The sequence below is a fragment of the Shewanella algidipiscicola genome, from assembly GCF_003605125.1.
Classification (GTDB): domain Bacteria; phylum Pseudomonadota; class Gammaproteobacteria; order Enterobacterales; family Shewanellaceae; genus Shewanella; species Shewanella algidipiscicola.
Genome location: NZ_QPQT01000013.1, coordinates 57,672 through 115,342 on the forward strand (window position 1 = coordinate 57,672; position 57,671 = coordinate 115,342).

Annotated in this window: 45 protein-coding genes, 2 tRNA genes and 1 other annotated feature (1 of these 48 only partly in view); of the genes, 29 read left to right on the forward strand and 18 right to left on the reverse strand. The window is 44.4% G+C overall.

What is annotated here, in order from left to right:
- The first annotated feature begins 22 nt into the window (after positions 1-22).
- Positions 23-358 (forward strand): hypothetical protein, encoded by a 336-nt coding sequence (locus DVO77_RS14445; RefSeq protein ID WP_110456576.1) that lies wholly within the window; start codon positions 23-25, stop codon positions 356-358.
- A 111-nt stretch (positions 359-469) separates the two neighbouring features.
- Here the strand turns inward: DVO77_RS14445 and pheA are convergent, their stop codons facing one another.
- Positions 470-2,476 carry a prephenate dehydratase gene (pheA, locus tag DVO77_RS14450; protein WP_119978826.1) on the reverse strand — a complete coding sequence of 669 codons (2,007 nt, stop codon included), beginning with the start codon at positions 2,474-2,476 and terminating at the stop codon, positions 470-472.
- Positions 2,477-2,517: 41 nt separating this feature from the next.
- Positions 2,518-2,636: a sequence feature (Phe leader region), on the reverse strand.
- Between the two features lie 837 nt (positions 2,637-3,473).
- A complete protein-coding gene (hpf, locus tag DVO77_RS14455) occupies positions 3,474-3,848 on the reverse strand; it encodes a ribosome hibernation-promoting factor, HPF/YfiA family (protein ID WP_119978827.1) in 375 nt (124 codons plus the stop codon).
- Between the two features lie 271 nt (positions 3,849-4,119).
- On the opposite strand from hpf, the gene DVO77_RS14460 reads away from it, so the two are divergent.
- The gene (locus tag DVO77_RS14460; RefSeq protein WP_119978828.1) at positions 4,120-4,803 is read left to right on the forward strand and encodes a cytochrome b/b6 domain-containing protein; all 684 of its coding nucleotides are present in this window, start codon (positions 4,120-4,122) and stop codon (positions 4,801-4,803) included.
- Positions 4,804-4,957: 154 nt separating this feature from the next.
- On the opposite strand, the gene DVO77_RS14465 is transcribed toward DVO77_RS14460, so the two are convergent.
- Positions 4,958-5,407, reverse strand: a complete 450-nt coding sequence (locus tag DVO77_RS14465) for a c-type cytochrome (RefSeq protein ID WP_373317382.1) — start codon at positions 5,405-5,407, stop codon at positions 4,958-4,960.
- 253 nt (positions 5,408-5,660) lie between these two features.
- Between DVO77_RS14465 and trpR the strand changes: the two genes are divergently transcribed.
- Positions 5,661-5,936 (forward strand): trp operon repressor, encoded by a 276-nt coding sequence (gene trpR, locus DVO77_RS14470; RefSeq protein WP_119978829.1) that lies wholly within the window; start codon positions 5,661-5,663, stop codon positions 5,934-5,936.
- Between the two features lie 792 nt (positions 5,937-6,728).
- Here trpR and slyD read toward each other — a convergent pair.
- Complete coding sequence (gene slyD, locus DVO77_RS14475) at positions 6,729-7,337, reverse strand: peptidylprolyl isomerase (RefSeq protein ID WP_119978830.1); 609 nt, start codon at positions 7,335-7,337, stop codon at positions 6,729-6,731.
- 723 nt (positions 7,338-8,060) lie between these two features.
- Here slyD and thrA point away from each other — a divergent pair.
- Genes thrA through thrC form a run of 3 tightly spaced genes read left to right on the forward strand, consistent with a single transcriptional unit; the run spans position 8,061 to position 12,778 of the window.
- On the forward strand, positions 8,061-10,529 hold the full coding sequence (thrA, locus tag DVO77_RS14485) for a bifunctional aspartate kinase/homoserine dehydrogenase I (protein WP_119978831.1): 2,469 nt from the start codon (positions 8,061-8,063) through the stop codon (positions 10,527-10,529).
- Positions 10,526-11,461: a homoserine kinase gene (thrB, locus tag DVO77_RS14490; RefSeq protein ID WP_119978832.1), complete on the forward strand. Its 936-nt coding sequence runs from the start codon at positions 10,526-10,528 to the stop codon at positions 11,459-11,461. Before thrA ends, thrB begins: the two co-directional genes overlap by 4 nt.
- A gap of 30 nt (positions 11,462-11,491) precedes the next feature.
- Positions 11,492-12,778 carry a threonine synthase gene (thrC, locus tag DVO77_RS14495; protein WP_110456567.1) on the forward strand — a complete coding sequence of 429 codons (1,287 nt, stop codon included), beginning with the start codon at positions 11,492-11,494 and terminating at the stop codon, positions 12,776-12,778.
- Between the two features lie 142 nt (positions 12,779-12,920).
- On the opposite strand, the gene nfo is transcribed toward thrC, so the two are convergent.
- A complete protein-coding gene (gene nfo / locus DVO77_RS14500; RefSeq protein WP_119978833.1) occupies positions 12,921-13,781 on the reverse strand; it encodes a deoxyribonuclease IV in 861 nt (286 codons plus the stop codon).
- 430 nt (positions 13,782-14,211) lie between these two features.
- Between nfo and DVO77_RS14505 the strand changes: the two genes are divergently transcribed.
- Positions 14,212-14,754, forward strand: a complete 543-nt coding sequence (locus tag DVO77_RS14505; RefSeq protein ID WP_110456565.1) for a hemerythrin domain-containing protein — start codon at positions 14,212-14,214, stop codon at positions 14,752-14,754.
- Positions 14,755-14,820: 66 nt separating this feature from the next.
- Here DVO77_RS14505 and DVO77_RS14510 read toward each other — a convergent pair whose 3' ends face one another.
- The 5 genes from DVO77_RS14510 to DVO77_RS14530 form a co-directional block, all read right to left on the reverse strand.
- A complete protein-coding gene (locus tag DVO77_RS14510; protein WP_110456564.1) occupies positions 14,821-15,012 on the reverse strand; it encodes a DUF3545 family protein in 192 nt (63 codons plus the stop codon).
- Between the two features lie 245 nt (positions 15,013-15,257).
- Entirely contained in the window at positions 15,258-16,892 is a 1,635-nt protein-coding gene (gene pgi / locus DVO77_RS14515; RefSeq protein ID WP_110456563.1) for a glucose-6-phosphate isomerase, read from the reverse strand.
- Positions 16,893-16,908: 16 nt separating this feature from the next.
- Positions 16,909-17,865, reverse strand: a complete 957-nt coding sequence (gene tal / locus DVO77_RS14520) for a transaldolase (RefSeq protein WP_110456562.1) — start codon at positions 17,863-17,865, stop codon at positions 16,909-16,911.
- Between the two features lie 281 nt (positions 17,866-18,146).
- A complete protein-coding gene (locus DVO77_RS14525; RefSeq protein WP_110456561.1) occupies positions 18,147-19,247 on the reverse strand; it encodes an OmpA family protein in 1,101 nt (366 codons plus the stop codon).
- A gap of 238 nt (positions 19,248-19,485) precedes the next feature.
- Positions 19,486-21,861, reverse strand: a complete 2,376-nt coding sequence (locus DVO77_RS14530; protein ID WP_110456560.1) for a phosphoketolase family protein — start codon at positions 21,859-21,861, stop codon at positions 19,486-19,488.
- Between the two features lie 419 nt (positions 21,862-22,280).
- Between DVO77_RS14530 and DVO77_RS14535 the strand changes: the two genes are divergently transcribed.
- Together DVO77_RS14535 and yaaA are read left to right on the forward strand one after the other, a co-directional pair.
- A complete protein-coding gene (locus tag DVO77_RS14535) occupies positions 22,281-23,759 on the forward strand; it encodes an alanine/glycine:cation symporter family protein (protein WP_110456559.1) in 1,479 nt (492 codons plus the stop codon).
- A 132-nt stretch (positions 23,760-23,891) separates the two neighbouring features.
- On the forward strand, positions 23,892-24,665 hold the full coding sequence (gene yaaA / locus DVO77_RS14540) for a peroxide stress protein YaaA (protein ID WP_110456558.1): 774 nt from the start codon (positions 23,892-23,894) through the stop codon (positions 24,663-24,665).
- Between the two features lie 139 nt (positions 24,666-24,804).
- Here yaaA and DVO77_RS14545 read toward each other — a convergent pair whose 3' ends face one another.
- Complete coding sequence (locus DVO77_RS14545; RefSeq protein ID WP_119978834.1) at positions 24,805-26,208, reverse strand: M20/M25/M40 family metallo-hydrolase; 1,404 nt, start codon at positions 26,206-26,208, stop codon at positions 24,805-24,807.
- A 135-nt stretch (positions 26,209-26,343) separates the two neighbouring features.
- On the opposite strand from DVO77_RS14545, the gene DVO77_RS14550 reads away from it, so the two are divergent.
- A complete protein-coding gene (locus tag DVO77_RS14550; RefSeq protein WP_110456556.1) occupies positions 26,344-26,640 on the forward strand; it encodes an ArsR/SmtB family transcription factor in 297 nt (98 codons plus the stop codon).
- Positions 26,641-26,792: 152 nt separating this feature from the next.
- Here DVO77_RS14550 and rpsT read toward each other — a convergent pair whose 3' ends face one another.
- A complete protein-coding gene (rpsT, locus tag DVO77_RS14555; protein WP_110456555.1) occupies positions 26,793-27,059 on the reverse strand; it encodes a 30S ribosomal protein S20 in 267 nt (88 codons plus the stop codon).
- 247 nt (positions 27,060-27,306) lie between these two features.
- Between rpsT and murJ the strand changes: the two genes are divergently transcribed.
- The 12 genes from murJ to DVO77_RS14615 all read left to right on the forward strand — a co-directional run bounded on the left by murJ (position 27,307) and on the right by DVO77_RS14615 (position 41,127).
- Positions 27,307-28,866 carry a murein biosynthesis integral membrane protein MurJ gene (gene murJ, locus DVO77_RS14560; protein WP_119978835.1) on the forward strand — a complete coding sequence of 520 codons (1,560 nt, stop codon included), beginning with the start codon at positions 27,307-27,309 and terminating at the stop codon, positions 28,864-28,866.
- Positions 28,867-28,931: 65 nt separating this feature from the next.
- Positions 28,932-29,867 carry a bifunctional riboflavin kinase/FAD synthetase gene (ribF, locus tag DVO77_RS14565; protein ID WP_110456553.1) on the forward strand — a complete coding sequence of 312 codons (936 nt, stop codon included), beginning with the start codon at positions 28,932-28,934 and terminating at the stop codon, positions 29,865-29,867.
- A gap of 33 nt (positions 29,868-29,900) precedes the next feature.
- Positions 29,901-32,723: an isoleucine--tRNA ligase gene (gene ileS, locus DVO77_RS14570; protein WP_119978836.1), complete on the forward strand. Its 2,823-nt coding sequence runs from the start codon at positions 29,901-29,903 to the stop codon at positions 32,721-32,723.
- Between the two features lie 10 nt (positions 32,724-32,733).
- Positions 32,734-33,246, forward strand: coding sequence for a signal peptidase II (lspA, locus tag DVO77_RS14575; RefSeq protein ID WP_110456551.1), 513 nt, complete (start codon positions 32,734-32,736; stop codon positions 33,244-33,246).
- Between the two features lie 4 nt (positions 33,247-33,250).
- Positions 33,251-33,673, forward strand: coding sequence for an FKBP-type peptidyl-prolyl cis-trans isomerase (gene fkpB, locus DVO77_RS14580; protein ID WP_110456550.1), 423 nt, complete (start codon positions 33,251-33,253; stop codon positions 33,671-33,673).
- Positions 33,674-33,702: 29 nt separating this feature from the next.
- The gene (gene ispH / locus DVO77_RS14585; protein WP_204165105.1) at positions 33,703-34,632 is read left to right on the forward strand and encodes a 4-hydroxy-3-methylbut-2-enyl diphosphate reductase; all 930 of its coding nucleotides are present in this window, start codon (positions 33,703-33,705) and stop codon (positions 34,630-34,632) included.
- A gap of 230 nt (positions 34,633-34,862) precedes the next feature.
- Complete coding sequence (gene pilV / locus DVO77_RS14590) at positions 34,863-35,402, forward strand: type IV pilus modification protein PilV (protein ID WP_119978837.1); 540 nt, start codon at positions 34,863-34,865, stop codon at positions 35,400-35,402.
- Complete coding sequence (locus tag DVO77_RS14595) at positions 35,403-36,383, forward strand: PilW family protein (protein ID WP_119978838.1); 981 nt, start codon at positions 35,403-35,405, stop codon at positions 36,381-36,383.
- 13 nt (positions 36,384-36,396) lie between these two features.
- Positions 36,397-36,867 carry a pilus assembly PilX family protein gene (locus DVO77_RS14600; RefSeq protein ID WP_110456801.1) on the forward strand — a complete coding sequence of 157 codons (471 nt, stop codon included), beginning with the start codon at positions 36,397-36,399 and terminating at the stop codon, positions 36,865-36,867.
- Positions 36,864-40,442: a pilus assembly protein gene (locus tag DVO77_RS14605; protein WP_119978839.1), complete on the forward strand. Its 3,579-nt coding sequence runs from the start codon at positions 36,864-36,866 to the stop codon at positions 40,440-40,442. The genes DVO77_RS14600 and DVO77_RS14605 overlap by 4 nt, the downstream gene beginning before the upstream one ends.
- A 2-nt stretch (positions 40,443-40,444) precedes the next feature.
- Entirely contained in the window at positions 40,445-40,834 is a 390-nt protein-coding gene (locus DVO77_RS14610; protein ID WP_119978840.1) for a type IV pilin protein, read from the forward strand.
- Positions 40,831-41,127 (forward strand): TapY2 family type IVa secretion system protein, encoded by a 297-nt coding sequence (locus DVO77_RS14615; RefSeq protein ID WP_119978841.1) that lies wholly within the window; start codon positions 40,831-40,833, stop codon positions 41,125-41,127. The genes DVO77_RS14610 and DVO77_RS14615 overlap by 4 nt, the downstream gene beginning before the upstream one ends.
- 84 nt (positions 41,128-41,211) lie before the next feature.
- Here DVO77_RS14615 and DVO77_RS14620 read toward each other — a convergent pair whose 3' ends face one another.
- Entirely contained in the window at positions 41,212-41,703 is a 492-nt protein-coding gene (locus DVO77_RS14620) for a GspH/FimT family pseudopilin (protein WP_119978842.1), read from the reverse strand.
- A 139-nt stretch (positions 41,704-41,842) separates the two neighbouring features.
- Positions 41,843-42,355, reverse strand: a complete 513-nt coding sequence (locus tag DVO77_RS14625) for a GspH/FimT family pseudopilin (protein ID WP_110456542.1) — start codon at positions 42,353-42,355, stop codon at positions 41,843-41,845.
- A gap of 288 nt (positions 42,356-42,643) precedes the next feature.
- Between DVO77_RS14625 and DVO77_RS14630 the strand changes: the two genes are divergently transcribed.
- Positions 42,644-42,982: a P-II family nitrogen regulator gene (locus tag DVO77_RS14630; RefSeq protein WP_110456541.1), complete on the forward strand. Its 339-nt coding sequence runs from the start codon at positions 42,644-42,646 to the stop codon at positions 42,980-42,982.
- 145 nt (positions 42,983-43,127) lie between these two features.
- Here DVO77_RS14630 and DVO77_RS14635 read toward each other — a convergent pair whose 3' ends face one another.
- Positions 43,128-44,150 carry a LacI family DNA-binding transcriptional regulator gene (locus tag DVO77_RS14635; RefSeq protein ID WP_119978843.1) on the reverse strand — a complete coding sequence of 341 codons (1,023 nt, stop codon included), beginning with the start codon at positions 44,148-44,150 and terminating at the stop codon, positions 43,128-43,130.
- 422 nt (positions 44,151-44,572) lie between these two features.
- Here DVO77_RS14635 and DVO77_RS14640 point away from each other — a divergent pair, with 422 nt between their 5' ends.
- Positions 44,573-47,194, forward strand: coding sequence for a TonB-dependent receptor (locus DVO77_RS14640; RefSeq protein ID WP_119978844.1), 2,622 nt, complete (start codon positions 44,573-44,575; stop codon positions 47,192-47,194).
- 484 nt (positions 47,195-47,678) lie between these two features.
- Here the strand turns inward: DVO77_RS14640 and DVO77_RS14645 are convergent, their stop codons facing one another.
- Positions 47,679-48,398, reverse strand: coding sequence for a SapC family protein (locus DVO77_RS14645; protein WP_119978845.1), 720 nt, complete (start codon positions 48,396-48,398; stop codon positions 47,679-47,681).
- 955 nt (positions 48,399-49,353) lie between these two features.
- Between DVO77_RS14645 and DVO77_RS14650 the strand changes: the two genes are divergently transcribed.
- The 5 genes from DVO77_RS14650 to nagP all read left to right on the forward strand — a co-directional run bounded on the left by DVO77_RS14650 (position 49,354) and on the right by nagP (position 57,250).
- Positions 49,354-52,065 carry a family 20 glycosylhydrolase gene (locus tag DVO77_RS14650; protein WP_119978846.1) on the forward strand — a complete coding sequence of 904 codons (2,712 nt, stop codon included), beginning with the start codon at positions 49,354-49,356 and terminating at the stop codon, positions 52,063-52,065.
- A gap of 309 nt (positions 52,066-52,374) precedes the next feature.
- The gene (nagK, locus tag DVO77_RS14655; protein WP_119978847.1) at positions 52,375-53,283 is read left to right on the forward strand and encodes an N-acetylglucosamine kinase; all 909 of its coding nucleotides are present in this window, start codon (positions 52,375-52,377) and stop codon (positions 53,281-53,283) included.
- 44 nt (positions 53,284-53,327) lie between these two features.
- Positions 53,328-54,458, forward strand: a complete 1,131-nt coding sequence (nagA, locus tag DVO77_RS14660; protein WP_119978848.1) for an N-acetylglucosamine-6-phosphate deacetylase — start codon at positions 53,328-53,330, stop codon at positions 54,456-54,458.
- A gap of 107 nt (positions 54,459-54,565) precedes the next feature.
- Positions 54,566-55,702 carry a transmembrane glucosamine N-acetyltransferase NagX gene (gene nagX, locus DVO77_RS14665; protein ID WP_119978849.1) on the forward strand — a complete coding sequence of 379 codons (1,137 nt, stop codon included), beginning with the start codon at positions 54,566-54,568 and terminating at the stop codon, positions 55,700-55,702.
- Between the two features lie 243 nt (positions 55,703-55,945).
- Positions 55,946-57,250 carry an N-acetylglucosamine MFS transporter NagP gene (gene nagP, locus DVO77_RS14670; protein ID WP_373317393.1) on the forward strand — a complete coding sequence of 435 codons (1,305 nt, stop codon included), beginning with the start codon at positions 55,946-55,948 and terminating at the stop codon, positions 57,248-57,250.
- 298 nt (positions 57,251-57,548) lie between these two features.
- On the opposite strand, the gene DVO77_RS14675 is transcribed toward nagP, so the two are convergent.
- Together DVO77_RS14675 and DVO77_RS14680 are read right to left on the reverse strand one after the other, a co-directional pair.
- Positions 57,549-57,624: transfer RNA gene (locus tag DVO77_RS14675), tRNA-Thr, on the reverse strand.
- A 21-nt stretch (positions 57,625-57,645) separates the two neighbouring features.
- A tRNA-Phe gene (locus DVO77_RS14680) sits at positions 57,646-57,671 on the reverse strand (it continues 50 nt past the right edge of the window).

Here is a 57,671-nt window from a genome sequence, read left to right on the forward strand (position 1 = left end):
GCAGTTTTGGAGTGACCAGCTTATGATAACGACGCCACCTCAACACGCTGGTATTGATGATCATAGTCTTGGCCATCTTTTATATGGCTTAATGCTGGCGTTCCCATTATTTTTATTGCCACCACTACTAGGCTTAGCCATTAATTGTGCACAAAAAAGTAGCAAGATGAGCAAACTACTCTATTCGCATATACGTTGGCAACGCTGGTCGATGTTGACCCTATTATCTATGCTTATTTTAGCTTATATCGTGCCGCAAACTTGGTTAGCGGTCGTACTGAGTATGCTCTCATTATGCTGGTTTTGTCATCGCATTATAAAAGGCTGGATGGCGTTAGTAGATGGGCAGCCTGTTTAGGTTTATCGTTTTTTAATGTGTTGTTACTTATTATGCAAAGAGGACCAAAGGTCCTCTTTTTTTGTGCTGATGAATGATTTCTTTTTTGTCTGTGTCGATGAGGCTCATCAGCTAAACAAGTCGATGCTTATGGTATAGCTCACTTAAGCATTGACGGTGAAGGCTGATTTGCTCATCGACATTGCCCATCTCTGGCATGAACGGCAAGATTACTCCATCAGCTCGCAACTGTTTGGCTGCGATTACGATCCCAGTCTCGTTAAGCGGTTCATAGGCATAGCTGGTATTGATGATTATTGGCAGGTGACTCATGGCTTTTATTTGTACTAAGGCTGCTAAATCTAAAGCGGGTTTAACGGCGTCATTAAAGGTTCTGATACCTGATTCACACAAGATCACCTGCTGATTACCGCAGGATAAAATGGTTTCAGCACTAGCGAGAAACTCATCTACACTGGCCATGGTGTTGCGCTCTAAAATGACAGGTATATGCAGTGAGCCGATTTGTTGGAGTAGCGGTTTGTGGTGCATCTGTTTACCGCTGATCAGTAAGATATCGGCATGTCCAACAGCCTGTTTTAATTCTGTTTCATATTCTATTTCGAACACGCAGCTTAAATCGAATTGATGTAATGCACGTTTTACTTCATCTAATAGCGGACTGACATGTTGAACATGCTGTATTCCCGTGAGCAGCACCGCTTGAAAACCCGCTTCTTTTAGTTGTTTTGCTTGTTGAGCAATGTCTTGACTATCAGTGGTTAACTTAAGCTGTGCGATAGCACCAAATTGGCCATTTCCTATGGCCAGCTGCCCGTGAGTGATCTGGGTCAGTTGAGGTTTTTGAGTCAGGCTCCAGCGTCGATGAGACGTTTGTATGCTGCTATCATTATCATTGTTGCCATCGTTCAATTCAGCCGTTCTGCTGGTAGTGGGCTCTATCATAAGCTGGCTGTTACTCAACTGTGTTGGGTTAACGGTTTCACAGGGATAACAACCTAATACTTTGATAAAGCGAGTGATGCGTTCCAGTTCCTTTAGCGCTTTTTGCATTGATTCATTCGATAAGTTGGCATCAAGGTCTAAGTAAAACATCTCTTCCCACGGTGTTCCCGGGATTGGGCGAGACTCCAGTTTACTCATGTTGAGGTTGTGGGCTTTAAGTACCAATAAGGCTTCTACTAAGGCACCGGGTTTCTGTCCTGTAGCCATGATCAGGGTACATTTGGCCGGGAGTTGTTCTGGAACTGCAATCGCCTTACGCGCGACGACAATAAAACGACTTTGATTAATTTTTTGATTGGCGAGCTCTTTTTCTACGGCCTCTAACTGATAGAGTGCCCCCCCCTCGGCGCTGCCAATGGCGGCAACTGTCATCTCATTGCTTGCAAATACCTGCTCCATCGCTTCGGCGCTGCTAGAGCAATATTCCAATTTTAATTCAGGGTGATGGCTTAAAAAGCGACTACATTGGCTTATGGGTTGTGGGTGGGCATAGACAGTCTTAATTTGGCTGAGTCGCGCACCAGGATGAGCGAGTAAGCAATGGCCGACTTCGATGGTGGTTTCACCCACAATGGATAAACTCGTGTGTTGTAGCACGTCATAGACTTCATTTATCGATCCCGACGAGGTGTTCTCTATAGGCAGAAAGCCATAATCGGCATGACCAGATTCTACCGCTTGTACAATTTCATCAAAGCTTTTACAGCCTAAATCTTGCATAGTGACTTGGCGGCGCTCGCAATAGCGAGTGGCGGCTAAGTATGAATAGGAGCCGCGAGCCCCTAGATAAGCAATGGTATACTGCTGTTTTTGTAATGCAGGATTAGCGCGTCCCTGCAAGTAAGCTTGTTGATTGAGTACTGAGTCTTCAATAATGCTTTGATATAGCGACAGCACATAGTGGGCATCTAACCCTTGTTCGCGCCCCTGTTTAACCAATCGGGTTAGTAACTCCTTTTCTCTTTGCGTGTCGCGGATGGGGCGAATATCAACCTCTTTACTGCGGGCGACATCTAAACTTAAGTCGCGGCGCTTGGCGAGGAGTGCCAGCAGTTCATTGTCGAGTGCACTGATCTGTTCCCGAGTGTGATTTAAGGAATATTCTTTGGTCATGCTGTCCTCTGTATATGAACGAGTATCTGGTTAGGTTTTAAAACAAAAAAGCCTCCCTTAGGGGAGGCTTTGGAATTTTCACTTTCGTTTTTATACCGAAATCCCGCCTCCCTATAAGGATGGAATAAAAAAGAAAGTAAAAAAAGTGGTGTTATTCATTTTCATAGCCATCAAATTAGATCGCTATGTAGTGAGTGTCAATGAAAAGTTATGCAGTCTGTCCATTTATTATTTTAGTCAGAGTATGAAAAAGCGCACCATCAGGTGCGCTTAGTTGGAGCTTAGATTGCATTATCAAAATCGGTAGGCCCTCCTTTAATTTGCTAAGGATCCTTGGTTTACTCAAATTCAATTTGGTATTGAATTGATGTGGATCCTGCTGACAACCCGGCGACGATGCTATTACATTAGCGATGTTCCAAACGTTGATTAAATCAATGTTACGTGGCTTTATCTGTCGCCGTTAAAAAACGTATTTGCCTTTCACTCAAACTCTACTCTCTCCTTACGTTGTTAGTGCGCCATTTACATTCACTGTCGTTGTGAAACCGGCGGCCTTACCAAAGAGAGACGACCATTACTGTTTAGCTCGTTAGCTGACCCTTGTTGGCACATATAGTTACCATAAGGCTAGGATAGTCGTCGTTTTTGTATCGTGCTGCAAAATCGAATTCAAGTGTCGGCGTTCTCCTATGTGTATTTCAGATTTACCTGTATTGTCATTTTTCAATATCGCTCTACCTCCAAGTATAACAAGGGGTGACAACATCGCTAGTTTGTTAGCCAGGTTCCTCAAGTTAAGTTAATAACCTGTTGAGGCAGGTGTTGGTTGCCACAGCCCAATCGATATAGCACTAAAGGTAAGTTCACCTTAATCATTAAGCATCTATCGAAAATCGAATATAGCAACTGTAGACAATGTGGCTAGTTTGCTAGCTGTACTCCTCGATATTTATTGAGGCTAAAGTTATTGTCTACAGTCTAAAGAAAACTCTTTCTACGCGATATACTCCTTATCAAATGTTTCTTCGTGTTCATCTTCTAAGTCATCACCAACAACATCATTATTGATGACGGGTACTGCGCGACGCGCTCCTTCAGGTTTGTGGTTTAAACGGTTAAGTTGCTTTTCAAGCTTTTGTCCCATGGCATTGATTGCGGCATAAAGATCTTTGTCTGTTGCTTGGGCAAATAATTGATTACTGGGAATACCGACCGATGCTTCTATTTTAAATCCTTGTTTTTCTTGTTCTATGATGACATGTGGATTAATTAACTGAATATCGTGTCTACTGAGTTTCTCCAATCTGCTTTCAATACGTTCACGGATAGGTGCAGTTACGTCGAAATCTTTGCTAGTAATCTTTATCATATGTCCAACCTTATCTTTGTTTCCTTGAGTTCAGACTACCAATTTCGTCCATTAATAACGTGATCTAGATCATGTTTGGTGGCGGTGTTTTTATGTTTAGCGCTTTATTTGATGGCATCGACAAAATGGCTAAATAAACATTAGGAATAGCTTGTATTTCTAATGTTAAGGCGTCATATTTGACGGGATAACTTCCGGTATTCATTTATATTTGCCTCTGTGAGTCGCTTCAAATATCATCATCAGCATCTTCTGTTGTAAGGGAAATTAGATGTCTTCTAAACTTTCTAGTGTCGATAATAAAATCAAATTAAAGGTGTGGGATCTGCCCACCCGAATCTTTCATTGGGGCACGATAGGGCTACTCGGTGCACTGTGGTGGAGCGCCGATGTCGGAGAGATGCAATGGCATCAGATATTTGCTTACTCCTTAATGGTATTGATTATATTTCGCGTGTTATGGGGCTTTATAGGTAGCGATACCGCGCGCTTTAGCCATTTCGTTAAACCGCCTAAACAAGTTATAGGCTATTTAAAGCAACCGACTAAAGCCACACTTGGGCATAACCCATTGGGGGGCTATATGGTGGTGACCATGATGGTGATATTGTTGGTGCAATTAGGCAGTGGTTTGTTTGCTACCGATGAAGTGTTTACCGAAGGGCCTCTTTATCGTTATGTGAGTAGTGATCTTAGTAGCGCGTTAACTTGGTTACATAAGATGAACTTTAATGTGCTGTTAGCGCTGGCGGCTATGCATATTTTAGCGGTTATTGTACATGGTTTTAAAGGCGATAAATTGGTGGGGGCAATGATCACAGGTTATAAATACGTGACTAAAGATATGGTTGCTGAATTAAGGTTCCGCTCTAATTTTGTCGCATTGATCTTGGTCGGAATATTGATGGGGCTTGTGGTCAATTATTTGATTTTACCGTTAACAGTGATGTTGTAGCTATTAGATCGCCCAATAATGTAAAAGTTAGCGGCTGATACCGCTAACTTTTTATATGTTCTTTTATACAAGTATTATATTACTGGGTTAACTTATACTTGGAGTTTGATTGAGCCGCTTGCCTTTGTTGCTTGGCAAACTGAGTTGCTAACTCTTAATCTTTTTTGTATACGTCGTGGCAGCCTTTACAGCTCTTACCTGTAGCCATAAATGCCGCTTTTAACGCATTGTTATCATCGCTTTGTGCTGCAACGGCAAGCTTAGCAGCGTTATCTTGAAACTCACTCATTTTGCTATCAAAATCAGCTTTATCGCTCCAAATCTTAGCCAATGCTTCAGTATTACCTTTATCTGAACCGGCAACAAAACCTTCTGCTGGTAGTTGGCTTAGTGCTGCAACATTTTGCGCGCGCATCGCGAATACCTCTGCGTCAAATGGTTTTTCCCCCTTTAACATAGCGCCCATATCGCCAAAGTTGTGTGCGATCAAACCAAATGCCGATTGACGATATTCGATTGCATCATCAACTTCTTTAAAATTATTAGCGTGTGCAGCTGAGGCTAGCATTACGCCACCAGTTAGTGCGAGTAGGCCGAGCTTAATCTGTTTTTTCATAGGATGGTTCTCACGAATTATGATGTTTATGTGACTTGATGCGATTATTCTAAGCGCAATTAACTGTCAGATACCAATGATTTTTTATTAAAGTTACTTCAAAGTTTGTTGCCAAATGTGTTTCATGGATGAAAGCCTAAATATCACGGTGATTATCATGTTTTAGACTGACTTTTATAGCCTTTAGTACCGCTTTGTTGATACACTTTCGTAATGGTCAACGATTACAACAGAGGTTGCTGTGCGCGCCAATTGGGATCTAGTGTTAAATAAGGTGATGATTCATCAAGAGCAAGGTGCGTTAGACGCATTATTCGATTTATTGCTTACCGAAGAGGAACGAAGTGCCGTTGCGGGTCGTTTAAAAGTGTTTCAAGCATTGTTGCAGGGGGAAATGAGCCAGCGCCAGATGGCTGCTGAATTTGAGATAAGTATTGCGACCATTACACGCTGCTCTAACTACCTTAAACATATGACAGAGGCGGAACGAGAGAAGGTTAAAGCTTTAATCTTGTAGAAGTGCTTCTTTGAACAATCTGTTTTGTAACGGCTTGGTTAAATCATAACCTTCCCATCGCTTATAAATAGCTATTGTAGTCAACTAATTAGGGTCTCTACCTGCGAGACCCCAAATATAAGCTAATAACCAGACTTTTTATAAGGCATAAGGTGGTTATGTTAAAAGTGGGGGGCGTTTAAGATTGTGAGACTCGATGTTTTCGATAATTCGCTCGTTGAATTAAGATATAAGTTGCGTAACTGACAAGTGCAATGGCAATGATATTTATGGCTGATGACGGTGTAAAACGAAATAAATAGGTAGCGCTGAGTAATAAGATAAAAGGCATTAAGTTATATAGGGCAAAAGGCAATACACCGCGTTTTCGTTTGCGGCCGGATGATGACGGCGATTTTTAAACGCATGTTATAGAGCTTCGCCCCTAAGAAAAAGATCAACACGCCCAGCATTAGTGCCACTGTTTCGTAGCGCAGTAAGATAGTCGAACCGCCTAAGATGAGGTAGCTGGTGGGTAACTCTCAACTAATCAAGTTGATATGTCAGATCTAGTCGGGACTAATACAATTTATCATTCGATATCCTTTTCGTTTATCAGCATCTTACATCAGTAATAGTGAATGAACTATTACTGATGTTGGATGAGCAAATGTGCCATCACTGTTAATCCAGCCTAAAATAAAAAGCTGGCTAAGCCCTAAAAAAGGCTGCCAGCTTTTCATATTACAACTCGAGTTGTACGCGGTTAGGCAATGACAACTTGAGCATTAAACCTTCAATTACAATAAGTGATTAGTGGCGACAACCACATCCACCATTGCCATCACAGCCTTCTTTGGCTTCTTTTTCGCTGTCATCATTGCAGCATCCACCCTCATGGCTTTCACCACCGCAACAACCGCCTTCGTGGCTATGTTCATGACCACCACAACTGCCGCCAGCATGAATGTGGCCATGGGCAATCTCTTCTTCGGTCGCGTCGCGAACGGCAAGCACCTCAACGGTAAAGTTAAGTGATTGACCGGCTAATGGGTGGTTGCCATCAACAACAACAACATCATCTTTTACTTCTGTAACTTGTACTGGACGTTGACCCATTTCAGTTTCGGCAATGAAGCGCATACCCGGTACGATATCTTCAATGTCACCAAAGGCTGACAGTGGTACGTCTTGGCGCAGGCCATCATGATAAGGGCCGTAAGCTTGTTCAGCTTCAACGGTAACATCGAGCTTATCACCAACCGTTTTGCCTTCTAATGCCGCTTCTAAGCCGGGGATCATATTCTCGGCGCCATGAAGGTAAAGCATTGGTTCACCTTCAAATGAACTTTCAATTAACTCACCTTGTTGGTTTGTTAAGCGGTAATGGATGCTAACAGCTTTGTGTTGGGTGATTATCATATCGCCTCCAATTCAGAATGTGGCGGCATTTTAACTTGCTTTTTAATACTTGGCGATGATCTAGTACCGCTTCTTTAATGAAAAATTTATAAATTGTGAGTCGGGTTGTTAGCTCGGGTCGCTGCCCCCTTGGAAGTTGTGATGATGTGCTAGGTTCTTGTTGAATTTTTTCTCACTATTTCCAATAAATTATGCGCTCGCCTTGATTGCAGTAAATGAGGGGGGAATTATGATGTTATGTCGACTTTAGTCTTAAACGTCACACAAAGGTCTATTTTGTATTATTAACTTTATCTGGAATGCTTCCTTTTACTGTTATTACCTGTTAATAAAGGAATTAATCTAAGGTATCTGTTTGTACAGCTTAGATTTATATCGTCCTAAATGGCGAATGTTCGCAATTGTTGATGTTTGAATTGATCTGCTTTATATGTTCATAGTCAAAGTGATGTGAGTTCGCTATTTTTGAGAAAGTTGCCTGTAGGGGGTTGACAGCTGCATGCAAAAAAAGCAATTCTAGTTACCACTTAATACACAATGAATTGTGAACAGATAATTATAATGTTTAGCCTAAATTTCGTAGTAACCACCATTATTACAACCACCACGACAACCATCGTGGGGGCCGGCTGAACATACGTAAAATATAAGTATTGATAAAGCCCGCTCCCTCCAAGGAGCGGGCTTTTTTGTTTCAGGGGTAGCGTGGTACAAGGAGATGATATGAAAGTGATGAAATTTGGTGGTACCTCGCTGGCTAATTGGCAGCGTTTTAATGGCGTGGCAGACATTGTCGCTAGCAGTGCAGAGCAAGAAGGTATTGCCGTTGTGCTTTCAGCCCCAGCAACCGTGACCAATGGGCTGCTTGAAATGGTCGACTTGGCGGTTAGTGGTGGTGATTTTCTACTGGTACTGAATAAGGTTAAGTTGGTTTTTGATCTGCTATATCAGCAGGCGAGCCAAGAGAAACTGTCCTCACAGCAGTCTAGTGATCTTCAGCGAGTATTGGATAAGCAATTGTCGCTTTGGCATGACAAATTGCAAGGGATCATGCTACTTGGCGAATGCCCAGATTATGTTCGCGCTGAAATCGTCGTGGGTGGCGAAAAGTTATCTGCGGCCTTAATGGAACAGTTAATGTTGGCCCGAGAGATATCGGCTAGTCAACTTGTGCCACAACACTTATTTTTAGCGACAGGTGAAGTGCTTGAATCTTTAGTCGATATTAATGCCAGTAAACAACTATTTGCCGCGCTTTCGCTTGATGCTCATCGCGTGTGGGTCATGCCTGGCTTTACCGCTGGTGATAAGCATGGACGCATAGTTACCCTTGGGCGCAATGGTTCAGACTATTCGGCGGCGGTATTATCTGCCTGTATCGATGCTAGTTGCTGTGAAATATGGACCGACGTAGACGGGGTGTATAACACAGATCCTCGCGTGGTGGCCGACGCTAAACTATTAACTCAATTGAGCTATCAAGAAGCGATGGAGTTGTCTTACTTTGGTGCCAAAGTGCTACATCCTAAAACCATCTCTCCTATTGCCCAATATCATATCCCTTGTTATATCCGTAATAGCTTTAATCCAGATGCACCTGGGACATTGGTGTCTAACCAAGTCGATAAGACAGGCCTTAATGTTAAGGCTATCTCTAACCTCGATGAACAGACCATGTTTGACATCGCAGGCCCGGGCATGAAGGGCATGGTTGGCATGGCTAGTCGCACGTTAGGTGCTATCTCTCGTTCGGGCGTTTCGGTCTCATTGATCACCCAAAGCTCATCTGAATACAGTATTAGCTTCTGTGTCGCGACACAAGATGCGGACAAAGTGCGTATGGCGTTAGAGCAAGAATTTGAACTTGAACTGAAAAGTGACATTCTTGAAGAGATAGAGATGCGTCATCACTTGGCGATAGTGTCGTTAATTGGTGATGGTATGCGCACTCATAAGGGCGTTGCGGGTAAGTTTTTCCAAGCGTTAGCACAGGCGAACGTCAATATCGTTGCCATTGCTCAAGGTTCATCTGAGCGCTCTATTTCAGCGGTGATTGAGCTATGTAAGACTAAACATGCGATTGCCGCCTGTCATCAGCGCTTCTTTGATGTACAGCATTATCTGGATGTATTTTTAGTCGGTTGTGGCAATGTTGGGGCTGGGTTACTCGAGCAGATAAAACAACAATCAGAGATGCTTAAAGCGCAGCATATTACCGTCAGAGTTTGTGGTATTGCTAATTCTCGCCAGATGTTGCTCGATGCCCAAGGTGTTGAGCTTAATCATTGGCAAGGGCGCTTAAGTGACAGCCAGCAAGATTATGATTTAAATCAGATGCTAGCATGGGCGACTGAGCAGCAATTACTTAATCCCGTATTGGTTGATTGCACCTCTAGTGAGTTAGTAGCCGATCGTTACCTCGATGTCATGAATGCCGGCTTGCATGTGGTTACACCTAACAAGAAAGCCAACACACGAGACTTAGATTACTACCGCGCGTTAAGGCAAACTGCTTTAAAACAGCGTCGTCAATTTTTGTATGAAACGACGGTAGGTGCTGGCTTACCTGTGATTGATAACCTTAAAAAATTGTTATTTGCTGGCGATAAATTGCAAAAATTCAATGGCATATTATCTGGCTCGTTATCCTTTATATTTGGTATGCTTGATGAAGGCATGACGCTATCTGAGGCCACCAAAATTGCTCGTGACAAGTGCTTTACAGAGCCCGATCCGAGAGATGACTTGAGTGGCATGGACGTTGCTCGCAAGGTGTTGATTTTAGCTCGAGAAGTGGGAATGGAAATTGAGTTAAGTGATATTGTGGTTGAGTCAGTATTGCCAGCGCATTTTGATGCATCGGGCGATGTTTCGACCTTTATGCACAACTTGGGGTCTCTCGATAGTGAAATTGCCAAGCGAGTAGAAGAGGCTAAGGCGCAAGGTAAAGTCCTGCGCTATGTTGGGCAAATTGATGAGCAAGGTTGCCGAGTTAAGATAGCGGAAGTCGATGCAAACGATCCACTCTATAGTGTGAAAGGGGGCGAAAATGCGCTGGCCTTTTACAGCCGTTACTATCAGCCAATCCCGTTTGTGCTGCGCGGCTATGGTGCTGGCACCGATGTGACTGCTGCAGGGGCCTTTGCGGATCTTCTCAGAACCCTTAACTGGACACGGGAGATGGGCGCATGAGTTTAACGGTTTATGCACCCGCGTCGATGGGCAATGTGGGGGTGGGCTTTGATTTACTCGGTGCGGCGTTAGCGCCCATCGATGGCACATTGCTTGGCGATTGCGTCAGTATTGAACCAGCCTTAACGGGAATATCGCTATCGCTGGCGGGCCATTGGGCCGATAAATTGCCTGTCGATGCGGCTGACAATATTGTCTATCAATGCGCTGAGTTTTTTTTAGCGCAATTAGAGAGTCAGGCGGGCATTGCTATGACGCTGGAGAAGAATCTTCCCGTGGGCAGTGGCCTTGGCTCCAGTGCATCATCTGTGGTAGCAGCTCTTTATGCTTTAAATGAATATTTCGATCGCCCTTTTGATGAGCAAGCCTTGCTGCGTTTGATGGGGGAGTTTGAGGGCAAAATTAGCGGCTCGGTGCATTATGATAATGTTGCGCCATGTTACCTAGGTGGCATGCAATTGATGCTGGATGTGCCGCATTCGGTATGTGAAGGGTTACCCGTATTTAAACAGTGGTATTGGGTGGTGGCATACCCTGGGATCTCCTTATCGACCGCTAAAATGCGGGCGTTATTGCCAGAAGTGTATGACAAATCTGTGGCTATCGATTTTGGCCGTTATCTTAGTGCGTTTGTCCACGCCAGTTATAAGCAAGATGCAAGCCTTGCCATTGCGGTATTAAAAGATGTGTTAGCCGAGCCTTATCGTGCCAGCGAAATTCCAGGTTATGAACAAGCCCGAGCAGCACTTGCTGAGCTAGGCATGTTAACCACAGGCATCTCTGGCAGCGGTCCAACCCTATTTTCGGTTACTGACGACCTTGCTACCGCGCAGGCGGCGCAAGCATGGCTTGATAGCCACTATGTAAAACAAGGTGTGGGGTTTTCTCATATCTGTCAAATTGATACCCAAGGTACTCGTCGGGTCGATTGAATATTATTATCAGATTAAGGCGCACTACAGATGGAATTATATAACTTAAAACACCCGTCGCAGAAAGTGACTTTTACTCAGGCGGTTAAGCTGGGTCTCGGCCGTGATCGAGGGCTGTTCTTTCCGACATTAATCCCTGTCTTAGACAATATGGATGAGCTGTTAGCCATGCCGTTTGTCGAACGTTCTAAACAGATCTTAGGGGCTTGGCTAGCACAAGAACTCGGTCAGGAGATGGTCGATAAACTGGTCGACAATGCGTTTAATTTTGAGCTTCCTTTAGTGAAAGCCGATGACAATCGCTACTGTTTAGAGCTATTTCATGGTCCCACATTAGCCTTTAAAGACTTCGGTGCACGCTTTATGGCTCAATGCCTTAATAGCTTAGCCACCGAAGATAAAATCACCATATTAACGGCCACGTCCGGTGATACAGGCGCAGCCGTTGCTGATGCCTTTTACGGCTTGGATAACATTGAAGTGGTGGTGCTGTACCCCAAAGGTAAGATAAGTCTGCTGCAAGAGAAAATGTTTACCACCCTAGGGGATAACATTCACACCGTTGCAGTGGCGTCAGATTTTGATGCTTGTCAGGATTTAGTCAAAGCTGCATTTGAAGACAGTGATATTCGCGACGGATTACATCTTAATTCGGCCAACTCGATTAATATTAGCCGCTTACTGGCGCAAATTTGTTATTACTTCGAAGCCGTTGCCCAGTTTAAACGCGTTCATAACAGCGATCCAGTGATTGCCGTACCGAGTGGTAATTTTGGCAATCTTACCGCAGGGCTATTTGCCAAAGCGATGGGATTACCTGTGAAACGCTTTGTGGCCGCCACCAACAGCAATGATACCGTCCCGCGTTATTTGACCTTAGGAGATTGGGCGCCTCAGGCCACCGTCGCCACCATGTCTAATGCCATGGATGTATCTGAGCCAAGTAATTGGCCTAGGGTTGAGGCGATTGTTGAAGCCATGGGCTGGAGTTTAAGTGACATTAGCGGCGTGGCATTATCAGAGACGGATACTGAGGCGGCATTATCGCAATTGTATCAAGGTGGTTATCTTTCTGAGCCCCATGCCGCGATTGCGGCGCAGGCCCTATCGATGACCATGAAGCCTAGTGAGCAAGGGATTTTCCTTGGCACAGCGCATCCGGCTAAATTTAAAGAGGTGGTCGAGGCATGCTTGTCTATTGAGGTCGGTTTGCCGCCAGCATTAGAGACAGTAAAAGATAAGCCGATATTGTCGGTCAATCTGCCTGCGGATTTCACCGCCCTTAAAGCGCACCTTTTTGCAACGCTGTCACGTTGATCTCGCTGAGGCTTTAGCTCATTTGTTATGAGTTGTTGGGTAAATACGGGGGAAGCTTTACCCAATAAAAAAGGACGATTGCTACTGCATTCGTCCTTTTCGTTATTTTATGTTGGGTAAGCTATTAGCTTTACAGCTTAATTTAAACGGCAAGTTTGGCTTGACGGCGTAGCCAGTTAATCTCATCAGGCCAAATGGCAGGCTCTATGGTCTCTAAGATTAATGGAATACGCTTTGTGGCCGGCAGTTGCATAATGAAACTAAATGCCTCATGGCCTATGTGCCCAGCGCCAAGAGAATGATGGCGATCAACGCGGCTATTTAGAGGGGTCTTACTGTCATTAAGATGCATGGCCTTGAGGTATTGATAACCGACAATCTTATCGAACGCGTCGAAGCTTGTCTCGCAGGCTTCTCTGCTGCTCAAGTCGTATCCTGCGGCAAACATGTGGCAAGTGTCGATACAGATACCAACCCGCGATTTATCTTCTACTTTGTCAATGATTTGCGCTAATTGTTCGAAGCTGTGGCCTAAATTTGAGCCTTGGCCTGCAGTATTTTCTATGACAGCGGTGACACCTTGGGTGCAGTCTAAAGCTAAGTTGATCGACTCGCTAATGCGGCTGAGACATTGATCGATACTGATCTGTTTTAGATGACTACCGGGGTGAAAATTTAACAAGGTGAGTCCCATCTGCTGACAACGTTGTAATTCATCGACAAAGGCGTCGCGTGAACGCTCGAGTTGAGCCTGATCCGGATGACCGAGATTTATCAAGTAACTGTCGTGAGGTAAGATAGCATCGACATTGATTTGGGCATCGTAGCAGTGTTGTTTAAAGGCTATTATTTGCTTAGGGCATAAAGGTGCTGATTGCCAACGACGTTGGTTTTTAGTGAACAACGCAAATGCATTGGCGCCAATTTTCTTGGCATTGAGTGGCGCATTGGCGATGCCGCCCGCTGCACTCACATGGGCACCAACCCAATGTTCATTTTGCATTTATTTCCTACCATGTTAACCAGTTTGTCAATTAACCACGTTTGCCTAAAGGCCTTCCCGTAGCGCTGTGCCTAATGCCAATAATATGCGTGTGGATATCTTGCTTATGGAAGTGACTTACATAATGAGATCAAGGACTCTACCGTGTTTACCGGCCTCACTCAATCACTATTTATTGACTTGTTTTGACTCTTATTATGTCAAATGCAGATATAAAGTTGTTGAGTCCGTTACGCCTTCGCTGTACGAAAGTGGGTGTTTATCCAATGTCTTAGCAAAGTGTCTGTTAGTAGTTAATCGTAAGTGTTTATTTTAAATTGGCTTTAATTGATCTGAGTCACATTGTCGTGTTGAGTTACATATTAGTGTGAGTGAAAAGCAAACAATTTACTATAGTAACTAGAGGCGTTTAATTAGTATGGAGGTGACGATGTTAGCAAGGCTTCATAATGACCATAAGCATATTGCGATACTGTTAACATTATTGCAGAAAAAACAGCATAGGTTAGAAAATGCCGAGACGGTTAACTTTAATCTGATAAGAGATATCGTTGAATATATGCAAAGTTATACCGAGCATAGTCATCATCCTTTAGAGGATCTGATTGATGATTTTTATATCCAAAAATACCCTAGTGAATTAAATGAAAAGCGTCTAGCAGACGAGCATGAAAGATTGGTTGAGAGTTCATCGACATTGATGGCGACATTAAATCTAATTTTAAGCGATATTCCCGTTCAATTAGAGCAGATGAGTGAGGTGCTCAAGGAGTATATCGACCTGCAAACTAGGCATATGATTTATGAAGAGCAGCATTTATTTCCTAAATGGCAAGCTGGAATGACAGATGAAGACTGGTTGAGTGTGGGGGCTCAATGCCAAGAGCGGCTTATTTCTGATCCATTGTTTAATGATGACGATAATGTCTTGTTTGAAGATTTACGTGAATATCTCGCTAAGGTTGATGATTAAGATTTTAGTCTGTAAATAAAAAATAGCGCTTAAGGCGCTATTTTTTATTTACAGACTTTATCAGTTTTACATCAGAAGGTTATCAAAATCGTAGTCGAAACTACTGTCAATATCCTGGAGTTCTTTAAGCAAACGATGTTTCTCCTTGATAGCCTCAATTTCACGCCATTTTCGCTTCTTATTGGAGCTTCGCGAACGACTGTTAGGTCTTTCAATGACGGTATCATCTAGCGCACTACCATAATCCAAACGATTCATGGCAACCTCCTGTTGTTGTAGTTTTTCTCATCAATTTAATACCACATTTCCATTTTATGGTGCAAGCTAAATGTTTCACCTTTGTTAACGAAAGATGAATGTTTTATGATTTGGTGAGCAAGAAGCTAAGCGGTAGGAGAAGTTAGGGTGGATGATAAAGCTATAATGTAGTTGGTTTAACATAATAAAAAAGCCAGTTTAAACTGGCTTTTTTATCGCGGTATTAAGTCTTTATGCGCTGCTTATTAGTGTTTAGCGCGAAATAGATTTATTAGTGCGTTACTCGAGGCGTCTAGCTCTGTTGTATCATTTTCGGCCTGTAATCTGCTCAGAATGTCATTGCCGAGGGTTTTACCTAGTTCAACTCCCCATTGATCGAAGGAGTTGATGCCCCATACAGCCCCTTGGACGAAGGTTCTGTGTTCATAAAGGGCGATGAGAGCACCTAAAGTGGTCGGCGTGAGTTTATCCATTAAAATAGTGTTGCTGGGCTTATTACCTGGCATCACCTTATGCTTTGCAATTAATGATTTTTGCTGCTCACTTAACCCACTGTTGTTCAGCTCTGCTAAGGCTTCATCATAGGTTCGACCTTGCATCATGGCCTGAGTTTGACCGAAACAGTTTGATGCAAGCTGCACATGATGCTCACCCAGTGGATTATGACTTTGTAGCGGTAAAATAAAATCTGCCGGGATCAGGGGCGTCCCTTGGTGAATGAGTTGATGATATGCGTGCTGCCCATTTGTCCCTTCGCCGCCCCAAATGATAGGGCCTGTAGAGTAAGAAACCTCTGTACCCTCCAAGGTGACTGACTTACCGTTACTTTCCATATCTAACTGCTGGAAATAGGCTGGTAGACCACGTAAATAATGGTCATAGGTTAACACTACATGCGACTGGGCATTATGGAAGTTGTTATACAACAGCGACAACAGCCCCATGATAACCGGCATGTTTTGTTCTAATGGTGCGGTTAAGAAATGGTCATCCATCTCTTTAGCGCCCTCAAGTAACGCATAAAAGTTATCCATGCCAATCAGTAGCGCGATAGGCAGACCAATCGCTGACCATAAAGAATAACGTCCACCAACCCAATCCCACATTGGAAAGATATTATCAGCGTCCATGCCAAATTCTGTGGCTTTAGTTACGTTAGAGGTCACTGCTACAAAGTGTTTTGCTACATCGGCCTGAGTGGCGCCATAGTCGAGAAACCACTGTTTGGCGCTTAATGTATTAGTGAGCGTCTCTTGCGTGCCAAATGACTTAGATGACATGACAAATAGGGTGGTTTCAGGATTAACAAGGCGTAATTTTTCACACAAAGAGGTGGCATCTACGTTGGCGACAAAGTGGCAGTTAAGTGACTTATTCCAATAAGGACGAAGTGCTTGAGTCACTATTTTGGGGCCTAAAAATGAGCCACCAATGCCGATGGCCACGATATCGGTAATCGTTTTACCGGTATAACCGCGCCATTTCCCAGAGGTGACGGCATCGACAAATTGGGCCATTTTGGTCTGTGTTTGCTTTACCTCATCAATAATATTGTGGCCATCGACTAATACTTGTTGATCTGCATGGGCGCGCAGCGCTGTATGTAATACTGCACGCTGCTCGGTATTATTGATGATCTCACCGCTGAACATGGCTTTGATCTTCGCCGTTAAATTGATCTCATCGGCGAGAGAGAATAACAGTGAAAGCGTGTCCTCATTGGCTCTATTCTTTGAGTAATCAAGCAGTAAGCCACAGCAAGACAATGACATTTTATCAAATCGCAGAGGATCGGTATCAAACAGCGTACGCATATGAGGTAGCTGCGCCGTATGTGCAGCGATAGCAGACCAAGTTGCGCGTTGGGTTAACTCTGTCATGAGATGCACCGCCTTCTTATGCTCGTAGTTGTGTCTTCAACATCTGCTCAAGCTTGCCTTGATCAACGGCGAAGTTACGAATGCCTTCGGCCAGCTTTTCAACGGCCATTGGATCTTGGTTAAATTCCCAGCGAAATTCGGCTTCGGTCATTGGCTTGCCTGGTGCAATGATATCTGTTGTTGGCGTTAACTTTTGTAGCACAGGCGCATTACTATTGGCCATCTCTTCTAGTAGTGCTGGGCCAATGGTTAAGCGATCGCAGCCTGCTAACTCCATTATTTCACCAGTGTTACGGAAGCTGGCACCCATAACCACGGTTTTAAATCCATGTTGCTTATAGTAATTGTAGATCTTAGTGACAGATACAACCCCCGGGTCTTCGCTAGCAGCGTAGTCTTTGCCTGTGTCTTTTTTGTACCAATCGAGGATGCGGCCGACGAAAGGAGAGATAAGATAAACGCCTGCTTCGGCACAGGCTCGTGCTTGTGCAAAGCAAAACAGTAACGTGAGGTTACAGTTGATCCCCTGTTGTTCAAGCTCTTTTGCGGCACAAATGCCTTCCCAAGTTGAGGCTAGCTTTATTAAAATGCGTGATTTATCAATTCCTGCAGCTTCATAAAGCTTGATCAGCTTGTGTGCTTTATCGATCGAACCCGCTTTATCGAATGATAATCTAGCGTCAACTTCGGTTGAGATACGTCCTGGAACGATTTTAAGGATCTCAACACCAATATTGACGGCCAGTTTGTCGCTAGCGTCAGCAACTTGTTGTTCAAGATCATTACTCTGAGCCTTAGCCCAGCCAATCGCATCATCGATTAGGTGTTGATATTCGGGAATTTGTGCTGCTTTGAGAATTAGAGACGGGTTAGTCGTGGCATCTTGTGGTTGATAACGCTTGATCGCTTCGATATCGCCAGTATCGGCAACAATGGTAGTGAACGATTTGAATTGCTCTAGTGTATTAGCCATGAAAATTACATCCTTCTTAAGAAGCAGCTTAAGTTGTGTTGTTTACTAACCGCTATTAGACGCGATTTTGCCGATATTTCCAACCGTGAATGAAAAAAAATTACAGAAAAGTTGCTAAATATCAGTGCGAGCGACTCACTAGCTGCATTATTGTGTATCAATCAGTTTATCTTATTGCTAATCAGTATACGTTGTGAACTGTGGAAATAAATAAAATCGCTGCCGAAGCAGCGATTTTTATACTTAAATGGTGTGATGTGACTGGCACATCGATTCATTTTTTATCGCATTACAGGTTCGGTACGCACACCTGTCACATGCGCCTCGATACGGCGGTTTGCTTTGTTTGCTTCAGCAGAGCGACCAGGAATTACTGGCTGAGTGATACCGTAACCTTTTGAGGTTACGCGTGCACGACTAATACCATACTGATTGACCAAAATATCAGCCACGGCAGATGCACGACGTTCAGACAATGCCATGTTGTAATCCGGAGCGCCTACATCTGAGGCGTGCCCAGAGATCATAACAGTTGAACGTGAATGCTGATTTAGATAATCTGCGAGCTTTTGAATTTTTTCATAAGACTCCTTTTTGACTACTGAGGAGTTATTATCAAATAAGATCACGCCTAAATCATGCTGCTCAGTGACTTCCTTATAGATAGTACAACCACTAGCATCGACTTTATGGTTAGCCGCAGTATCTGGGCATTTATCCATATCATCGGTGACCCCATCGTTATCAGAATCAAGTAGCGGAGCAACTGCGGCAACTACTGGTGCAGGTACGCTATGGCCGAAACGATAACTTAGTTCAAGGCCCCAGTAGTTGCTCTCCATCTCTAGGGTGTTCCATTTATCTTCATCTAGGTTCTCATAACGACGATATTTAGCCTGAAGCTTGAAGTTTTCAGTGAAGTTATAACCAATACCCGCACCTACATATGGAGCGACACCGCTGTCGCTATAATACTCGCTGCCCCACTGCTTGTTGTTTGAGAGTACGTAGTTCATAGCACCAGCTTCAGCAGAAAGGCTCCAGCGATCGGCTAGTGGCCAGAATCCAACTAAACCTAAGGTCATGCCCGTTGCGCCGACATCATTAAGCTTATTTGCATAATCGACCCATTCTGCACGGCCTAAATCACGGTAACCTAGCTCAACACCGAAATAATCGTTGAATAGATAACCACCGAAAACGTCCCAAGCATAAGGGTCATCTTCGCCACAAGTTCTCATGGTTTTTTGATCGCAGTTAGGTTCGTAGTTATTTACGCCCAATCCACCACCGACATACCATGGACTGAGTTCTTGTGCTGCATTGGCTGCAAATGGAAGCATTGAGGTCAGCAGAATTGCTTTCAATGTATTGTTCATCATTTCAATATCCTTGGATTATTTATCTAGCCCCGAGAGTGTCTTTATTACATTAAAAACACGCTAGCACTTAATGAGGGGGATCCTTTGCTTTTATCGCTAGCCTTAATATTATCTGTCGTTAATGAAGATTTTGCTATTATTATGAGTAGGTTTTTGTGTTTTAGTTGGTTTTATGTAGCGAAAAGGCGCTCCAGATGGCGCGCCTTTGCTATGTTAACTTTAAGCTATAAAAAGTGGATTAACGGGTCCAAACCCAATTTTCAATGTTACTTGGGTCAACGCCATTAGCCTTGATGTAATTACGGTGGTCGACTAAACGTTGTAACATATCTGTTGTGATACCCACGTGCTGAGTTTCGTCGATAACGCCTTGTTGAAATAGCTTGTATGCCATGTCGATGACAAGGTGGTAGCGAGAAGTTCCGTTACGTACTCCCATATCGAATGGAGTGGTAGTCGAACCTTCCTCTTCGTAGCCCTTGATGCGGAATCTACGGCTGCCTTTGTAATCAAAAACCAATTTCTTAATCGTATTTGGATAGCCGTGATAGTTAAATACCACACCTTTATCGGCAGTGAATACTTCATCCATCAACCATGGCTTGCTTTGGAACTCTAGGCTACCTAGACCGCTACTAGTGAGCTCAGTTACACTGACAAAACGGATACGCACTTTTGGTAGGAGCTCCCTAATGAGCACTAGTGAAGCCATTGCTTCTTGAGTGACGTAGTCACCACAACCAACAAGGACAACATCAGGGTTTTCATCTGAGGCAAAGTCCCACACCATTACCCCATCTTTGGCTTGCTGACGAGCTTCAGCAAGCGTTAGCCATTGTGGTAACTCTTTCTTACCTGCCACTAAGATGTTGAGCTTGTCGCGATCTTGATATGCACGCTCGGTATAGACTAGTGTGCTGTTACCATCAGCAGGAAGATACGCTGAGATAATCTTAGGATGTTTCTCTAACATCGCTCCCAAGAATGAGGGGTTTTGGTGTGAGTAACCGTTATGGTCTTGACGTTCAAGCAGCGAAGACAATACCACGTTACATGCAGGCACAGGCTTACGGAAATGTACACCTTGGCTAGCGTATACGTATTTACAGTATTGGTCTGCCATAGACGATACCACTTGCGAGAATGCCTCATATGTGGGGAACATGGCGTGACGACCCGTTACAGTGTAGCCGTGAAGCATACCAAACAGGAGGTTTTCAGACAGTAGCTCAATGACGCGACCATCGCGAGACATATCTTGATCCCAGCTCTCAATCGGCCACTGCCAAGCACGATCGGTTTCTTCAAATACGGCCTGAAGTTGATTTGAATAAGTTTCGTCTGGGCAGAAAATACGTAAGTTACGTTGATCTCGGTTGAGTTTCATCGCATCACGCATCCATTCCCCCATTTTATACATGGATAGACCACGTTGACCACGAGGGGTTTCTGCGCCATAGGCGAGTTTTTCTAGATCAGGTTGGGCTAATGCGCGAACCACTTCACCACCATAACTTAACTTTTGACGTCCGCAAGTAAGCTCTTTTGGAGGAAGTAAAGATTGGATCTCTTCATCAAAAATTAGTTCACCCTTTTCATTGATGCTGTATAGCTCATCAAATTTATAGCTGGCTAACCAAGCTTCTAATGCATCAAGGTGACCTTTGTCTGTGGCGCACTTGTTAACGATAACTTGGTGTGACTCACAGTTACCTTCCAATTTCTTACCGCCAAATTCAGCAGTACCTGTCCAGCCTTTAGCTGTACGCATAAGGATAACTGGCCAGCGTGGCTTAACCACATCTTCGCCTGAGCGGGCACGGGTTTGAATATCGTTGATCATTGCATAAGACATATCCATTGCCGCAATCATTTGAGCGTATACATCTTCTTCAAGCTGATCATCAACGATAATGGGGTGGTAGCCTAACCCTCTAAATTCAAGATCTAGCTCTTCATGACTCATGCGGCCCATACGTGTAGGACCTGAGATTTTGTAGCCATTAATATGCACAATCGGTAAAACAGCGCCGTTATTTTTTGGTGAAACTAAGCGGTTGGCATACCAAGACGCAGCTAATGGACCCGTTTCAGACTCACCATCACCAATGAGGCACGCTGCAATGAGATCAGGATTATCAAGTACCGCGCCCCACGCAACAGAGAGTGAGTACCCAAGTTCACCGCCTTCTAGAATTTGTCCTGGCGCTTCTGGGTTAGCGTGTGATGGGTATCCATACGCTGCTGAAAATTTCTTACAGATATCTTCAATACCCGCTTCATTGTATGGAATGGTTTCTGGGTAGTAATGGCTTAGAGAGCCTTCCATGAAAAGGTTAGCTTGTACTGCCGGGAATCCATGACCTGGACCAACTAAATAGACGAAAGAGCGGTTATGCTTGGCAATGAGGCGGTTAACGTTAGCGTAAACGAAGTTAATACCAGGACATGTGCCCCAGTGCCCAAGCAGTCTAGGTTTAATATCGCTATGCTCCAAAGGACGCTTGTGAAGTACGTTTTGCTTTAAGTAAATTTGCGATGTGGCAAGAAAGTTGGTTGCTCTAACAAATTTCTTAAGTGCACTGATCTCTTGTTGTGACATAAGGAACCCCATTGATGGTAAGCATTAAAAGTTAATCAAATCTTATGTGGGTCACTATATTTGTAATTTTATTACAAAAACGTGTCCGATATCTTATTTTTAAAAAGTTATAATTTAGTGAGTATGTAAATTGTTTGGCTGTAGCTCTATTGTTGCCTAGGTTATCAGTGTGATTTATTTTTGTGATATTGCGTGATCAGCCTGTCGCATAGGTGGGTAATTGTGATCTGGATCACATGGTGATTTTTTGAGGTTATGCTATTTTGGCGCGTTGAATCCGGTAGGCATGATGTTTAGGCATCGTGAAAGGACAATTCGAAAAGAAAATCCTACTGAGATTGTTCGATCAAATTGGGAAGGAAATTAAATACACTGACGCTGAAAGCGAGCCTGCTGGCCGTTTGAATTCGTTCTGGGGATTATCAAGTACTATGTTTGAATCTTTATTAAATTTAGTTGAAACGACGATAAATGCGATAAACGGTGTGCTCTGGGGCAGTGTATTAATATACGTGCTGGTGGCTGCTGGGGTATTGTTTACTTTGCGTTTAGGTTTCATTCAATTTCGCATGTTTGGTCATGGCGCCAAACTGGTTATACAAGGTCGCGAGAAAATTAACGGCATCTCGTCATTTCAGGTGTTTTGCACCTCGATGGCGGCACGAGTCGGTACTGGTAATATGGCAGGCGTTGCCGTCGCCATTACGGTTGGCGGTGCGGGTGCCATTTTTTGGATGTGGCTTATTGCATTATTAGGGATGGCCACCGCCTTTATTGAATCTACTTTAGCGCAAGTTTACAAGGTCAAAGACTGTGATGGTCAATACCGTGGTGGGCCTGCTTATTATATGGAGCGAGGCTTAGGTAAGCGATGGATGGGGACTGTGTTCTCAGTGTTACTGATCATCGCCTTTGGCTTTGCATTTAATGCAGCGCAAGCCAATACAATGACTGATGCGTTAAACAATGCCTTTGGATATGACAAAACCCTTGTTGGTCTAATCATTGTGCTTGCCGCCGCCTACATCATTACGGGTGGGCTTAAGAAGGTTGCTAAAGCCTCTGAGCTTATTGTACCTGTGATGGCTGTGGCTTATTTAGCCATTGCATTAGTCGTATTGGTGATGAATATCGAGCAGGTACCAGCGGCACTAGAGTTCATTGTTAAAAGCGCTTTTGGATGGGAAGAAGCGGCTGGTGGTGCAATGGGCGCCATGATGGCGGGTATTGCTCGTGGGCTGTTCTCGAATGAAGCTGGTATGGGGAGTGCGGCTAATATTGCAGCCTCTGCAAGTCCTAATCCTAATCATCCAGCCTCCCAAGGTTTTGTTCAGATGATGGGGGTATTTGTCGATACCATCGTTATCTGTAGCGCCTCTGCAGCGATTATCTTGTTATCTGGTGTGCTAGATAATCCTGGCGATCAAAAAGGCATTGGCTTGTTACAGTTGGCGTTAACGAATGAAGTGGGCAATTGGGCGGCGTATTTTGTCGCGTTTGCCATCATCTTATTTTGTTTCTCATCGATTATTGCCAACTATAGTTACGCTGAAAGCAATGTGATGTTCTTAACCAAAAGTAAAAAAGTGCTTTATGTGTTTCGTGCTGTAGTACTTGCCATGGTGATGGCTGGCTCAGTGGCTTCATTACAGTTGGTGTGGAACTTTGCCGATCTTTCTATGGGAATGATGGCGTTAGTCAACATTGCGGCGATTGTAATGTTATCTAAGGTAGCATTTGCGGTGATCAAAGACTATGAGCGTCAAATTAAGGCTGGTGAAACGCCTACATTTCATGCCTCTGACTTTCCTGAAATCAATGGTTTAGACGACGGGATCTGGAAAGGTAAGCCGAGTGCCACAATACTCTGCAATGATGAAAAGAAATCGAGTGCAGTACCTGAAGTGTAATTGTATTCAGTGGGTTCAATTTAATAATTGAATCAGCACTATCTAAAAAACCACGCCGTTTAAGCGTGGTTTTTTTATGGTGGCATCAGTATCATAGGAGCTATTGAATCCTCACCTTTTATAGGACATCTAATGCTGATTTTAGTGTCGCCAGCCAAAACGTTAGATTATGACAATCCTGCTAAAACCCAGGAATATACCCTGCCAGTCTTGCTGCAACACAGTGAAATATTGATTGAGACTTGTCGACAATTAACGCCGGCAGATATAGCTTCCCTGATGAAGGTCAGCGATAAAATCGCGGGACTCAATGCGGCGCGCTTTGCTTCTTGGACTGCCGATTTCAATCTTGATAATGCCAAACAAGCGCTGTTCGCGTTTCGTGGTGATGTCTATACTGGCTTAGATGCCGATAGTTTATCGCAGACGAGTTTGCAGCGAGCTCAGGCACGTTTAAGAATATTATCTGGTTTGTATGGCTTGCTGCGTCCATTAGATTTAATGCAGCCTTATCGTCTCGAAATGGGCACCCGCTTAGCCAATTCTCGTGGCAGTAATTTGTATCAATTTTGGGGCGATATTATTACCGAGCAGGTCAATAAGGCGCTCGCAGAGCAGGGTGATGAACTGATTGTCAATTTAGCGTCTAATGAATATTTTAAATCGGTAAAACCTAAGCAATTACATGGGCAACTGATCACCCCTATTTTTAAAGATCATAAAAATGGTCAGTATAAAGTCATTAGTTTTTATGCCAAAAAAGCCCGCGGTATGATGGCGCGTTATCTATTAGATAATGATGTCAAAGATTATCAAGGGTTGATTAAATTCGATAGTGCAGGTTATTACTACTGCGAAGCCGAATCGACATTGCATGAGCCGACCTTTTTACGTGAAGCGCAGTAATGAAGTGCATAAAAGGCAGCCAACAGGCCAATGTTGAGCGGTTATAAAGTTAAGTGAGCGCTTAAGCCGCCTTTAACAGTAAAAAAAATCCAATATCAGCGATGATATTGGATTTTTTGTCTGTGGTGTTGCCCTTGACTTATTTTGACGTATCTACAGGTCTTAAGGGGATATCTGATTGCGCCATCAAATAGGCAAATTGAGCATAGGCTGCCACATTTTGCGCTAATGCCTTAGGATCGATTTTATCTAGGGTATCATTAGGCGTGTGGTGATAATCGAAATAGTCGCTGCCATCTTGGCGTAATGAAGCAACTGGGACGCCGTAGCCAGGTAGCATAGAAACATCTGGTCCCCCTGAGGCGTTATTATTGCCAGCAGCGACACCATTGGCTTGCATAGATTGGGTCAGGTGTTGTACAGAGTGAAACGCATCGGCGGCCACATTAAAATCAATTTGATAGATGCGTCCAGCACCAAAGTCTGATTCAGCAGCAATGTAGTGTTTAGCTAACTCTTGTTGATGTTCTCTTGCATAGGTTTTTCCGCCGATTAAGCCAATCTCTTCTGCTGCATACAGTACGACTCTAACCGTACGCGCTGGCTTGGTCGGTAGCTGTGAAATTAAGTGGCCGGCAGTGGCGACAATCGCTACGCCTGCACCATCATCGATAGCACCAGTCCCTTCATCCCATGAATCTAAATGGGCACCAATCAGTACAACCTCATCGCGCTTGCTGCTGCCAGTGACTTCAGCAATCACATTGTAGGAGGTGGCATAACCTAAATTTGTCGGTGACATGTGCAATTGCAGCACGACATGGGGATCGCGTTTTAGCATCAATCCTAATAAATCTGCATCTGGCGCCGACATGGCCGCCGCTGGGATTTTCGTTACCCCTTCTTGATAACGCATCATTCCAGTGTGCGCCATGCGGTCATGATCGGTGCCAATAGAGCGAATCACTATCGCTACAGCGCCTTTTTTGGCTGCAGCGACAGCGCCTTTAGAGCGGCCGCCAACGGTTTGACCGTAGCCTTTGCCGGTTTTAAAACGAGGAGTGCGATGATCGATAAAGACAATTTTGCCTTCGACTTGCTGCCTGTCGGCTTGTTCGAGTGCAGCAAGATCTGCAAATTGAACAATCGGAGCGCTTATCCCAGCCGCTGGAGTCGCTACACTGCCGCCAAGGGCGGTGATCACTATAGGTTGGGGATAGGGGGAGACCACGCGAGCGCGAGCTTCACCACGTTGCCATACGGGCACTTTTACCGGTTCTTTATAGACCTTATCAAATCCTAATGAGTTGAGTTTGTCTTCCGCCCATTTGACCGCCATTAAATCTTGTTTACTGCCGGGTAAGCGTGGGCCCACTTCAACGGTTAATGATTCGACAATATCAAAGGCCAATGTTGACTGTAATGCTTGTTGTTGCAGTTGTTGGCTCACCTCTTGATGAGCATCTTTTACGGGTGTTTGTTGGCAACCAATGAGTCCAGCAAAAAGGGCGCTGGAGAGGAGGGTAAGGGCAGAGCGTTTCATGAGTTTCCTTTGTTTTTATTACGTATGTCCCATTTTTCAAAACAATCTACCAAAAAGTGTGCTTTATGTCCCGACTATATCTTTAAGTCAACGCTATATTAGTGCCGGGGTTTGTTTTAGGAGAAATTGCTCGTAATGAATATAGAATTGATGCAACAACGAGCTGACAATGCTGTTGTTCTGCTCAAGGCGTTGGCCAATGAACGTAGGTTATTTATCTTATGTTATCTTCTGAGCGAAGGTGAAATGTGTGTAGGTGAGATGAATAAGAAGCTAGGCCTAAGTCAATCAGCGTTGTCACAACATTTAGCGTGGCTTCGTAAGGATAATTTAGTTGAAACGCGTAAAGAAGCTCAAACCGTATTCTACTCGCTAAAGAGTCAAGAAGTGTCTGAGATCATTAAGCTGCTCAATACTATCTACTGTCATTGATCTTAAACGGCTAGCACTGCAGGCAAAACTGGCATAGCGAAAGCATTGTCAGTTTTTTATGGTCTTTTGTTTATAAATAAAAACAGGGTCTTGATAAATTTAAGTTACAAAAAAACCGGCTAAAGCCGGTTTTTTTATGTCGCTAACAGAATTTAAGCAGCTAGTGCTTTGATTCTGGTGTTCAAGCGAGACTTTTGACGAGCAGCTTTATTCTTGTGAATAAGGCCTTTAGTCGCCATACGGTCAACGATTGGTTGTGCAACATTAAATGCTTCAGTCGCCGCTTTGTGATCGCCAGCGTTGATAGCAGCGATAACTTTCTTAACGTATGAACGTAACATTGAACGACGGCTAGCATTATGCTGACGACGTTTTTCAGATTGAAGCGCGCGCTTCTTTGCAGACTTGCTATTAGCCAAGGTGCAACTCCTAAAAGGGTTAGATATTTTTAAAGGTCGAGGAATATGCCTTTTTTTAGTCACTTTGTCAATGACCATGATCGGATCTTTATCTTAAAGATAAATTAATCAGAGCATACTTGGCGTTCTTCAACCTAACTCGTGTAATATGGTGCGCAATTCTAGCAGCAAAAGCTGCATTGGGACAGGGGCAAAATAGACTTTTCAGTTTATTTTGCTGTTGTCTGTGCTCTGGTCAGGGGGCGTTTTGAGCAAGAAACTATTTAAGTCTGGCATGATTGTCAGTGCCATGACATTGATTTCTCGTGTTTTAGGGCTTGTACGTGATGTGGTTATCGCCAATTTAATGGGAGCGGGTAGCAGTGCCGATGTGTTCTTTTTCGCCAATAAGATCCCTAATTTTTTAAGGCGTCTTTTTGCCGAGGGAGCTTTTGCACAAGCTTTCGTCCCCGTACTAACCGAATATCAAGAAAAACACAATGCTGAAGAGGTGCGTGAACTGCTGTCTAAGGTGGCGGGGACACTTGGTATTTTAGTGTCGGTAGTTACTCTTTTGGGAGTGATAGCTTCGCCAGTATTAACCGCATTGTTCGGCGGCGGCTGGTTTTTAGCTTGGCTAAATGACGAGCCTAATGGTGAAAAATTCGAGCTAGCTTCACTCATGCTAAAGATTACTTTTCCCTATTTATGGTTTATTACGTTTACGGCGTTGGCAGGCTCCATTCTTAATACGAGAGGTCGCTTTGCGGTATCGGCTTTTACTCCCGTCTTTTTAAATGTCGCCATAATTGCGGCTGCCATCTATCTCGCGCCGACACTGGAAAAACCTGAAATCGGCCTCGCTTGGGGCGTCTTTTTCGGTGGTGTGATCCAGTTTTTGTTTCAAATCCCCTTTTTGTTACGTGAGAAAGCATTAGTTAAGCCATCTTGGGGGTGGCATCACCCTGGCGTGGTGAAAATTAGAACCTTGATGATCCCAGCGTTATTTGGAGTATCGGTGTCGCAAATTAACTTGCTGCTCGATACCTTTATTGCCAGCTTCTTAGTCACAGGCTCTATCAGTTGGCTCTATTATTCTGATCGTTTATTAGAGTTTCCGCTTGGATTATTTGGTATTGCCATCGCGACGGTAATTTTACCCGCGTTATCTAAGCGACATGTAAATGCGCAAGACCAAGGGTTTTCGCAGACGATGGATTGGGGGGTGAAAGCCATTTTATTGCTTGGACTGCCAGCGATGTGTGGCTTAATTGTGCTAGCGAAACCCATGTTGATGGTGTTGTTTATGCGCGGGGCCTTTAGCCTTGATGATGTCAATATGGCCTCATACAGTTTGATGGCTTACGGGGCGGGGCTACTGAGTTTTATGTTGATAAAAGTATTGGCACCTGGTTACTACTCTCGTCAAGATACCAAAACACCAGTGCGCTATGGCATTATCGCTATGGTCAGTAATATGGGATTTAACCTGATTTTCGCTATTCCCTTTGGCTATGTTGGTTTAGCGATTGCCACGTCTATGTCGGCGTTATTGAATGCAGGCTTATTATATCGTGGTTTGCATCGTGCCGGTGTGTATCAAGTTAGTAAGCAGACATTACTCTTTTTTATTAAAACTTTGGTTGCAGCCAGCTTGATGGTGATGGTTTTATTATTTCAACTACCCATTATAGAACAGTGGCTTGCTATGTCTTTCGGCGAAAGAGTTATGACGTTATCAGGCCTTATTGGGCTCGGTGCTGTGGTCTACTTATTGACTATGGTATTGTTAGGAATTCGTCCCTGGAGAATGAAAGCTGGCTTTTGAGTGCTGATTATCGCGCTTAGCTGGTATATAATCCGCCAACTTATGCTTGCTAGTTATTGAATGTAATGGAACTGATCCGCGGTATACATAATATTTTACCTAGACACCATGGCTGTGTGCTGACCATTGGCAATTTCGATGGTGTCCATCGCGGCCATGCTGAAGTCATTACTGCGCTAGTCAAAAAAGCGCAGCAACATGGTGTACCAGCAACGTTAATGACGTTTGAACCTCAGCCTCAAGAGCTGTTTCAAGGTGACAGTGCGCCTGCGCGCTTGAGTCTGCTGCGTGATAAAATTGTGTTGCTAGAAGAGTTAGGGATTGACCGCCTACTGTGTGTTAACTTTAACCGTAAGTTTGCCTCGATGCCTGCCGAAGCATTTGTCGAACAATTATTAGTTAAACAGCTTGGGGTAAGATACTTAGTTGTTGGCGACGATTTTTGTTTTGGTCAACATCGCAGCGGTAATTTCGACATGCTTAAGCGTGCGGGTGAAAAGTTTGGTTTCGCAGTGGTCAATACGGCAAGTTTTGTGCTCGGAGACAAGCGTGTCAGCTCCACCGAAATTAGAAAGCAATTGGCGCAGGGAAATTTAGAGCAAGCTAGGCGTCTACTAGGGCATCCTTTTACCTTGTGTGGCCGAGTTGCTCATGGTGAAAAAATTGGTCGTACTATTGGTTTTCCGACGGCCAACATAGCCTTAAAGCGTAAAGTGTCTCCGGTGCGGGGCGTATTTGCTGTTAAGTTGTTTTGGGCCGGAAGCGATATCTATGAAGGTGTCGCCAACGTTGGTTTTAGACCGACAGTCAATGGACAGCATTGTCAGTTAGAAGTCCACTTATTTGATTTTCAAGGTGATCTTTACGGAAAAACCGTTGAAGTTGAATTGGTGGCAAAAATTCGCGATGAACAGCCATTTAAATCGTTAGATGCGCTGAAGCGACAAATTAAAAATGATGCTGACAGAGCACTGGCTCTGCTTGGCTTTGATGCAGGCTGAGCTCTTTTAGCTAAATAAACGGTATAGGATCAAATGAGCGACTATAAATCTACTCTGAATTTACCGGAAACAGAATTTCCGATGCGTGGTAACTTGGCTAATCGTGAGCCAGAGATGTTGAAATCTTGGACCGAAAAAGGTCTATACCAAAAGATTCGTGAAAGTCGCACTGGCGCTAAGCCTTTCATTTTGCATGATGGTCCTCCATATGCAAACGGTGACATTCATATTGGTCACTCTGTTAACAAAATCCTTAAAGACATTATTATCAAGTCTAAAACCATGTCGGGTTTCGATGCCCCTTATATTCCTGGTTGGGATTGTCATGGTCTACCGATTGAACTTAAGGTTGAGCAGAAAGTCGGCAAGCCAGGTCATAAGGTTTCAGCTGCAGAGTTTCGTCAGCAATGTCGTGAATATGCCGCCAAACAAGTCGATGGTCAGCGTGAAGATTTTATCCGCTTAGGTGTGTTTGCTGATTGGCAAAATCCCTACCTAACCATGGATTTTAGCACCGAAGCCAACATCGTTCGTTCGCTATCTAAAGTGATTGAAAGTGGCCATTTACACAAAGGCGTTAAGCCAGTCCATTGGTGTACCGATTGTGGTTCTGCTTTGGCTGAAGCGGAAGTGGAATATGAAGACAAGATGTCGCCAGCTATCGATGTGGCGTTCTCAGTGGTGGATAAACCTGCGCTATTAGCTAAATTTGGTTTAAGCGATTATCAGCATACTATTTCAATGGTTATCTGGACTACCACACCGTGGACATTGCCAGCTAACCGCGCCTTATCTGTTGCGGCTAACATTGAATATACCTTGGTTGAAATCACTAAAAATGGTCATACTCAAGCCTTAGTGTTAGCCGATGAATTGGTCGAGTCGTGTGTGGAGCGCTATGGCGCACAAAGCCATACCGTGCTGGCGAAAGTCGCTGGCGCTGAACTAGAGCTATTACGTTTTAATCATCCCTTCTACGACTTTGATGTGCCGGTTATTTTAGGCGAACACGTAACTGTTGATTCTGGTACTGGTGTGGTGCATACCGCGCCTGGTCATGGTCAGGACGATTTCGTCGTTGGTCAAAAGTACGGTTTAGAAGTCGCTAACCCGGTTGGTGATAACGGGGTTTATAAAGCCGATACAGAGATCTTTGCCGGTCAACATGTATTTAAAGCCAACAAGAGTGTGATTGCGCTGCTCGAAGAGAAGGGCGCCTTAATGAATCATGTGGCGATTAATCACAGTTACCCACATTGCTGGCGTCATAAAACGCCAATTATCTTCCGTGCTACGCCGCAGTGGTTCATCTCAATGGATCAAAAAGGGTTACGTACGCAAGCATTGAGCGAAATTAAACAGACGCAGTGGATCCCAGATTGGGGCCAAAGCCGCATCGAAAAAATGGTCGAGAACCGTCCTGACTGGTGTATTTCACGCCAGCGTACTTGGGGCGTACCGATTACCTTGTTTGTACACCGTGAAACTGAAGAGTTACATCCAGACAGCGTGGCATTGATGGAGCGCGTGGCGCACCGCATTGAGCAACAAGGTATTCAAGCTTGGTGGGATCTTGATGCCGCAGAACTGCTTGGTGATGAAGCGGAACAATACCGTAAGGTAACTGACACCTTAGATGTGTGGTATGACTCTGGTTCGACCTTCTCCTCGGTTGTTGCTGCTCGCCCAGAATTTCATGGTCATCCTATTGACCTGTATTTAGAGGGCAGCGATCAGCATCGTGGTTGGTTTATGTCATCGCTGATGATCTCAACCGCCATGAACGGTAAAGCCCCCTACAAGCAAGTATTGACTCACGGTTTTACCGTTGATGGTCAAGGCCGCAAGATGTCTAAGTCTGTGGGTAACGTGATTGCCCCGCAGCATGTCACCAATAAATTGGGTGCTGACATTCTTCGCCTGTGGGTCGCCGCCACCGATTACAGCGGTGAAATGACGGTTTCTGATGAGATCTTAAAGCGTAGCGCCGATGCCTATCGTCGTATTCGTAATACCGCTCGTTTCTTGCTAGCTAACCTTACAGGTTTCGAGCCAGCAACCGATATGGTCGCCGTCGAAGACATGGTGGCGTTAGATCGTTGGGTTGTGCGCCGCGCCGCAGCACTGCAACAAGAACTGCTTGAAGCGTACGATCAATATAACTTCCACTTAGTGACGCAAAAACTGATGCAGTTCTGTTCGGTTGAGCTGGGCAGTTTCTATCTTGATATAATCAAAGACAGACAATACACAGCTAAAGACAGTAGCCATGCTCGTCGTAGCTGTCAGTCAGCTTTGTATCTGATTTCAGAAGCCATGGTGCGTTGGATTGCACCAATCTTAAGCTTTACCGCAGATGAGATTTGGCACTTACTACCGGGTGAGCGTGGTGAGTTTGTCTTTACCGAAACCTGGTTTGAAGGTTTGCAATCGGTGACGCTTGAGTCTGACTTGAGTGATGCCTATTGGCAGCAACTGCTGAGCGTGCGTGATGAAGTCAACAAAGTGATTGAAAATGCGCGCCGTGAAAAACAAGTGGGTGGCTCGCTAGAGGCTGAAATTACTCTTTATGCCGACGAGACTCTTGCAAGCGCATTAAACACATTGGGTGACGAGCTGCGCTTTGTGTTACTCACCTCTAAGACCACAGTGGTGGATTTAGCTCAGGCGCCTGCCGATGCCATAGTGACTGAATTGACCGGCCTGAAGTTGGGCTTGCACAAGTCAACAGCTCAGAAGTGTGAGCGTTGCTGGCACCACAGAGAAGATGTTGGCCAAGTGGCTGAGCATCCAACCTTGTGTACGCGTTGCGTGACTAACATCGAAGGTGACGGCGAAGTTCGTCAGTTCGCGTAAAGGAATCGTTATGCCATCAAGCTGGACAGAGAGTGGCTTACGTTGGTATTGGATAGTTGTGTTGGTGTTTATCGCCGACCAACTTTCCAAACAATGGGTGTTAGCCAATTTTGACCTGTATGAGTCAATCAAGTTGCTGCCATTTTTTAATTTCACCTATGTGCGAAATTATGGCGCAGCCTTTAGCTTTTTGAGTGATGCAGGTGGTTGGCAGCGTTGGTTATTTACCCTAGTGGCCGTTGGTTTTAGTACACTGTTGACTGTGTGGCTGCGCAAGCAGCACCGCGGTCTGTGGCGATTAAACTTGGCCTACACCTTGGTTATTGGTGGTGCATTAGGTAATTTAATCGACCGATTACAACATGGATTTGTTGTCGATTTCCTTGATTTTTATTGGAATACGAGTCATTTTCCTGCCTTTAATATTGCCGACTCTGCTATCTGTGTCGGTGCAGGGCTTATCATTATTGATTCGTTTATTACCGAGCGTAAACCAAACGGCGAAAGCGCCGCAAAGGGGTAATTAAGTGTCTGTATCTCGTTCGTTATTGTGCCACATGAATATAGTACTTGAAGATGGCTCGACTGCCGATAGTACCAAAGCATCGGGTAAACCGGCTAAATTAAACATTGGTGATGAGACGTTAAGCCCAGCTTTTGAAGCTGAACTAATCAATTTAGCTCAAGGCGATAAGCACAGCTTTACATTGCAGGCGGCCGACGCGTTTGGTGAGTCCAATCCTGATGCCATTCACCATATGGACAGAACAAAATTCCCTGCCGATATGAATTTAGAAGCTGGCGTGATAGTCAGTTTTGCTGGTCCTGGTGGTAGCGAAATCCCAGGAATTGTGCGTGACGTGTTAGGCGACTCGGTAACGGTTGATCTTAATCATCCGTTGGCAGGCCGTGCCGTTACCTTTGAGTTAGAAGTGATTCAGGTACTTTAATTATGGCGATGACCAACCCTCCGCAAAGCTTGCAAATCAAACTGGCCAACCCTCGTGGTTTTTGTGCTGGCGTCGATCGCGCCATCAGCATTGTTGAGCGCGCGCTTGAGCTGTTTTCACCGCCAATTTATGTACGTCATGAAGTCGTGCATAACCGTTACGTGGTGCAAAACTTAAAAGATAGAGGCGCCGTATTTGTTGATGAACTTAATCAGGTTCCCGATGACAGCATAGTTATCTTCAGTGCTCATGGTGTTTCGCAAGCCGTTCGCGCCGAAGCGAAACAACGTGGTCTACGGGTATTTGATGCCACTTGTCCATTGGTGACTAAGGTGCATTTGCAAGTAACTCGCGCAAGCCGCAAAGGGATTGAATGTATCCTTATCGGCCATGCTGGACATCCTGAAGTTGAAGGTACCATGGGGCAGTATGATAACCCTGAAGGTGGGGTCTTATTGGTTGAGTCTCCAGCGGATGTGGAAGCATTAGTCGTAAAAGATCCTGAAAACTTATGCTTTGTTACCCAAACAACGCTCTCTATGGATGATACTGCCGATGTGATAGCCGCCTTACAAAAGCGTTTTCCGTCGATTCAGGGACCACGCAAAGATGATATCTGTTATGCCACTCAAAATCGTCAAGATGCGGTGCGTAATGTGGCCGATGATGTCGACTTGTTTATCGTGGTGGGCTCTAAAAACAGCTCAAACTCAAATCGATTAAAAGAGTTGGCGATAAAAAAAGGCACTCAAGCATATTTAGTCGATAATGCTGATGATATCGATGCCGCTTGGTTTAATGGTGTGGAGAAAGTGGCTGTGACTGCTGGAGCTTCGGCCCCTGAAGTGTTAGTAAAGCAAGTAATTGATGCTATCGCGCAGCTAGCGCCAAGCGTTATCACCGAAGTGGAAGGGCGCAAAGAAGACACCGTATTTGCCGTACCAGCAGAACTTAGGTAATTAATTCGCTGTTTTGACTAGAAAAGGAGGCTTAGCCTCCTTTTTTTGTACTTAGAATGCGCTCAAATAATCGTTTCTATTCAATTCAGATTGGCACATTACTAGCGAGTAACATTCGACTAATCTATCATTAACCAGTATAGTTTGTGAGCAAACTGACGTTCAGATATTGTAGACTAAACTACTGAAATGGCTGTCAAAATAATGGCGAGCATCGGAGAGTTGACACCGTGAGAAACAATGGGGAAGGATTTTCCCTTATCGAAGTGATGGTATCGCTAGTCATTTTAGTTATTGGCTTGGTGGGTATTTTTAATCTTCATGTAGTTGCCAAACGAGGCAGCTTTGAATCATTCCAACAGACCCAAGCGTCCTATTACGCTAACGATATCATTAACCGCATGAAGCTTAATCGCGATGAAATAGCTCGTTATTCAGGTGTCTATTCAGGTGCGCCATCTGCAGCGGGTAAAGAGTGCAAGGGCAGTGCGATATGTAACCCTGTTGAGCTAGTCGCATGGGACTTATATGAGTGGCGAGCTTCTTTTGTAGGGACTGCAGAAACCGTAGGTGGAAAAAATGTCGGTGGCTTAGATACGCCAACGGGGTGCATTAGCGTTACTGATAATACGGTGACCGTTGTGATGGCATGGCGAGGCATAAGAGAAACTAAAATTGATGCCGACTCACCCATTATCGACACATCACCAAAGTGCGCTGCTAGCACTGAAAACCGTCGTATCTATTCTATTCAAACAGTGATCATATAGATGAAAAACACGTCAGGTCGTTATTATTTACAGTCTGGTCTATCACTTGTGGAGTTGATGGTCGCTTTGGTCATTAGCTTATTTTTAACTGCTGGCATATTCACTATGTTTAGCATGTCTTCCACAAATGTCACGACTACCAGTCAATTTAACCAACTACAAGAAAATGGTCGTATTGCCTTGGCGATTATGGAACGCGATCTTTCACAACTTGGGTTTATGGGAGATATGACGGGGACAGACTTTATCGTTGGTATTAATACTACAATCAATTCTGCTGCAGTGCCTAATGATTGTGTTGGTGGAGGTGTTAATAATGCATCTTTACCAAATAGCACAGCATCTCATTTCCGGCGTTTATGGGGATATGAAGCGGGGGGCAGTGGTGCAAGTTTTAGTTGTTTAACAGGTGTAAAAAATAACACTGATGTACTTCAAATAAAGAGGCTTAGTGGGCCAAGTACTTTGACGGCTAATGATGCGTCGAATCATTATGTTGCTACAACGTCTAGTCAATCAATTTTTTTTACGGGTAATCAAACTACGCCTGTATTAGATAACAGTCGACTTTGGGAATACGTACATCATATCTATTTCATCAAAAATGATGGCTCTACTCCGGTACTGAGAAGGAAAACTCTTTCTGTTACAAGCGGAATGAAAAATGAAGAGCAGCTTGTTGAAGGGATTGAAAATATGCGAATTCTGTATGGGGTTGATGACAATGGAAATGGTATCCCAAATCGCTATGTGCCTCCAGTAAGCGTTGATACAACCATGTGGGATAATCAATCATTTCAGAGGATTGTAGCACTTAAAGTTTTTTTGCTTGTTAGGGCTGTAGAGGAAGATCGGAGTTACACTAACGAAACCCAATATTTATTGGGTGATAAAACTATTCTGGCTCCAAAAGATCATTTTAGGCGAAAAGTTATGTCTACAACTGTGGTTTTAGAAAATCCTGTTTTAATTCGGAGTTAGAGTAAGTATGAATATGCAAAAACAGAAAGGGGTGGTGCTATTTTTCTCTCTTATTGTGCTTATCATAATGACGGTGATAGGAGTTGCTTTGGCTGTTAATTCAACTCAATCTCTCAGGATGGCTGGTGCAGGAACTGAGCGAATAGAGGCTAAAGCGTTGGCGGATGGTGGTATCGCGGCCGTTTTGTTAGATAAGACTCCAGCATTTTTTGCAAGCATGTCAGCTATCGACAACGGCAATAACTATTCTGGCGGAACACAAGTATTAACCCCCCTTCCTCTAGTAGATGATGGTGCTGGAGGTCTAAAAGTAGACCCTAAGAATGTGTCTTGTCAGCGTATTGATGATGCAAGTGGTACCGATTTATTTGAATGTCGACGTATCGAAATATCTAGTCAGGTAAGTTTTGGGCGGGATAAGTTAGGTCAGCTTACTGTGGTTACAGGTATTGAGCAGCAAGTGCTCAAAGGGAGTGGAATATGAAGTTTAATCAAATATTATGTGCAATCTTTGTCGCTGCATTGACAATACCTGCGCAATCACTGGCTGACGATACTGATTTGTATTTAAATCCAGAGTTAACTCAAAATCGTAGTAAAGTCTTAATCATATTTGATAACTCTGGCAGTATGGATGCAGAGGTTGAGGGCGCACAAAAGGGTTATGATCCAGGCGTAACTTACCCTGCTGTTGGGAGCTCCAATTCGTATCAAGGTAGAATGATCTATTTTACGGTTGGGACGGGTATGGATGAGTCTTCATTACCAGTACCAGATAGTCCTTCTGAATCTCGGCGATTTAATGAATTAATCAATGGTTGTGCTGCGGCAAAAACGGCATTGGATAAATATGGCCGTTTTACTGGCTACATTAGAGAGTTTAAGTTTACTGGTAATGGTAAAGGCACATGGCAGCAGATTAAAGAAAATAGCGGTGCGGAAAAAAACAATCCAGTCGATTGTGGTGAAGATATCGAAGCGGGCACTGCTGATAATAATAAAACTTTAACTGGGTATGACCCCGGTTATCCCCAAGATAGCGTCAAACCTAGCAAAGATTACATCCCCTATGGTGCTACAGATTCTGATGCGCAAAATATCGCAAAAGCGATAGGCTTTGGCGCCGGAGAATTAGTGACTCTTTATACCGATAATTATCTACGTTGGTACACTCTGTATAAAGGCGGCTTACTACCACCTGATGAAACGCCCCCTACTCGATTAGAAATGGCGCAAAGTGCAATTACCGGCGTAATTAGTTCGATCCCGTCTGTCGATTTTGGTTTGGCTCTTTTTAACTTAAATTTTCCTGAAGAAGGTGATAGAGATGGTGGGCGCATTGTTGCGGGCATTAAGCAAAGGACCAGTGCAGAAAAGGATGCATTAATTAGTACTGTAGAGAATATTCCCGCTGAAACAAATACTCCTTTGTGTGAAACCTTATTTGAAGCTTATAGATACTTTAGTGGTGGAAGTATTACTTTTGGTCATTCTGATCGTAACTATTCGAATTGGTACCGAGCTAACAGACCGCCCTATGACTCAAGCATTGAAGCTAATGGTGGTTATAAATCTCCATTGACTGAGTGTGCGAAAATTGCGTACGTGATTTATATTACAGATGGTGCGCCAACGGTTGACACTAGTGCGGATGACTTTATAAAAGCATTAAATGATACACCATATGAATATGACACCGTTAGGAATAGGTCTAGCTATTTACCTGCATTAGCAGGATATATGTATAACAATGATATCCTGCCTAATGTAGATAATTTTCAAAGAGTTATTACTCATTCTATTGGCTTTAGTTTAGCAGAGGGATCTGAAGCTGAGCCATTATTGATTGAAACTGCTAGACGCGGTGGTGGTAAGTACTTTGCTGCTAATGATACCGCACAGTTACAAGAAAAAATTAGTAATATAGTTGATGAAATAACCAAGACAGGTCAGCGCTTTTCCGCTCCTGGTGTGGCTTTTAGTAACGCTGATCCGACAAGAACATTAGACTCTGCATATTATGCACTCTTTCGCCCTTCTCAAAGTCCAAAATGGGCCGGTAATCTCAAGAAACTAAAGGTGAATTCAAGTGGATCTCTCGTGGATGCAAAAGGTAAGTTAGCGATTGATAGCTCTGGAGGTATTTCCGAAACTGCTTGTAGTTTTTGGAGTGATTGTGCAGGAACACCTGATGGTAATGATGTTATTCTTGGCGGAGCCGCTAGAACTATTTCTCCCGACGAACGTAACTTATATAGTGATATCGGTTCTGGTGACTCTGTTATTACTGCTTTATCTGTGGCTAACGCGGCATCATATGCCGGAGGAACGAGCTCCTTAGCGACATACATGTCATTGCCAGATTCGACTGCTGACTTAAGTAAAGCGTTTGAGTGGATTAAAGGTAACAATGTTGATAAAGCTGATGATGGGGAATTTACATCCGAAGATTTTGCTGGCGTTAGGGGAGATATAGTGGGCGATCCGCTACATTCGCAACCGCTTGCGATAGATTATGGTGGCGATGGTTCCAATGTGGTTATATTTTTTGGGACGAATCATGGGATGCTTCACGCCTTTAAAGATACTGGCACTTCTGTTTCTGAAAATTGGGCCTTCATGCCTTATCAGCTATTGTCCAATGTGACTACGCTAAGGGGAAATAACTATTCTCTAGGGCATAGTGTGTATGGAATGGATGGATCACCTGTCGCGTATTTAGAGAGAAACTCTAGTGGTGCAATAGCTAAAGCGTGGTTATTTATTGGTATGCGAAGAGGTGGTGAAACATATTTTGCGTTTGATGTGACAGATCCTTCTGTCAAACCCAAATTATTGTGGAAAGTGTCTAATAGTACCGATGGATTCACCGATTTAGGTCAAACTTGGTCCACTCCTGTTGTGACGAAAGTTCCTGGGTCGGATAAGCCAGTGGTGATTTTTGGGGGGGGATATAATCATGGGTATGATTCTGGTACTGGTAAAAACTCTGATGGCCGCGCTGTTTTTATTGTGGACGCAGAAACAGGGTCGTTGGTACATAAATTTGGAGCGAGCGGTAGTACTATATTAAGTGGTATAGAAGATTCAATTGTTGGTTCTATAGCGACGCTGGATAGCAATAGTGATGGGTATACAGATAGATTATATGCATCAGATTTAGGTGGTAAAGTTTGGCGAATGGACATGCCTTCTGATGATAAGAGTACTTGGAGTGGGTTTAAGTTCGCTGATTTGGGGGGGACATTAAGTAACGATCGTCGTTTCTTTTATGAGCCAACAGTTGCCCAAACCTATTTTACGAACACATCAAACGTAACAGTGACAGATGAATCTGGCACAACAACGACTGTTGCTTATCAAAATGTACCATATGATGCTGTGACATTAGGTACTGGTAATAGGGCTGTTCCGTTAAGTACATCAACGAATGATATGTTTTTTGTCTTACAAGATAGGAATGTTATTACTCAACAGTTTGGTTCCGGTGGTTCGGCTGTACCTGAAGCGATTACGTTTTCAAACCTCTATAATGTAACATCTGCGTCACCGACTACGGAGGCTGAAAATATCGAATTTGGTACTAAAAAAGGTTGGTATTATGACTTTCCTGTAGCGGGGGAAAAAAGCTTATCACCTTCCGTTATTATTAAAGGAAAGGTATATTTTACGTCCTTTACTCCTACCCAGCCAGCGGTTGATCAAGATGTGTGTACAGTTTCTTCTGTTGGAAGATTGTATACATTAGATTTACATAAGGGGGCTCGTTATTCTGAAGAATATGTTATTGACGTATGTGATAATTGTATTCCTCAGCCGCCCAAGATCATTACCCCGCCCAAGGACGATGAGGATGATGACGATGATGATAGTGGATGTACTGATGCCTGCCCTCCTAAACCTGATCCCGAGCCAGGCACTGATTGCGAAAGCCAGATTATGTTGATCATTGGTAAAGGTATTTGTGATGCTAATGGGTTTAATTGTACTGGAACAATTAACCTTGATGCTTGTTTAAACACCAATAAGCTTTATTATCATCACGATGAGAATAATTAGTAATGCAAAAAGTGAACGGTTTTACTCTGATTGAGTTGATGATAACTGTGGCAATCGTTGGAATTTTGGCTTCGATTGCCTATCCATCTTACATCGACTACATCACTAAAAGTGGGCGCTCTGAAGGGGTTGCAGCAGTGATGAGAGTGGCTAACCTGCAAGAGCAGTATTATTTGGATAATCGTGCTTATGCGACTGACATGGCTAAACTTGGTCTTGCTAATCCCTTCGTGACAGAGCATGGTCACTATAGCGTGGCCTCTGTCGGTACCAGTTCTTTTACCATCACTGCGACGGCGCAGGGGAGTCAAGCTAGCAGAGATTCGACCTGTAAAACTATCACCATGACATCAGCGGGTGTTAAAGGCCCGTCAACGGAGTGTTGGAAATGATGAAGTTTATTATCGTAATATTATGTGCCGTGCCCCTTTTCGTTCTAGCTGCGGCGGGGAATAACAAACAAGATTATAAATGCCATATTCATACCGCCAAGGGAGATAAGGTGGTTTTTTATCGTTGGAAATCACAAGGTGTGGCGCTCAAAATCGCATCGCTTCCCGGTAAGCAATTAGTGGATACCAAGGGGAAAAAATATTTTATTCAAGATGTTGTTGAGTGTATACCGTTAACTGAAGTGTTTAGCAGCGATAATTCTAAAGCGTTAGATGAGCGAACATTAAGATAGGCTTCGATAGCTATTAATATAAAGCCCTGTCATAACGACTTTTAGTCGTAATATGTTCAGGGCTTTTTATTATTTTGGTCGTGTTTATGAGCAAGTAATACCTGTCGAACCATAAGATATCAGCCCGCTGCTACTAATATTGATACTCTGTGATGAGTCGGCTTTACCGTCAGGGCAGTAGATAATGGTTCCTCCAGATGATAAGCCTTCTGATGAAAAGGTGATGTTACCGCTAGGCCCTTTTATAGCATCCTGACTGTTAAAGCCGTCGATCGCCCTCAATTCAGTTTCGGTGCCATTTGCGTTAATAAATACCCTAATACCACCGCTCCAATCTGTCGTCGCACCACAAGAGGTTGCACTTGCAAATGGGCAGACGTTGACCCTTGTGCCGTAACTAATTGCCTGGTTTCGTGCAAATGCCATGATATTATGAATTTTTTCAATATTATTATTGGCACGAACACCTTCATAAACAGATATCAAAGAGGGAGCGCCAATGGTGAGTAATATGCCAGCTATCACAATAGTGACCATGAGTTCGACTAGGGTGAACCCTTGTAGCGGATGTCGCATTGATAGTGCCCTCGTTGTTAACGGGTTAAGTATAAGCGAGAACTTTTTCAATTTCAGTATATATAACTTATTCTTTTTAATGCCAATAAATTGGCATTAAAAAGGTTATCACACAATGTGTGACGTTGTGAGAGCGGCATTACTTAATGCAGTTGAGATCTGTTTTATTTGAAAACCGAACCCGACCAGCTTGATTGACTATAACAGCTCGTGCATTTGGATTATCGGCAGATCTCGGGCAATAGATGAGTGTTCCATTCGTTCCTGAAGCGAGCCCGTCGGGTAAAAAACGAATCGCATCCCGATTATAAGTTACGCTATCGTTGGAATTAAATGGGCCTGTGGTTAATAGTGATTGGTCACTATTATCAAGCTGATTGAGCACGCCTGAATCGGTAAACACGGTTAGTCCGTTCTGCCAATTGTCATCGCATTGGTTATCTTTTAGTGGGCAAATGGTGACGCGCAATCCATAACTTATCGCCGCATTTCGGCCAAATTGTAATGTTTGTTGAATTTCTCTGATAGCGCTATTTGCCCGCTGTGCATCATAAAGGTTACTTAAGCTTGGGGCGGCGATTCCGATTAAGATGGTGGCGACAACTAAAGTCACCATTAATTCGATGAGGTTAAATCCATGATATTTTTTCATACTTCATCCCTGTGCGTACATAGTGATCGTATCCTGTGATCACATTCATGGGGTGTTACTAAATGGGTCGGTTATACTGGCTGACTTAAAAAGTGGCAGCAAAACTAAAGTATAGTTGTTGGTGGGGGGGGCCGCCCATTTGTTGTAGGATGTTGGTTGATATTGTTCTTCGCTGCGGATTTTACTTCTGTTTGGTGTTGTAGATATTCAACTTCTGCGTAACCATATAGCATGGTAAGCTAATAACAATATGTTGTTATTGCCAAATTAAGTTAAAGGGAGCGTTTGATGAAGAAAGTTGAAGCCATAATTAAGCCATTTAAGTTAGATGACGTACGAGAATCTCTGGCTGAAATTGGCATTACAGGCATGACAGTTTCTGAAGTCAAAGGTTTTGGACGTCAGAAAGGTCACACCGAATTGTATCGCGGTGCCGAATATATGGTCGATTTTTTACCTAAGGTAAAAATTGAACTTGTTATCCAGGACGAGCAATTAGAGCAGGCTATCGAAGTGATAGTCGATACCGCTAGAACGGGAAAAATTGGCGATGGTAAGATATTTGTTACCGAAGTCGAGCGTGTTATCCGTATTCGAACTGGTGAAGAAAACGAAGAGGCGGTGTAATTATCGTGACTGCTACTAGTGACAGACCTTAATCACTGGGACATCTTGTTATTGGTTGCCGCGAGTCATCAAGCTAATAAAAAGCCGTTGCTACTAAACAACGGCTTTTTATTGCCTGCGTCGCGCGTCCATAACTAGTTAACTCTTAGGATAACAGTGGGCTAGCAGAGGAATCTCTGATCACGGGCTCTGGCATAAACATATGCTCGGTTGGGGTGTCTTCTTGTTTGTTTTGCTGTGCAATGAGTAACTCGGTAGCGGTTTGGGCTATCTTATCGTTTGGCTGATGCACAGTGGTGAGTTTAGGCCAAGTTTGCCGCGAAAAAGGACTGTCTTCAAAGCCGACAATGGACAGTTCGGCGGGAATTGATACACCTTCTAAACGAGCTGCAAATAAGGCTCCTGCGGCAATTTCATCATTACAGGCGACAATAGCAGTCGGTCTTTCAGAGTTACTTAATAGTGTTTTTGCGCCATCAACTCCAAACTCAAACGAATATTGACCGTTAATGATATAAGTTTCATTAACGGGTAACTGGTTGTTGTGCATTGCTTGCTTAAAACCAGCTAAGCGCTCTTTTGTCGATTCGTGCTGCTGATCGCCGCTAAGAAAGGCGATCTGTTTATGGCCAAGATCGATTAAATGTTGAGTAATCGATACAGCGCCCTGTCTGTCGTTAACAAGTACGGTTAAGCCGCCATATTGATCTGCTGCTTCACCGGCAATAATACGCACATAATTAGCGTTAATGTTGTCCAGTGCTGCGAGCACTTTGGGATCTTCTGACAGAGGCGGAGTGAGTACTAAGCCAGATAGGCGTGCGTGACGCACCATATCTGTTAGTTCTTGGCAGATATTTTCGGACGTTGCGTCACAAGGATGGATCAGTAGCTCGTACCCCCTTTGTTTGCATGCTGATAAAATACCATTTTGCATATCAATGACATAGTAGGCATTTGGGTTGTCATACACAAAAGCGATGACATACGATTTGGTCCCTGCTAGGTTACGTGCGGCCACATTGGGTTGGTAGTTAAGCGCCGTAATGGCTTGATTAACCTTATCAATGGTGGCCTGCCTGACCGACGGCTCCTTGTTGGTGACTCTGGATACCGTCTTTATTGAGACTCCAGCGTACTTAGCGACATCATTTATGGTTACTTTCATCTAGTGGACACTCATTGTGATAGCTGCTAATTGCAGTCTACAGAATTTAATTTTTTCAAACGATGTACTGTATGACGACACAGCAGATCTCACTTCCCCTACCGACAATATTGCTAATTTTTATCTGATTAAGCAATCATCAAATCGATTTTAGCATTTTATTCGAACGATTCTCCTTAATCGATACTAAATCTAAACATTATTTTAAATGAATATTATCAGCAGCTTATATTCTATTCTCTAAATTAATTCTTTTTGGGTTTGTGATGGAGTAGACGATATTTTATCTCATTTGGTTATTTTGTTGTGGCGCAAGTGTTAATTGTTGTGTAATCTTTGTACTCACATGACAGCGTTGTCATTCCTGTTGAAGGAATGGGCATGAAACTAAAACGATAATAAAGTTATGGAAGGGATACGAGATGCGACCATCTACTTTTAAGAAAAGTATACTAGCTACAAATATTGCACTACTGATGAGCGGTGCAATGTCGGTTTCAGCCATCGCAGCGGAAGCTGAGGCACAAACCGTTAATACCGATAATATTGAAAAAATCGAAGTGCGTGGTTTACGTGCATCGATGAAAGCGTCTATTAACGCTAAGCGCTTTTCTGATGCAGTTGTCGACGCTGTTACCGCTGAAGATATTGGTAAATTTCCCGATGGCGATGTGGGTGAGTCTTTAGCCCGCATCCCAGGTGTGACAGTTAATCGTCAATTTGGTCAAGGGCAGCAGGTGTCGATTCGTGGTGCTTCATCACAACTTACCCGAACGCTGCTCAATGGTCACTCAGTTGCCTCAACTGGCTGGTTTGATCAACAGGCTATCGACCGTAGTTTTAACTATTCACTACTGCCACCAGAGATGGTGAGTGGTATTGAAGTGTATAAGTCTTCACAGGCTGACATCACCGAAGGTGGTATCGGCGGCACTGTCATCGTTAAGACCCGTAAGCCGTTAGATTTAGATGCCAACACTGTATTCCTCAGTGCTAAAGGTGATTACGGGACTATCTCTGAAGAGACTGATCCGGCGCTTTCAGGGCTATACAGTTGGAAAAATGACAACGAAAACTTCGGTATTCTAGTGTCGGCAGCAGGCTCTCAAACTGAATATCAACGCAATGGTATCGAGACTTTATTGGGTTGGGGTGAGATTGTCCCCACGACATTCCAACAAGACAGAGAGCGCACGGCATATAACGTTGCAGCGCAGTATCGTCCTACAGATAAATTAGAGTTTGGCCTCACGGTAACCAGTATGGATTTAAAGGCGGATAACGCTAATACTTCTATTTTCTTGTTTCCAACTCAACAAGGTGTAAGTACCTGTAATCAAACCAATGCCGCCGGTGTTTGTACTGATATTACTCATACAGGTGAAGGCGGGTTTGCATGGGCACAAACTTGGGCTCGTCAAGCTGAGATGTCGTCAGACACCTATGACTTTGACTTTAAGTATGAAGCGGATAATTTCACTCTAGAAGGGCGTGTTGGTAATACCAGCTCAGATGGTGGCACGAGTCTAACGTCTAATTATGGTAATTCAATTGGTCAACCCGGTGACTTTGCTGGCCACTATGATGCTACTGGCGAAAAGATTCTTATCGATATTGCAAATAAAGATTTCGATGCCAGTGACTTTAATGGAAAACTGGCAACGGCTGGTTGGGCATTGAAAAAACAACCTAATACAGATGAAGAGACTTATGCGCAAGTCGATTTAACCTTCCCTGTTGACTTTGGGGCTATTACTTCAATTAAAACCGGTGTGCGCTACGCCGACCATGATGTGACTCAAGAAACTGATGCCGCTATTGTGGGCGATATCGCCGAAAAAGACGCCTCGGCTTATTATTCAGGCACCATGTCTTCAGGTGCTGGTTTTACGCTACCTAAGCCCAATTTTGATGCGATGATCAATGATGCATATGCCGCTGTTGATGGCTTTACTCGCGATAAGTCGGGTTACGGAACCTTGAACGAGAAAAACTTAGCGGCGTATGCGATGGCGAATTTTGAAGCCGATGGTATTCGCGGTAACTTCGGTTTGCGCTTTATCTCTACCGATGTCGAATCTGATTACTATGCATTGAGTGATTCAGGTCAATTTGCCGATGAGATGAGTACTGATAAGTCTAGCTATAACGATGTGTTGCCAAGTGTGAATATCGCATTTGATTTAACCCCAGATCTGATTTTACGCACCTCAGCGGCACAAGTGATATCGCGTCCTAACTACTCTGAGCTTTTTGCTACATCAACGCTCCCAGGCCTGAACGATGGAACGCCGGGTAATGAAAAGTTAAACCGTGGCTCAGTTTCATTAGACCCGTTTAAAGCCACGCAGGCAGATCTTAGCTTAGAGTGGTATTTTGGCGGCGAAGGCTTAGCATCTATCACTTACTTTATTAAAGATGTCAGCTCATTTATCACCACTCGTCAAAAGTTAAACCAGCAGATTGGTATTGATGATAACGACCTTATCGCCCAAGGTGATAGTGCATGCGGCGTTGGGGTTTACGATTGCTGGACCGTCAGTGAAAAGTACAATGCCGATGGTGGTCGTATCGAAGGGATTGAATTACAACTTCAAGACTCATATGACAACGGTTTCGGCTACTCGGTTAACTACACCTTTGCCGATGCGGGGTCACCAGCGGAGAATTACCCAGATCGAGTGGGTGTATTCTCTGATTCGTCTGAGCACACAGTTAACTTAGTCGGTTACTATGAAATGGAGAGCTTCAATGCTCGCCTAGCTTACAACTGGCGTAGTGAGTACATGATGCGTGAATTGCCAGGATTTTATGGCAACCGTCAACATGAAGACTATGGTTCACTCGACTTAAGCATGAATTACAGTATTACTGATTGGATGGACATTACCTTTGAAGCGGTCAACTTAACCGAAGAAGATAGCATTCAAACAGGTGTTGCGCCGCTAGATGCCGAAGTTATCCCTGAATTTAAGGCCGATTATCCAGTATGGAGCTTCGAAGGTGAAGCTCGATACAAGCTGGGGGTAGCACTTAGGTTCTAACCTTGGTTCTGATGATCTATCGTCATAAGCTCAGCATCTGCTGGGCTTTTTATTGGCAGCATGGCAAGGCTAACACTCTTGCTATTAGGCTTGATAGGTTTGCTTCCAAAGCTAATACCTGGGCACTTAGAGTATCGTTATCATCACGGTGAGCGCAAAAGTGGCTTGGTAGGAAGTCGCGCGACTTACCGCTAATGATGGCTAGGTTAGTCGATATCTTGCACGGGGATAGGGCCTGCTCACATACCATTATTTGTTGTGTCATCACGACAAGGTCAGATGATAACAACTGACTTTGTGGTGTAGCGTGCTTGTAGAGTGAAGTATCAATAGAGACAGCATTATACGCTCGATATAACACTGTCATATGATTTATTTGAAGCGGCTGCCAATCGATTTAAATGAAGCGCTTGGCGATATGACTTTGCGTTTTATCACCAAGTGTTAATAACGATTTCTCCCCACTAGAGCATCGCGTGATGAGTTATTGTTGGCTGTCGTATTTATTCTGCTCAGCAATTAGTCTTGCTAATTGGTTTAACGAAGCTCTGTGAGCGTAGATAAGGGGCAGCAATCCTTTGTTTTTAAGAGCTAAAAAATCGTCATCACTGATAGCATTAAGGTTTTTATCATCGATAACATATACGCCACTAATGTTGATGTGTTGTACGTCTTCGCCTCCCTTAATGGTGAGTTGTTGAGGGCTAAGCAGATTTTTATCTGCCAGATATTGGCATATAGCCTGTGTTTGTTGATGTAGTGCTGCAATATCCATTAAGGCGTTGGTTCGAGCAATAAGATAGTCGGTCTGTTCACCATTATCGGTAAAGAGTCTTATCCCTTCATGTTGTGAGAGTAAGGGGCTCTGCTCATCGATACAGATGATGAGTTCATCGCTTTGTGCAGATGTTTTTGCGATGGACAGAGGAGCATTACTAAACCCTAATGGGGTTACCGGCGAATGCCATTTTGCAGACTGACAATAGAGGTTTATTTGCGGTTTAATGCCCATCATTGCCACAGGGGTAAATTGACCAGTCTCGCTATTTTTCACAAACACAATCGGGAATTCAGCGGCTAAATTGGGGATCTCTCGCGCAACAACAGGGATTAAGTGCTGAGTTGAAAATCGACTGTAGTCAGTTGATTGAGCTAACTTGGAATGCAAGTGTTTTTGTGAAGAAAGCGGTACGATTTGTGTCATTGTAGGTTACCTTTATTTGATGCATAGGCGTTAGTTTGAGTTGGCTAAAGTTAAAAGCCGCCTTTAACATTATCTCTAACGCTAATTAGTTTTATTAATTTAATATTCTTTATTTAGCATTTTACTTTGATTGTTATTTTGCTAGTCGAGCAAATGTTGCTCGTTTTACCCAAAATAGTAAGAGCCGGTTTTATTGGCACCATAATATCTAGTGATTTAGCATTTAATCTCTTAGCGCTAAAATAAGTGGTGGCGGTATTCATGTGTATGTTTATTCACACTTTTTGTTAGCGAGAGCATTGTGCCTTGTCGTGATAGTTGAATAAACTGAGCTCAGCGGTTACCGCACCATTAACCTCGCTCGGGTTACATTTAAGAGTAATATGACGATGTTACCAATTGTTGGTTGTATTGTCGTGAAATTGTTGCTTTGTTTGGTGGCTCTAGGTTGTGCCAATCTGGATTGACATAGCCATGGTTAAGTTAAAAAAAGCCTCTTTTGTCAAAAAAATGTAGATATTCTGTTTTTTGTTGTGTAAGTTTACAGATGACAGCGTTGTCATTTGCTTGTGTGGCATCTCTGTTTGTAAGGCTTGCATGATGTAGGAAGAGGTCTCTTACATGCATGTGTTTGGCAGTTGCCGCTTGGGTCAATCAAGCGTAATTGTGTTTGATGTTTCCTATAGTCTCTCCCCAGATGCTAGAGATAGCTAGGTGCTTTATTCTGTGAATTACAGTTACTGCACCTAGCATTTTTTTATGGCGATTTTTAGTGACTAATAGCGAAGCATCATAGTGGCGAACGGCATTTCAAGTCGCTGTCGTGAGACCATTATTCGGCGTCATTGGCATGCAAAACACTGTGTTAATCATAAGTTGAATATATGCCATTGCGTATCGCTAAAGCCCGCAAATTCGGTATCACGCTTTGTGGATAAGATAATAGAGGAAGCCCATGAATAATAAACTTGTCGCAATCGCTGTGATGCTCACCTTATTCGGTGCAGCGTGTAGCGAAAAGCCACTCGAGGCGGTATCTCTGCCCGCAGCAACGACCAATGCAGCAGTTGCCATTACGCCTGCATCTCAAAACGGCACGATATCGCAACAGCAGTTGCATGACTTTGCCAACACCTTGGGGGTTACTTACGCAACGCTGACGAACTATCCACAGCAATGCACCAGTAGCGGTGTCGATGGACGCTGTTTTGCCGCGCAAATCACTTTTACATCGGCAATTGATTTTAAAGCGCGCGACTGGGCGATTTATTACAGCCAACTGCGGCCCGTTAAGGCGGTGTTATCACCAGAGCAATCGCCCGAGTTATCACCTGAGTTTGCTATTACCCATGTTAAAGGTGATCTACATAAAATTACCCCCACCGAGCAGTTTGCCGGTTTTGAGGCCGGGCAAACATACACTGTGGATTTTATCGGGGAGTTATGGCAATTATCTGAAACGGATGCGATGCCTAATTACTATGTTGTGGCGCCTGGACTTGAGCCTGAGGTGATTGCCAGCACTCGCTTGGGTATCGATCCTGATACTGGCATGGAGACGCGCCCCTACGCCGTGGCATTTGTCAGTGAGCAAACTCAATATAAGCGCAGTGATACCGATACGCTTAAATGGGCTAAGGCTGAGGTGTTATTTGAGGCCAATGCTCAGGTGCAGCCCGAGCCGACACTTGCTATTAACACCATAATTCCTACACCTAAATCGCAAATTATCGACAGTGCTGCACCAGCGGTGTCACTCAGTTCTGGCTATAAGTTATCAGCTACAGAGGTCAAGCGTAGCGCAATTGATGCAGCATTGGCACGCCTTGAGCGCCTTGGTGTTACCGAGCAAAAGCAGGGGATATCGTTGACGTTACGCCCCTTAACGAAACCACTTATGGCAGGCGGTTATCAACTCTCCATCACGCCGGATAACATTACGATCCGTGCTGACGATGATGCCGGATACGCCTATGGTATCGCTTCGCTCACAAGCCTTATCGATGTGAATACGCTTAGCGTAAATACCATGCAGATTGAAGATGAACCAAGATATGCCTTTAGAGGCATGCATGTCGATGTGGCGCGTAACTTTCACAGCAAGCAGTTTATCTTAGATCTGCTCGATCAGATGGCAGCCTATAAGCTTAACAAGCTGCACCTGCATATGGCCGATGACGAAGGCTGGCGATTAGAGATTGATGGCCTGCCCGAATTAACCGACATTGGCAGCAAACGTTGTCACGACTTGCAGGAAAATAGCTGTCTGTTACCACAGCTGGGCAGTGGCCCAGACGCCGCGAGCGCTGTTAATGGTTATTACACCAAAGCCGATTATATCGATATCCTTAAATATGCTAACGCGCGCCAAATCCAAGTGATCCCCTCGATGGATATGCCAGGACATTCGCGCGCGGCCATTAAGTCAATGGAGGCGCGCTATCGTAAGTTGTTGGCAAAGGGTGATATTGCGGCGGCGAATCAATATCGTTTAATCGATCCCCAGGACACCACACAATACGCCTCAATCCAATATTATGACGATAATACGCTTAACGTGTGTCTGGAATCTTCATTCGATTTTGTCGGCAAAGTGGTCGATGAAATAGCCCTGCTACACCAGCAAGCAGGCCAGCCATTGACCGTCTACCATATTGGCGCCGATGAAACGGCAGGCGCTTGGATTGAGTCGCCAGTATGCCAAGCGTTTTTACACAATAATGATAAAGGCGTGGCCAGTGAGCAAGATTATGGTGCCTATTTTATCGAGCGCGTCGCCAATATACTGGCTGAAAAAGGCATAGAGGCCGCGGGGTGGAGCGATGGCATGAGCCACACTCGCCCAGAGCGGATGCCGGCTAATATCCAGAGCAATATTTGGGATGTGATCTCCTATGACGGTTTTAAGCGTGCACACAAACAAGCTAATTTACAATGGGATACTGTGCTGAGTAATCCTGAGGTGCTCTATTTTGATTTTCCTTATGAGGCCGATCCGAAAGAGCATGGCTATTACTGGGCAAGTCGTAATACCAACGAGCGCAAGATTTTTAGCTTTATGCCCGATAACCTACCCGCTAATGCTGAGCAGTGGACCAATATCGAAGGCCAACCCTTTACCGCGGACGACACCATTAAACTTAATGAGCAAGGGCAACGCCTCAGCGGTCCCTTAGCCCGCGGGGTGACATTTCGTGGCCTTCAAGGGCAAATATGGAGCGAGACTATTCGCAGTGACGATGTTGCCGAATATATGATTTTTCCACGTTTATTAGCACTGGCCGAGCGTGCTTGGCATCAAGCCGACTGGGAAGTGCCGTATCAGCACCAAGGGGTTGTCTATCATCAAGATAGCGGCTTCTTTACTGATGATATGCGCGCCAAGCAGCAGGCTCAATGGCAGGTTTTTGCCAACACGCTTGGCCATAAAGAGTTGCTAAAACTTGATATGGCCAATATTGCCTATCGAGTACCGACCCTAGGGGCACGTATTGAAGGTGGCATGTTGCAGATTAACCACTTCTATCCTGGTTTGCAGGCCGAATACCGACTTAATGGAGGTCAGTGGCAACCTTATACTCAACAAGTCGAGGTTGAAGGCAAAGTCGAGGTCAGAGGCGTGGCGGCGGATGGGCAGCGCAAAGGGCGCATACTCAGCGTCAATTAATCAGCTGGAATGTAAGAGTGACAACCTGCTACCTGGGCCACTCTTTTTCATGATTTCCATCAACAAGCCGTGGCATGACTGAGCCTTTTTGATGGGCAGCTACTTCAGTTTTCGATGCGAAGCTTGCATTATCAAGAGCAATTATCGATTCGATGCTAGGTGGCATGTTAGTTGTCTATCGATAGCAATAAAATAAATGACAACGCTGTCATTGTTGTTGTAACATTGTATTAACTTGCAATGGCGACCCAAAGTTATGCTTTCGATTAACGGTAATTTTGGATATTAACACGGTAAAAGAGGTCCGTAATGGGATTGAATCAGACGAAGGATACGCCCTTATACATAGGTATAGATGGTGGGGGAAGTAAATGCCGTGCGACCATCTATGCTGCAGACAATCGTATTTTAGGCAGCGGCGTTGCAGGGCGCGCTAATCCACTTCATGGTTTATCGCAAACCTTTGAGTCGATTCAACAATCGACCGCGCTGGCGTTAACCGATGCTGGATTAGCCTTAAGCGATAGCCACCAGCTCATTGCCGGATTAGGACTGGCTGGGGTTAATGTGCCGCACCTATACCAGCAAGTAGTAAACTGGCAGCATCCCTTTGCGCAGATGTATGTCACAACCGATCTACACGCCGCCTGCATTGGCGCCCATAATGGAGGCGATGGTGCAGTTATCATCACAGGTACGGGGTCGTGTGGCTATGCCCATGTCGGTGAGCAATCTTGTTGCCTGGGTGGCCATGGCTTTATGTTAGGCGATAAGGGCAGCGGTGCTTGGTTAGGGCTGAAAGCGGCCGAACAAGTGCTGTTACACCTCGATGGGTTCGCGCCGGCCACGGCGCTAACTGAGCGTTTGCTGACACATTTTAAGGTGCACGATGCCATGGGGATCGTGGCGCATTTAGCCGGACAATCCTCCAGCTGCTATGCCACGCTGGCACGGACGGTGTTAACCTGTGCCAATGACAATGATGAGGTTGCCAAATCGATTGTGGTCGAAGGCGCCGCTTATTTGAGTCAGCTAGCCCATAAATTGTTTGAGCTTAATCCGCCGCGTTTTTCAATGATTGGTGGCTTAGCCGAACCGTTAGCCCCTTGGTTGGATAGCGATGTTGTGGCCAACATAGCGCCGGTGATCGCGCCGCCAGAATTTGGTGCCGCTTACTATGCCCGTCAGCAGGTGGCTGTACAATCTATCACACGTTAACTATTGCACGCCGCCAGCGTTAACGGCTTCAGGGGACATTAGTTATGCAACAAACCTTAATAGCAGATCGACTCTTTGATGGTGAACAGTTTCATCATCAGCTGCCCATCACGCTAGAAGATGGTCATATCCGCGCATTTGATACGGTATCGGGCGTTGAGCCCATTAAACTGACAGGCACCTTAGTGCCTGGGTTTATCGATATACAGGTGAACGGCGGCGGTGGAGCACTGTTTAATGCCGATCCTAGTGTTGAATGTATTAACACCATAGGCCGTGCTCACGCGCAGTTTGGCACCACAGGATTTTTACCCACCTTGATCACCGATAAGGTAGAGGTGATGCAGCGGGCTGCCGATGCTGTTGCCCAATCGATAGCTCAAGGCTGCCATGGTGTACTAGGGGTGCATTTTGAGGGCCCGCACTTGTCGGTGCCCAAAAAAGGGGTACATCCGCAATCGCATATTAGGCGTATTTCTGATGCGGAATTAGCCATCTTTAGCCGCAACGATTTAGGCACCAAAGTCGTGACGCTCGCGCCTGAAAATGTCTCCACCGAAGTGATTGAGGCATTAGTCGCACAAGGGGTTAAGGTCTGCTTAGGCCATTCTAACGCCGATTATGACACGGTAGTAGCAGCCTTGGCGGCCGGAGCCACCGGCTTTACTCACCTATTTAATGCCATGTCACCAATGGGGTCGCGGGAGCCAGGTATGGTCGGCGCCGCCATCGAGAGTCGTGACGCCTGGTGCGGGTTGATTGTCGATGGTCACCATGTACATAGCGCTGCCGCTAAAGTGGCTATTTACGCGAAACCTAAAGGTAAGGTGATGCTAGTGACCGACGCCATGCCGCCTGTCGGTATGGCGCAAGATGCCAGTTTCGAACTATTTGGCACGCAGGTGGTTCGCCAAGGTTCGCGTTTAAATGCGGTGACAGGTGAACTGGCGGGCTGTGTACTTGATATGATGGGTGCGGTGAATAATAGCGTCAACTTACTCGGATTATCACTCGATGAAGCGCTGCGCATGGCGGCTCTCTATCCGGCGCAGTTTATCGGAAATCAGGCGCAGCGGGGGCAGCTGAGTATTGGCGCCAAGGCCGATCTGGTACTGTTAGACCAGCATAAGGTGCAACAAACCTATATTGCAGGGCACTTGGTGTATCAAGGTTAACGCATTTGAATCAATAACAGGCCCTAAAAGCATGACTTTTAGGGCCTTGCGCTATTTAGTGATAGCTCAACTACATCATCTTTATAAACATCATAGGAAGTATGCCGATGCAAGCCGAGCAGGCCAAGATGGTTAAGCCGAGATTAATGTCACTCGATGCCTTACGTGGCTTCGACATGTTTTGGATCTTAGGCGGTGAAGCCCTGTTTGCCGGCCTCTTCGCTTTGACCAGCTGGCAAGGTTGGCGCATTGCCGATGCTCAGATGCAGCACAGCCAATGGCACGGGTTTACCTTTTATGATTTGATTTTCCCGCTGTTTATTTTCCTCTCGGGCGTTGCGCTTGGATTATCGCCCAAGCGGCTTGATGTTTTGCCTTGGTCTGCTCGCTGGCCTGTGTATCGTCACGCAGTAAAACGTTTGTTATTACTGTTATTTTTGGGTGTGCTTTATAACCATGGTTGGGGTGTCGGGGTGCCGGCAGCTTTAGACGATGTGCGCTATGCCAGTGTACTTGGCCGCATTGCCTTTGCCTGGTTTTTTGCCGCCATCTTAGTGTGGCATACCAGTTTGCGTACTCAAATTATCGTGGCGTTGGGGTTGCTGATTGGCTACGGTGCGATGCAATTACTGCTGCCAGTACCGGGTAGCGGGGCAGGTGATTTATCGATGGTGGGCTCGATTAATGCGTATGTCGATAGCCATTTTCTCCCCGGGATCACCTACCAAGGACGAGCAACGGATCCCGAAGGGATACTATCCACTTTACCCGCGGTGATTAACGCCCTTGCTGGGGTGTTTACCGGGCACTTTATTGTTAAAACGCACCCCAAAGGAGAGTGGGCTAAAGTGGCGCTGTTGCTGCTGATTGGCGTTAGCGTATTAACTTTAGGCTGGTGGTGTGATGGCTTTTTGCCGGTAAATAAAGATCTGTGGACCAGTTCATTTGTACTGGTCACAACGGGCTGGAGTTTATTGTTACTCGGCGTATTTTATGCGCTGGTGGATGTGCTGAAATGGCATAAGTTGGTTTATGTTTTCGTGGTCATCGGCTGTAACGCCATCATCATCTATTTAGCTTCTAGTTTGGTGAAATGGGACTATATAGCCCGCAGTCTCTTTGGTGGGCTTATTGATGCTTTACCCATTAATGCGCAGATATTAGCCGCCACGCTAGCCTTGTTGTTGGTACAGTGGTTGTTGCTTTTTTGGATGTATAAGCGTGACATATTTATTAAGGTCTAATTTTTACTACTGTATGGTTTAATTGTCTTTAACCAGTTAAATCTTGAGGTTAGCGTTTTATTTAATAAAAACCCAAAATGACAGCGTTGTCTTTTTGGGTTTTATGTTTTAACATCAATGAAACAAGGTGGCAAAGAGTCTAGTTGAATAAGCGTCGCCATTGTCATGAGTACCATTATCAATACTGAGCCGGTATAGGTTAGCCCCATACCAATATATTAATTACTATAAGAAACTTGGCTTATGGAAATGACATTAAATAGCGAAAATAAGCGCAGCAGCGTGATCCCGATGGCGATTGTCGCAGGACTGTTTTTTATCTTGGGTTTTGCGACGTGGTTAAATGGGTCGCTGATGCCTTACCTCAAACAGATCCTACAACTCTCCCCCCTACAAGCGTCGTTAATCCTCTTCTCTTTTTATATTGCAGTGACATTTACTGCCTTACCCTCGGCATGGGTGATCCGCAAAGTAGGCTATAAGAGTGGTATGGCTTTAGGTATGGGAATCATGATGTTGGCGGGCTTACTCTTTATTCCCGCGGCTAAAACACAAATATTTGCGCTGTTTTTATTGGCTCAGTTAGTGATGGGGACAGGGCAAACTTTACTGCAAACAGCGGTAAACCCCTATGTGGTAAGAATTGGTCCAGAAGAATCGGCAGCAGCGCGCGTTAGTGTAATGGGGATTTTAAATAAAGGCGCGGGTGTGATTGCCCCTATGGTGTTTACCGCACTCATTTTAGACAGCTTTAGTGATCGCGTCGGCATAGAGCTTACCCAAGTGCAAATTGATGAAATGGCTAATAGCCTAGTGTATCCCTATATGGGAATGGCGTTATTTATCGGCTTTTTAGCCATTTTAGTGAAGAAGTCGCCATTACCTGAGCTGGCTAAGGAAGATGATGAAACCTTAAGCGGTAAAGGGCACACTCGCGAAGCGTTATCGCACCCTAATCTTGCCTTAGGTGTGGTTGCGCTATTTTTCTATGTCGCGGTTGAGGTCATTGCTGGCGATACCATAGGTATTTTTGCCTTAAGCTTAGGGATCGAAAAATATGGTGTCATGACTTCATATACCATGATCTGCATGGTGTTAGGTTATATCTTAGGTATATTAACTATTCCGCGCTTTATCTCTCAACCCACGGCCTTAACCATCTCGGCGGTATTAGGTATCTTGCTGACATTGGGCATTTTATTGGGGAGTAATGAGTCCTACGTGATAGCCAACACCCTATTGGTGCCTCTAGGTGGAGTCATGCTGCCCGACACCTTGTTGATGATCGCCTTTTTAGGTTTAGCTAACGCTATAGTGTGGCCTGCGGTGTGGCCTTTGGCGTTGTCGGGTATGGGTAAGTTGACCAGTACAGGCTCTGCGTTACTGGTGATGGGGATTGCCGGTGGTGCGTTTGGTCCCTTATTCTGGGGGATAACCAGCTCAGCCACCTCTTTGGGATTGCAAGGCGGCTATATGGTGATGTTACCTTGTTATCTGTTTATTCTGTTTTATGCCTTGAAAGGCCATAAGATAAAAAGCTGGAAGTGAGCCAGTGATCGAATAACATGATTATCAAAAGGAGCGCAGGCTCCTTTTTTTATGCGCTATTTTTTATTGATAACAAGGCGCTATCTTTTGCTTATTTAAAGCCATTCAAGAACAGGTTGGTATTGCGTGACAGATGATGGCTTGGGCTTGGAACCATGACGTTTGTCTTTCGCCTAAGTAAGGGCCAGAGATAATGACGTACATGGTAAGCTTGGCTTAATCAATACCGCTTGTTGATAAGGTGATGGTAAATTTTAGGCATAAAAAAACCACTCAAAGAGTGGTTTTTTTATTTTTATGGTGCCGGCACCAAGAGTCGAACTCGGGACCTACTGATTACAAGTCAGTTGCTCTACCAACTGAGCTATGCCGGCTTAACTGTTACATCTAAATAGTGGTGCCCGAACCCGGAATCGAACCA

Excerpts from the sequence above, each read along its gene's own strand:
- ribF (WP_110456553.1), top strand. The coding sequence starts at position 28,932 with ATGGAACTGATCCGCGGTATACATAATATTTTACCTAGACACCATGGC.
- DVO77_RS14610 (WP_119978840.1), top strand. The coding sequence starts at position 40,445 with ATGCAAAAAGTGAACGGTTTTACTCTGATTGAGTTGATGATAACTGTG.
- DVO77_RS14600 (WP_110456801.1), top strand. The coding sequence starts at position 36,397 with ATGCAAAAACAGAAAGGGGTGGTGCTATTTTTCTCTCTTATTGTGCTT.
- DVO77_RS14505 (WP_110456565.1), top strand. The coding sequence starts at position 14,212 with ATGTTAGCAAGGCTTCATAATGACCATAAGCATATTGCGATACTGTTA.
- DVO77_RS14635 (WP_119978843.1), bottom strand. The coding sequence starts at position 44,150 with ATGAAAGTAACCATAAATGATGTCGCTAAGTACGCTGGAGTCTCAATA.
- DVO77_RS14530 (WP_110456560.1), bottom strand. The coding sequence starts at position 21,861 with ATGGGGTTCCTTATGTCACAACAAGAGATCAGTGCACTTAAGAAATTT.
- DVO77_RS14525 (WP_110456561.1), bottom strand. The coding sequence starts at position 19,247 with ATGATGAACAATACATTGAAAGCAATTCTGCTGACCTCAATGCTTCCA.
- DVO77_RS14625 (WP_110456542.1), bottom strand. The coding sequence starts at position 42,355 with ATGAAAAAATATCATGGATTTAACCTCATCGAATTAATGGTGACTTTA.
- yaaA (WP_110456558.1), top strand. The coding sequence starts at position 23,892 with ATGCTGATTTTAGTGTCGCCAGCCAAAACGTTAGATTATGACAATCCT.
- pheA (WP_119978826.1), bottom strand. The coding sequence starts at position 2,476 with ATGACCAAAGAATATTCCTTAAATCACACTCGGGAACAGATCAGTGCA.
- DVO77_RS14445 (WP_110456576.1), top strand. The coding sequence starts at position 23 with ATGATAACGACGCCACCTCAACACGCTGGTATTGATGATCATAGTCTT.
- nagP (WP_373317393.1), top strand. The coding sequence starts at position 55,946 with ATGGAAATGACATTAAATAGCGAAAATAAGCGCAGCAGCGTGATCCCG.
- thrC (WP_110456567.1), top strand. The coding sequence starts at position 11,492 with ATGGAATTATATAACTTAAAACACCCGTCGCAGAAAGTGACTTTTACT.
- thrB (WP_119978832.1), top strand. The coding sequence starts at position 10,526 with ATGAGTTTAACGGTTTATGCACCCGCGTCGATGGGCAATGTGGGGGTG.
- hpf (WP_119978827.1), bottom strand. The coding sequence starts at position 3,848 with ATGATAAAGATTACTAGCAAAGATTTCGACGTAACTGCACCTATCCGT.
- nagX (WP_119978849.1), top strand. The coding sequence starts at position 54,566 with ATGCAAGCCGAGCAGGCCAAGATGGTTAAGCCGAGATTAATGTCACTC.
- DVO77_RS14460 (WP_119978828.1), top strand. The coding sequence starts at position 4,120 with ATGTCTTCTAAACTTTCTAGTGTCGATAATAAAATCAAATTAAAGGTG.
- DVO77_RS14535 (WP_110456559.1), top strand. The coding sequence starts at position 22,281 with ATGTTTGAATCTTTATTAAATTTAGTTGAAACGACGATAAATGCGATA.
- nfo (WP_119978833.1), bottom strand. The coding sequence starts at position 13,781 with ATGCAAAATGAACATTGGGTTGGTGCCCATGTGAGTGCAGCGGGCGGC.
- DVO77_RS14605 (WP_119978839.1), top strand. The coding sequence starts at position 36,864 with ATGAAGTTTAATCAAATATTATGTGCAATCTTTGTCGCTGCATTGACA.
- tal (WP_110456562.1), bottom strand. The coding sequence starts at position 17,865 with ATGGCTAATACACTAGAGCAATTCAAATCGTTCACTACCATTGTTGCC.
- DVO77_RS14620 (WP_119978842.1), bottom strand. The coding sequence starts at position 41,703 with ATGCGACATCCGCTACAAGGGTTCACCCTAGTCGAACTCATGGTCACT.
- nagA (WP_119978848.1), top strand. The coding sequence starts at position 53,328 with ATGCAACAAACCTTAATAGCAGATCGACTCTTTGATGGTGAACAGTTT.
- pgi (WP_110456563.1), bottom strand. The coding sequence starts at position 16,892 with ATGACAGAGTTAACCCAACGCGCAACTTGGTCTGCTATCGCTGCACAT.
- DVO77_RS14645 (WP_119978845.1), bottom strand. The coding sequence starts at position 48,398 with ATGACACAAATCGTACCGCTTTCTTCACAAAAACACTTGCATTCCAAG.
- lspA (WP_110456551.1), top strand. The coding sequence starts at position 32,734 with ATGCCATCAAGCTGGACAGAGAGTGGCTTACGTTGGTATTGGATAGTT.
- DVO77_RS14650 (WP_119978846.1), top strand. The coding sequence starts at position 49,354 with ATGAATAATAAACTTGTCGCAATCGCTGTGATGCTCACCTTATTCGGT.
- DVO77_RS14545 (WP_119978834.1), bottom strand. The coding sequence starts at position 26,208 with ATGAAACGCTCTGCCCTTACCCTCCTCTCCAGCGCCCTTTTTGCTGGA.
- thrA (WP_119978831.1), top strand. The coding sequence starts at position 8,061 with ATGAAAGTGATGAAATTTGGTGGTACCTCGCTGGCTAATTGGCAGCGT.
- slyD (WP_119978830.1), bottom strand. The coding sequence starts at position 7,337 with ATGATAATCACCCAACACAAAGCTGTTAGCATCCATTACCGCTTAACA.
- DVO77_RS14630 (WP_110456541.1), top strand. The coding sequence starts at position 42,644 with ATGAAGAAAGTTGAAGCCATAATTAAGCCATTTAAGTTAGATGACGTA.
- DVO77_RS14510 (WP_110456564.1), bottom strand. The coding sequence starts at position 15,012 with ATGAATCGTTTGGATTATGGTAGTGCGCTAGATGATACCGTCATTGAA.
- DVO77_RS14640 (WP_119978844.1), top strand. The coding sequence starts at position 44,573 with ATGCGACCATCTACTTTTAAGAAAAGTATACTAGCTACAAATATTGCA.
- DVO77_RS14615 (WP_119978841.1), top strand. The coding sequence starts at position 40,831 with ATGATGAAGTTTATTATCGTAATATTATGTGCCGTGCCCCTTTTCGTT.
- ileS (WP_119978836.1), top strand. The coding sequence starts at position 29,901 with ATGAGCGACTATAAATCTACTCTGAATTTACCGGAAACAGAATTTCCG.
- nagK (WP_119978847.1), top strand. The coding sequence starts at position 52,375 with ATGGGATTGAATCAGACGAAGGATACGCCCTTATACATAGGTATAGAT.
- DVO77_RS14595 (WP_119978838.1), top strand. The coding sequence starts at position 35,403 with ATGAAAAACACGTCAGGTCGTTATTATTTACAGTCTGGTCTATCACTT.
- DVO77_RS14550 (WP_110456556.1), top strand. The coding sequence starts at position 26,344 with ATGAATATAGAATTGATGCAACAACGAGCTGACAATGCTGTTGTTCTG.